Below are 43,017 nucleotides of genomic sequence, written 5' to 3'. Positions count from 1 at the left end.
GACGATCAGCATCTTGTCGGCGTCGATGTCGTAAATATCGCGCACCTTGCCCTGGTTGATCAGCGGCAGGCTCTTGATGCTGGATTGCAGTAAAGGCTGTGTCATTGCGTTCTCTGGGAGATAGTTCGGAAAAGGGTGAATTATCCCCTGTCTGGCGGGTCATGAAAAGCTGCGATGGGGTTTGATGGTGGCTGATGCATTACCTTTTGGTTCGGGTCCAAAGCGGGGAGCCAGTCCGGTACAGTAATCGGCACCACTTCCAACCGACAACCAAATTCTCCTAAACAAAATATTAACGTCAGAACAATATCCTATTGATCGGTATGGATTTGGCTGCTAGTGTTCAAATCCATGTATCGGTAGCCCCCGTGTTACATAAATGGGGGACACAAAAAAGGGGAGAGGTATGTACTTTCACGCAATTGCAGTTCTACCCGGTGGCCGTCGCAAATCAATCGTCAACAAGTCGGAAGAGCTGATGCTGACCGATTTCGTAATCCCATTCGTTAGAAACGGTGTGATAAAAGCACGGTGGGGCTCAAGTACACAATCCTACCAAGTTCTTGAGTTGCGAATCTATGGAACTGAAAAGGCTTGGGACAAGAAATCAGGCGTTCAAATTGACACATTCATCGGAACCGCGAAAAACCGATTCGTCCAGTTTGAGAAGCGAGCGAACAAGTCTCTCGGTGCAACTGTGCATCGTGTTTTCATTGTCATGCCGATTCAAGGCGAAAAATTCGGAACGCAGGATGAGCAGCGAATCTTGAAGGAGTACGAATCAAGGTTTGAAGTTATCGAAAGCCTGTTGGGAAAATACGATGCTGTCGCAATTCGAATCGACAAGGAACATACACTTGATGAGCTTGTAAAAAAAAATTAAGGAGGAGATTGAAAAATCAGCCTTTGTAATTGCCGACCTGACAGATGAACGACCATCCTGCTATTTCGAGGTTGGCTACGCCGAAGCCTTGAAGAAGCCAATCGTCTTCGTCGCAAGTAAAGAAAGTGTCGTTAATCCCAGAACGGCAACAAAAATTCACTTCGACATTCACCGTAATGTTAATTATTTCACCAACACTAAAGAGTTGCGCGAGAAGCTCAAGGCTGCGTTGGAGAAAAACGCAGCAAAGCTGTTTGTGTCGGATTCAAATGAATAAATTAGGATCTTCATAATAAACTAACGGGTGTTGGCGCGCACCGGATATGGGTAAGAAATGGGGTCGTAGACATTTAGCGATAATGTCAGCAAGCACGACACCGCTCCATGATCGGTTATACTCCCAGCCTCTTAAATCGCCCAAAATTCGAGAGCAATCATGTCCACCCTCCCCGCCTGCCCCCAATGCACCCTGGAAAATACCTATCAGGATAGCGACAATTTTGTTTGCGCCGATTGTGGCTACGAGTGGCCGGTGGTGGCGGCAGCCAGCGCTGACGACGACGCTGGCGCGGTGGTGAAGGATTCCAACGGCACGGTGTTGAATGACGGCGATGCAGTGGTGCTGATCAAGGATTTGAAGGTCAAGGGCTCGTCCATCACGCTGAAGCAAGGCACCAAGGTGAAGAGCATCCGCCTGGTTGGCGGCGACCATGAAGTGGACTGCAAGATGGACGCAGGCAATTTTATGCTGAAGGCCTGCTTCCTAAAGAAAGTCTAAAAACCGCTCTAAAAGACTGCTTCCGCCGCCAGCCCCAGCTGCCTATTTCGTCAGCGCCATAAATAGCTGCGGCAAGCGTTCCGGCAGGCGCGCGATGTTGTCGATCACCGCGTAGTGGTTGCCGAAAATATCGGCGACGTATTCATCCGCATGCGGATCGAGGTTGATGCAGTAGGTATAAATGCCTTTTTGATCCAGTTCGCGCACGGCAATGCGCGCATCGTCGATCAGCATACGGGCGTCCTTTACATCCACGTCCGACGGCTCGCCGTCGGTGAGGATCAGCAGCAGCTTCTTGTCCGCCTGCTGATGGCCGAGGTAGTGCCCGGCGTGGCGCATCGCGGCGCCCATGCGCGTCGAGAACCCGGCCTCCATCGCTGCCAGCCGCGCTTTGACCTCGTCGTTCCAATGCTCGCCGTAGCCTTTGATGTGCAGGTAGCGGACTTCGTGGCGGGTGTTGGAATGGAAGCCGGCGATAGAGAATTTATCGCCCATCTGCTCGATGGCCCAGGCCAGCAGCGATACGGCTTCCTGGCTCAGTTGCAGCTTGCTTTGCGTGCAACCGCCCGGCACATCCGCCAGCGAGGCGGACAAATCCAGTAACAGCGACACGGCGACACTGCGGCCATCGTGCTTGTGGCTCATGTTGATGCGCGGATCGGGCGTGACGCCGCTTTTGAGGTCGATCAGCGAACGCACGGCAACATCGAGATCGAGCTCCGCGCCCTCTTCCTGATAGCGGATGCGTACCTTCTGCTGCGGTTTAAGCAGGTCGATCACGCGCTTCAGCTGCTTCGCCAGTGCCTGATGCCGCTCCAATAATCGATCGATCTCCGCCGCGTCACCCTTGGGATGCAAATGCTCGTAAATGCTCACCCAGTCCGGGCGGTAGAGCTGGGTCGCGTAATCCCACTCCGGGTAAAGCCGGGGCGGCAGTCGGGTGTCGGTGGCTTCTGCCGACTGCGCGCGTCGCGGCCGGGTTTCGTCCATTTCCTCATCGCCTTCTTCGATAAACCGCCACATCAGGCGGTTATCGTCGCGATAGTCGACTTCGGTATCGGCAAACCACACCTTGGCGCTCTGGTCACTCTGCGTGCGGGTTTCGGCAATATAGGCCAGGCCCAGTTGCGCCATATCGTTGGTGCCGGCCTCCCCAGCCATGACCTCATGGAAGCGCGCCACATGCCTGAGCACAACCGGGTCGGTGTAATCATGCGTGGAGTCGAGCAGCGCCCGCGACAGCATGGTCAGTCGATGGCGGATCGCCGACCAGCCTTGCGGACAAGCGCCCTCTTTGGGTATCGGGTGCAGCGCGAGCCATAACCGGCGTAGGCCGGGATACTGGCGGATCGCCAGGGCTTCGACGCGCGAATCCTCGAATACTTCAATCGCCATGCGCTGGAACGGGCTGAAGTTGTCGGCGATCAATGACGTTGTCCAGCTCTGGTGCGCATTGAGGTGAGCCAACAGCGCCCGATAGCGGTCGATACCGCACACGCCGTTCGGCATGTCGTCATACACATCCGGCAGATGGATGCCCAGCCCGTCGAGATAAGGCACGGGTTTACGCAACTGGTCGAATGCGAGCGAATACGGCACAAAATTGGCCTGTGTTCCCCACAGCCCGCGCAGATACAAATCCAGTTGGCGCTCGTGGTCGGCCAGCAGCGTGCCGTGGCGCTCGCGCTGCAAGACCGCACGGCTATCCGCAGATTGCAGCAGGAAATAATCGCATTGCCGGTCGGGATCGTTGGGATAAGCCTTGACGCCGTAATCGACCCAGTTGCGCAAGCCCCCCAAGGATAGCTGGCTCAGCAGAAATGGCACACTCTTGAGAAATTCGGGCAGGCAGGGACTGTTATACATCGAGTCGATGCCGTGCACTTTGGGCATGGTGCGCTCCATGGTCTGCCACACCAGTTGTAAATATTCATTGAATAGCGGCAGGCTTTCCAGCGCGCGGGCCGCCGCCCCCAGGCTTTGCAGAAATGGCGGCAGCGCCTTGGCGTTGGGAGTACGCGACAGTTTTTGCGTGAATTCGACGACAACCTGAATGACCTCTTCACCCAGTTGCGCGGCTACATCCGGCATTTCTTCCAGGAATGCCAGCACCGGCTCCTGCCCGCGCCCCATCCTGCACAGGCTGCGTGCGCCGGAAATGTAGGCCACGAGGCCTTCGGGCGTCAGCTTGCCGCGCGCATAGGCAACGCAATCGTCAAACACGTCCTGCACCTGGGCGAAGCCACAGTCCAGTGCTTTGCGTTCTTCCGGCGTCGCTGTCATGTCAGCGGGACCCATAGCGCAGGCGGCCTCGCCTGCAATTTACGGATGTAGGCGAGGCCGCCTGCACTACGATGTTTACCCGAAAATTGCATCGATGGCGTGATCCAGCGTGTCGCGAATATCCGCGTCGTCGGTAATCGGCCGCACCAGCGCCATGCGGCAGGCATCCACGGGGGCGATCCCCTGCCCGATCAGCGTCGCCGCATACACCAGCAGCCGGGTGGAAATGCCCTCGTCCAGCCCGTGCCCCTTGAGATTGCGGGCGGTAACGCCGATGCGCACCAGCCGGGCGGCCAGCGCGGCATCGATGCCGGTTTCCCGGACGACAATGGCGGCCTCGACCTCGGCCGAGGCGTAGTCGAATTCCATCGCAGTAAAGCGCTGCTTGGTGGACTGTTTGAGGTCCTTCATCAGGCTCTGGTAGCCGGGATTATAGGAAATCACCAGCTGGAAATCCGGATGCGCCGCCACCAGTTCGCCTTTCTTGTCCAGCGGCAAGGCGCGGCGGTAATCGGTCAGCGGATGGATCACCACGGTGGTATCCTGGCGCGCCTCGACGATTTCGTCCAGATAGCAAATCGCACCGTAGCGCGCCGCCAGCGTCAGCGGGCCGTCCAGCCAGCGCGTGCCACTGGCGTCCAGCAGATAGCGTCCCACCAGATCGGACGCCGTCATGTCCTCGTTGCAGGCCACGGTGATCAACGGCTTGCCCAGCTTCCATGCCATATGCTCGACAAAACGCGACTTGCCGCAGCCGGTCGGGCCTTTGAGCATGACCGGCAGGCGCGCGGCATAGGCCGCTGCGTACAGCGCGATTTCGTTACGTTGCGGCTGGTAGTAAGGCTCGTCGGTGATGCGGTATTGATTGATGTCGAACTGGATAGTCATCGTATTCTCGCTATAAAAAAGCCCCTGCCGGAGATGGGAGCAGGGGCTTTCCGGTTACCACGGATGCTGCACGGCTTAGCGGTGGGCGCCTAGTTTCTCGCGCCAGCCCGGATACAGCTTGTCAGCATCCCCCGGGAACGATTCGAATGCGCGGGCGAATTCCTTGTGTTCCTTGGCGAACTCGATCGGGTCGGCACCGGCTTTCCAGCACTCGTACGACTGGCGCAACGAAATCGCCCCGGCCGCCGGGCTATCGACATGGCCGTAGGCGCCGCCGCCGGAAGTATTGATGACGTTGCCGTGGCCGAGGTTTTCAAAGAAGCCCGGCAGGCGCAGCGCGTTCATGCCGCCGGAGATGATCGGGGTGGTGGGTTTCATGCCGTACCACTTCTGGAAGTAGATGGGTCCCTGGCATTCGTCGCGCTCGATCATGTAGGCGATGTTCTTGTCGGAGTGCTCGCCCTCCATCTTGCCGTAGCCCATGGTGCCGACGTGGATGCCGGACGCGCCCTGCAAGCGGCTCACCTTGGCCAGCACGAAAGCGGTATAGCCGCGCTTGGCGGATGGCGACGTCACGGCGCCGTGACCGGCGCGGTGGTAGTGCAGGTACTGGTTGGGGTACTGACGCCGCGCCGTGGTCACCATGCCGGGGCCGCCGACGTAGCCATCCACCAGGAACGCCACCTTGTCGGCATCCGGGCCGAAGGTTTCCAGGATGTAATCGGCACGGGCGCACATTTCATAGTGGTCGTCGGCGGTGATGTTGGCCGAGAACAGCTTGGCCTGGCCGGTTTCGTCCTGTGCGCGCTTCAGCGCATCGGCCACCAGCGGGATCACCTTCTTCATCGGGCAGAAGGTCTGATTGCCCTGCGGCTCATCGTTCTTGATGAAGTCACCGCCCAACCAGAATTGATAGGCAGCATGGGCAAACGGCTCCGGGCGCAGGCCCAGCTTGGGTTTGATGATGGTGCCGGCGATATAGCCGCCGTCCTTGATCGGACGGCCGAGGATGCGCCACATGTCGCTGATGTCCTTGGACGGGCCGTCGAACAACTGAATCGCGCGTTCCGGCACATAAAAGTCGATGATCTTGGCGTGCTCGATGTCGCCCATGCCCTGGTTGTTGCCGATGGCCAGCGTCAGGAAGGAGACGATCATCATGCGGCCGTCGGTGACATTGCGGTCGAACAGCTCCAGCGGATAGGCAATGCGCATGTCGTCCGTGGCTTCGTCGATGTAATAGACCAGCGCGTCCACACCCTTGGTGAACTCGTCGGTGGTGGAAACCTCGACGTTGGTGCCGGTGGAAGACTCGGCAGCGAAGTGCGCGGCGGCTTCCAGATAGCCATGGCCGGACTTCGGTTTCATCTTGTAAGCGACCAGGATATGCTTGCCACCCTTGATCAACTCGTCTTCCTTAAGGCCGAGATCGGAATAACGTCCGGACTGGTCCATTGCTGGCTCCTCAAAATATTTAAGAATTTGTCCACGTTGAGCGTGGTTTTAAGAGAACACTATACTTGCTAAACATCATAAGCAACAGTCAAAGTTTTTGATGATTATGATAATATTTATATTATGCTTCATATCACTCTGCGCCAACTTCATGTCTTTGAAGCGGTGAGCCGCCACCTTTCCTATTCGCGCGCCGCAGAAACCCTACATCTGTCGCAGCCCGCGGTATCGATGCAAATCAAGCAGCTGGAGGAGAGCGCCGGAGTGCCGCTGTTCGAACAGCTGGGCAAGAAAATCTACCTGACCGAGGTCGGCAAGGAATTCCAACAATACTGCCGCAATATCCTGCAACAGCTTACCGATGCGGAATCCATGCTCGCCGACTTCAAGGGCATGAGCGGAAAATTGAGCATCTGCGTCGCCAGCACCGCCAGCTATTTCACGCCGTATCTGCTTGCCGAGTTCTGCCGGCGCCATCCGCAAACACGGGTCAGCCTCAGCGTGACCAACCGGGAGATCGTGCTGCAGCGCCTGACCAACAACGAAATGGACATGGCGATCATGGGGCGCCCGCCGGAAAACCTCGACCTCGACGCCACGCCGTTCATGGACAACCGCCTGGCGATCATCGCGCCCACCAATCACCCGCTGGCGAACGAGCACGATATTCCGCTATCGCGCCTGGCCAAGGAAACCTTCCTAGTACGCGAACAGGGCTCGGGCACGCGCATCACGGTGGAACGCTTCTTTGCCGAGCGCGGCATCGCACTCACCACCGGCACCGAAATGAGCACCAACGAAGCCATCAAGCAGGCGGTTCAGGCCGGCATGGGCTTGGGTATCCTGTCGTTGCACACCGTCTTGCTGGAACTGGAAACCCGGCGCCTGACGGTGCTCGACGTGCAGAACTTTCCGATCCAGCGCCACTGGTATGTGGTGCACCGCAAGGGCAAACGCCTGTCGACGGTAGCGCAGACGTTCAAGGACTTTTTGCTGGAGGGTGTAGAACTACTCGGCGACCAGGTAAACGCCGAGCATGATAAGGAATATCCCGCAAATCTTTAACAGCGAGATGCTTTCATGCAGAAAAATGCCGGAAGCCATGGTCACCGTAACATACGAAAACGAAGTCGCCGGATGCGCCTTGCTCAACTCTACCCGGGCAATGATCGCAAGCCAGGTAAGAAAGGCCAGGATTAATGCCAGCACTCCCAGCCAGACAAACGGCTCCGTCGCGATCGCGGCGAGATAAGACCAGACGGCACGCATCGAATGCATGGGGAATTGCCCGTGCGAGGAAACGCCGATCTTGAGAAGAATCTGAGTGGCGGTGTCCCAGGCCAGCACCAGGGCAAACAATCCGAGAATCGGATAGTTGACGTGTTTCCAGCGCCAGAATTCCAGTTTCAGCAGTCTTCTGTAAATACTGAGCACGACCCTCATGCTATGCTGCACCGCTGCTGGATCATGACTTCGACCGGTAGCCGCGGCTCAGTTCCCAGCCGAGAAGTGCATACAAGATGCGTATGGAGTCCGTCACCGGCCGGAATTTTGAAGAACGGTTATTGTCGATATAAATGGTCGGGATGGGCAGCGTGACGATACGCCGCCGCTGCGACAGCGCCAGCAGCAGGACCTGGATTTCCGTTTCATAGCGACTGCCTTTCACCATGCGCACGACCTCTGCGGCAAATTCCCGGTTGAAGGCGCGTAAACCCGACTGGGTGTCGGTTGGGGCATGCGGATAAAGCCAGCGCAGCACTTTGCCGACTATCGTATTGCCCAGTCGGCTGCGCGCGGGCATCCGGTCCAACTGGCGTCCGCCGATGACCATTTCGGCACCGGATGTTACGGCTTGCGCCAAACGCGGAATCTCGGCCGGCGGATGCTGCCCGTCGCCGTCGAGAGTGACCAGCGCCTGGAAATCGAACCGGTTGAGCGCCTCGCAGAACCCCGCCACCAGGCCCACGCCTTTGCCCCGGTTTTCGGGAAACGCAATCACGCTGATCCGCTCCGGTATCAGGGCGGCAAGTTTTGTCAGGATGCCGGAAGTATGATCGGTAGAGCCGTCGTCGATCACGATCAGGTGATCGACAAAATGCACGGTGTGCCGAATGACCTGCTCGCAAAAATCCTCCACGTTATAGCACGGGATGATGCCGACCACATCGGCCACCTGTCTGGCCTCGACACTTCTCGCCGTCGCCGGACGCCAGCCGGCCGGATCGAAGAACCCCCAGCGGCGTTCGAGTTTCAGATACAGATTCTCGGCTCCAGCCAGAATATCCATGGGCATCGCCACTTCAACCATACCGTTGCCGACGCTGACATCGGCCTGGCCGAGCACTTTGCCGGCTGCATCGCAAATTGCGGCGCGGCTGTCAGCAACCAGCCTCAAGCGCAGCCGTATGCGGCGCTGAGGATGGTCGGCGACCAGAGACAAGGCCAGTTGACCAAACAACTGCGGCCAGCGTTGCGTACGGACACGGATATGCAGTGTCTGCGACTTTACCGAAACTTCCTGAATAGGATGCCGCGGCTGGAATGCTGCATTCGAAGGGACATGCAAAAATTTTTCCTGCGGCTGCGCATAACGTAAAAAACGCCGACGCCCCAAAGCCATTTGTGTGTCATGACATAGAATCGCCCGCCGCTTGCGATCCAGTTGCTGCGGAGAAAGGCTGACGCTGTACTCGGCAACATCGAAAATTCCAACGCCATGTATCAGATAAGAAAACAACTGCGGACGCACTTGTGTGGCAGGCAGCTGTGCCATGGCCTGATCGATCAGCACCGCAAGCGCATTATGATCAGGATGCGCATCCTGCAACGAAGGCACCACCAGCAAGGACGGTTGCCACCCCGCGATTTCGTCGCGCAGCGCAGCGATCACCTGTGCCGGGGCGCCGATAAGCAGACCGGTAATGCCTTGATCCGGCAGACCGAGAAAAACCGCCTGCTGCCGGGCGACTCCCAGCATCTCCAGCGCGGCAAGCGCCTCTTGTCGCCGGCGCTGCCCCCAGCGTGCCCGATCGGCCGCGGAGATGCGCCAGCATCGCTCCAGCAGACGCTGTGGCCAGGGGTTGTTGTCGCCGTCGGTAATAAAAACCACCCGCACCGCCGCGCCGGCGGCGACCGCTTGTTGCAGCAGGCCGCCCGCGCCCAGCGTTTCGTCGTCGGGATGCACCGCCAGCACCAGTAGCCGGTCTTGTCGGGTTACAGTCAGAGGAGTCGTCATATCGAGTGGCCCGCTACAAAAGGAGAGTATCCACGTTCAATCGCAGGCGCCCAAAGTACGGCCAGCCGACCATTGCCAGAGGTGGACGTGCGGAAAATGTGCTGTCCAATACCGAGTCGGCGCGGCCCCTGATAAGGAGTGCCATCCAGCCATCCGGCAACTGCACCGTTCTCGGCCATCATCATGTAGCTGGTAGGAATGTGGATATCGAAAAGAATATCGCCATTCGTTTGCACGTTCTGTGCGGTAAGCATCTGACCGGCCACCCGCAATTGCCCGACCGGCAGGAAGTTCCGGTTGAGGAAATCGCGTCCGCGGCTGGGGAAAAACATGCTATCCAGAGTAGCCACGGCAGTTTGTGTCCTGACAACATCCTCGGGAATGCTATCCTTGATCATGCCAAGTTCGATCCGTTTGCGGGTCACGCCCTCAAGCACATAATAAAAAGGGCGCGAGCGGAACACCGTTTCACCCTTCAGATCCATAATGGTTTCGCCGGGACGGGTAAGCTGCAGCACGTCAGCCAGCAGGCGATTTTCAGGAAGAGCATGTTGGTGCCAGGGCTTTTCCTTGACGACCAGAGTCACGATCTCCGCCATCGCCACGATCACCAATGTAAGCGAGGAACGCATTGCCAGGCTGGGTCTGGAAAGACGCAGTTCCAGCAGAAACCCGGTAGCAATAACAATCAGCAGCGGTACCAGCGGCAGAAAATCCTGGCGGGTAACAAGGGGCCAGAAGCCGCACAGCGCCAGCACGGCCAGGCCGTAAGTCAGGAAAATTACTAGGCGGCGCAGTCGCAAGTCCGCGTCTGGCGAAAAACGCTGAATCAGATAGGCGCCGCCGACGGTCAGCGGCAGCAATATCAGCGTGGACCACCCGGCGCAATCTTGCAGCCGCTTCCAGTGGCCGAGACCGGGAACAACATTGTGCTGGATCACCGCGTAATACATTTGCGACAGAGCGCCTTGAGTGAAAAAAAACAGGGTAAGCGCCGCCGGCACAACCACCATTCCAGCCAGCAACGGCAAGGCATTGCCAACATATTGCCTGACCGGCAGCCGCGCCGGCGCACGCTGCAGCGCGAGGGCGCCCAAGGTCGCCAGTCCCAGCGCCGTCAGCAGCAAACTGGTCTTCATCGAAATGCTCAGCGCCGTGCCCAGCAGGACACCGGCGACAAGCATTCGCGAAGCCCGCAAAGGCTTCTGCACCAGCACCGCAAGTGCCAGCAGCCAAGGGACAATCCACAGATCGTCGGCGCGAAACTCCAATGAGGTCAGAAAAAATCTCGGGTACAAGCCGGTGAAAATTGCCGCCCACATGCCCACCCGTCTGGAATATAGCTCGCGGCCGACCAGGTAAACCGCCCACAGCGCCGCAAAAAACAAGGGAATGGTGGCGATGCGCATCCATACCAGGATGTCGGGGCGCTCCCCAATCAGCCTATAGACAGGCGTGAACAGGATATGAAAAACGGGGGCATGATTGTCGAATATGTCCCGGTATTGCAACAAGCCGTTCGCCCACCCCCAGATGACATGCAGGTGCTGCGGCTCGTCGCTGTCCACGCGCCAGTTGCCCGCACACAGCACCCGCGACAGCGCCAGCAACGCGAAGAACAGATAAGGGGCAATAGGCAGGAGCTTCTTTTTCAGGTCGAAGTTCATTACGATTTATCGGCATTCAAAGCTCATCTCCGGGTAGGCATTCCGGAGCATCATGGCTTGCTACCGCTTCTGGAAATGACGTAGATGGTCGCAAGATAGAGCAGCAGCCTTACAAATGAATAACATTGTAGCATGGGCATCCCCAAAGCCCAGGAATGCTTCGGGGAAACGCCGTTGCCGCTGACGGCGGAAAAGGATCAGGTGTTGGCGATCAACGCGATACCGCCGAGAATCAATAGCACTCCGCTCCATCGACGCGGAGAAATGCGTTCATGCAGAAGATAGTGCGAAGCCAGGAGAATGGTGACATTGCTGATACTGCTCAAGGGGAAGGCAAAACTCAAGGCGACCCTGGAAATGAATACCAGCCAGCCGATCATCGCAGCAATCTGGAGCAGTATGCCGAGAATGATTTCCCGATTGCTCAACATATTCCCGGCAAAAACCAGCACGCTGCCGATCGTTCCGGAACGAGCGTTTGCTTTACGGCGACTGGCGCCCTTTTTGAACAATACCGACCCCAGTGCATTGCAAATCAGGGCCAGGATAATAATAAACAGAGTTTGACTGGAGAGCATCGGATAACCTGGCAATAACCGCCGGCCGATATTTCTCACCGGCCGGCGGAATTTTTATATCAGCTTGCGCGCGACGTCATAGGCGGACAGAAAATCCAGTTCGACGCTGGTTTCGGAATCCAGCATCATCTGGAACATCTTTTTCTGCAAATTGTACTTGCGGCTGCCGATGGCCAGCGCACCCAATCCCAACGCCCATTCCGCGCCTTTGATCGGCAATGCGTCCGACATCGCGTCCAACCCCTCGATACCGGAAGGCGGCACCGCATTGACGTCGGCGGCGATCAGCAGCCCCTTGGCATTCTTCAGCATCTCGGTAGAAATCACGCGCACCCCGGCGGAAGCGCAGCATAGCAGGATTTCCGCATCGGCGATGATGGCGGCTTTTTTGGCATCGCTGGTGCCGTCCACGCAACTTAAGGTTACATCGTACGTGGCCGAATATTTTTCCGCCAGTTGCGCAGTTTTCTCCACATTGGAATGGGCCACCAGCCGCACATCCGCCCCTTCCTTGGCGCACATGATGGAAGCGCAGCCGCCGACCGGGCCGGTGGCGCCGAACACCACGACGCGCTTGCCCTTCATGTTGGTCACCAGTTTGTCGCGGCAGATCGAAAACACATAGGCGGACAAGGCAGCCCCGGTGGTGAATGCACCCGAAGGATCGGCAAACAGCGACACCTGGAAGGGCGGGAACATGGTTTTCTTCGCCTTGCCCATCATTTCCATCGCCAGATCCATGTCGCGGCCGCCGATGAAAATGCCGGTGCGCCACACACCGCGCGGGCCGCGCGAGAAAATGGCGTCCTGCACCAGCGACGTGATTTCGTCCAGCGTGACGTTGTTATAGGTAAAAATGGAATCGTAACCGGCATCGGATGCCATATTGGCATCGAACGGGCTGAAATGCTTTTCTGTCGTCAGAAAATGCAGAATAAAAGGTTTTTCTCGTACTTGTTCAGCCATGGCACTACCTCCATTTGGTTTTTGTAAGAAGGGCGCCTGCCAATTTTTTGCTGAGGCGCCCGCCTGCCGGAAGGCAATAGTAATCCGGTTTGGTCCGTATCACTAGTTAAGGTGTGGCAAACCGCATGTCAAATACAGCCGCCGCAGCTCCCGCAGCGCCAGTCGTGAGCATTTACCGCTTGGTAGAACCAACGCAGATGCGCTTCATCGAAAGGAACATCGTGTTTGGCAAACAAGTCTGCCAGCCATTGGGCATTCTCGATAATCCAGTCGCTTTCCGGCAGTCCTTCCGCAAAATCCTCATCGTCGGGATAGATATAGCTGAATATGCCATAAGTTCCCATATCGTTGTCGCAGTGGGCAGCCTCCAGTGAAAGCAGCTGATCCCGATATCGAATCTCCCAATGGCCCAGGCACAGATTGTTGCCTTTGGCCGTCCATTTGGCGGAAAAAGGATTAGTCATAAAATTAAACGTTCATGGATTAAAATAAACCGTAAGAAGATTTATACCATACCAAGCGGCTGATTTTTAAGCGGATGCCTTTTGCCTTGACGCGCATCAAATTTTCTAATTGAATTCGCCCGGGTTTGGGCGTATAAAAGTAACCAAGAGTAGACGAACCGGATTGTTAACCACAGGGGGAGGCGCTTATCGAAACAGCGATGCGTATGAATCCGAAGTGAGTATCTTGCCGGCATCGACCCGGCTTATCGGTAGCCCATATACCGAATACGGCGCCGCGCAACACGGCGTGATTAGCGATGGATGCCTTGAATAATCGACATCCAAAATGAAACAAGCCGTTACGATTGTAACGGCTTGTTTTTATTGGTGGGTCGTGCGGGGATCGAACCCACGACAAACGGATTAAAAGTCCGCTGCTCTACCAGCTGAGCTAACGACCCGAAAAGAGGCGGAATTATCGCGGAAGTACCCCGTCCCTGTCAATTTGAAGCTCAGCGCATGCCCGGAAAGCGACCCTGCATGGCACGCATCATCTTGCCCATGCCGCCCTTCGAGATCATTTTCATCATCTTCTGAATTTCCTCGAACTGGTTGAGCAGGCGGTTGACCTCTTGCACCTGCACGCCGGAGCCGGCGGCGATACGGCGCTTGCGGCTGGCCTTGATGATGTCGGGCTTGGTGCGCTCCAGCGGCGTCATCGCATTGATGATGCCTTCGATACGGCGCATCGCCTTGTCGCCGGCCTCGCCATCCATCTTGCCGGCGGCTTGCGCCATCTGCGCCGGCAGCTTGTCCATCAGCGCGCCGACGCCGCCCATGTTGCGCATCTGCTGCATCTGCGCCTTGAAATCGTTGAGGTCGAAATTCTTGCCGGACTTGACCTTTTCCGCCAGCTTCTTCGCTTCGCCAAGATCGACGTTCTTCTGCGCCTGCTCGATCAACGACAGCACGTCGCCCATGCCGAGAATGCGCGAAGCCATGCGCTCGGGGTGAAAAGGCTCCAGCCCATCCACCTTCTCGCTGACGCCGACGAACTTGAGCGGCGCGCCGGTGACCTGTCGCACCGACAGTGCGGCACCGCCGCGGGCATCGCCGTCCAGCTTGGTGAGGATCACGCCCGTGAGCGGCAGCGTTGCGGCAAAAGAGCGAGCGGTATTGACCGCATCCTGGCCCTGCATGGCATCGACCACGAACAACGATTCGATCGGGTTGAGCACGCCGTGCAATTGCTTGATCTCGGCCATCATGGCCTCATCGATCGCCAGGCGCCCGGCGGTGTCGAAAATCAGCACATCGTGGAAATGGCGGCGCGCATGGTCGAGCGCGGCCAGCGCGATGTCCTGCGGTTTCTGCGAGGCATCGGACGGGAAGAAATCGGTATCCAGCTGCGCCGCCAGCGTTTTCAACTGCTCGATCGCGGCGGGGCGGTAGATGTCGGCGCTGACCAGCAATACCTTCTTTTTCTGCTCTTTCAGCAGGCGTGCCAGCTTGGCCGAACTGGTGGTCTTGCCCGAACCCTGCAAGCCTGACATGAGGATGACCGCCGGCGGCACCGCCGCCAGGTTGAGACCGGCGCTCTGGCCGCCCATCAGGCTGGTGAGTTCCTCGTGCACCACCTGCACCAGCGCCTGCCCCGGCGTCAGGCTTTGCAGCACTTCGCGGCCCTGGGCGCGCTCCTTGACGTGGGCAATGAAATCGCGCACCACCGGTAGGGCGACATCGGCTTCCAGCAGCGCCATGCGCACTTCGCGCAGCGCCTCCTGAATGTTGTCTTCGGTCAGGCGCGCCTGACCGCGTAAGTTCTTGACGACCTGCTGCAGGCGTCCGGTAAGATTTTCAAACATATTACATCCTTATGCAAAACGCCCGAGCGATGGGCAGGCAAGGCGCAAATTCAGGCTGAACCCGGAGTTTACATAAAAGTAAATGAGGATTTCAGACAGGATTTGCAACGCCGCATAACCGAGCGAAGCGTTTTGCATGCCTTTCATGCTGGTTGGATTCGCGCACTGGCGCGCTCATGCTATAGTTGGCTATCTTGCAATTTTAACCGAAGAATGCCTGATTTCCTGCTCTATCTGCTCGCCGCACTGATTTACATTACAGTCGCGGCTCTGTACTGGCGCCGCACCGAGCTTGCAACGCCCTGGTCCCAGCTTGCGGTAGCCTCTGCGCTGGCGATTCATGGCTGGCTGCTATATCGCTCCCTGTTTGTTGCCGAAGGCATGAATCTGGGGCTGACCAACGCACTGTCGGCGATATTCTGGCTGACCGCACTGATTTACTGGATCGCCAACCTGTTTCACGATCTGCATCGGCTACAGGCCTTCGTCTTGCCGCCCACGGCCTTGATCGTGGTGCTGCAGTATGCCTTCCCGGAAAGCCATCTGCTGACTTATGCCGCCGAGCCCTTGTTCCGCGCCCACCTCGCGATCGCCTTCGCCGCTTACAGCCTGTTCACCTTCGCTGCATTGCATGCGCTGCTGATGGCGGCGGCGGAGCGTGCGTTGCACCGCAAACCCTCGCTGCTGCGCCTGCCGGATTTTCCGCCGCTGATCGGCATGGAAAATCTGCTGTTCCAGATCATCATCGCCGGCTTTTCATTGCTCACGCTGACGCTGGTCAGCGGCGTGTTATTCTCCGAGCAGCTTTTTCACAAAGCGTTCGTGTTCAATCACAAGAACATCTTCACCATTATTTCCTGGCTGATTTTCGGGAGCCTCCTGGGTGGACGCTGGAAATACGGCTGGCGTGGCCGCACCGCGGTGCGCTGGACGCTGACCGGCTTCGGCATTCTGCTGCTGGCTTATCTGGGCAGCAAGTTCGTACTGGAAGTCCTCCTAGGCCGAACGTAAGCTGATCACCGGCCAGCCGTGCTTCTCGGCATACGCCCTCAGCTGCGGGTCCGGATCGACCGCCACCGGGTTTCCGACCATCTTCATCAGCGGCAAATCGTTGTGCGAATCGCTATAGAACCAGCTGCTGTCGAAATCCTGCAAACGCTGCCCGCGTGATTCCAGCCATTGCTTGAGGCGCGTGACCTTGCCTTCCTTGAAGCTGGGCACGCCGGCAACGCGGCCGGTAAACTGGCCGTCGATCTCTTCCGGCGTGGTACCGATGAGGTGTTCGACACCGAATTCCCTGGCAATCGGGCCGGTGACAAAGCTGTTGGTCGCGGTGACGATCACCATCAGGTCGCCGTTATCCCTATGCTTTTGTACCAGCTGGCGCGCCTTTGCCGTCATCATCGGCCGCACCCTGGTTTCCATATACCGCGCATGCCATGCATCGAGCTGGCTGCGGGGATGGGCGGATAACGGCTTCAACTGGAATTCCAGAAAGGCGTGGATATCCAGCGTGCCGGCCTTGTAATCTTCATAAAACTGCACGTTGCGCGCGAGGTGCAACTCGGGATCGAGTACGCCCTGGCTGATCAAAAACTGTCCCCACTCGAAATCGCTGTCGCCAGCCAGCAAGGTATTATCCAGATCGAACAGCGCTAATTGCAAAATGGTTCTCCGAACTTCAAAAAGGACGTAGTGTCGTAGAATTCAAGCTGACGTGCAAATATCGGACGCATGAACATCCCTGATTTATTGCTGCCTCAATCGCTGTTGTGGCCCGCCAACTTGGCAGCCGTGCTGCTGCTTGCCGCCTGCATTCGCCATGTGCCGAGGCAACGCCTGAAAGCTGGCCTGCTGCATCTGTGGCTGGTCAGTTGCGTCGCGCTGATGCTGGTATGGAGCATCAAGGCCGGCATCAAGCCGGGACTTGATTTCCACCTGCTGGGAGCCACGCTGCTGACGTTGATGTTCGGCCCCTGCCTTGCCATCGTCGCCCTGGCGGTGGTGCTGGTAGGCGTCACGCTGGCGGGGACCGCCGGCTGGATGAGCCTGGGGATCAATCTGCTGATCATGGCCGCGCTGCCGGTACTGTTCAGCTATGCCGTCTATAGCCAGGCGCATTACAAACTGCCGCGGCATGTGTTCGTCTATGTTTTTCTCGATGCGTTCTTTACCGCCGGGCTCGCGATCTGCCTCAGCGGCGTAACCGCCATCCTGGTGCTGGCCGGCAGCGGCGCTTATACGCTGCAATTTCTCGGCAGCAATTACCTGACCTATTTCATTCTGATGGGGTGGCCGGAAGCGTTGCTCACCGGTATGGCCGCGATGCTGATGGTCGTCTATCGGCCGCAATGGCTGGCTACCTTCAGCGACGAGCTTTATCTGCGCAACAAATAATCCCGGATCATCATTCCTGCGCCTTGAGCACCAGCACGCCACGCCTGCGGCCGGCATCGTCAGGCGGCGTCCATACCGAGCCAAACGCCCAGCGCGCCGGCGCGGCCACAAAACGGCAAAAAACCGCCCATAACGGAACGGTAGCGACCGCCAGCGCTGCTTGAGTTGCGGTTGATTAATTTTGATTTTCTTAAATAAGTACGGGCCACAATTGCGACCCGTATTCAACAGCCGAACCGTTCAAAACTAGACCTGCGGATGGGCACGCTCCAGCTTGGAATGCAGCTTGTTCAGCGCATTGATATAAGCCTTGGCGGAAGCGATGACGATATCCGTATCCGCGCCCTGGCCGTTGACGATGCGTCCGCCCTTGGACAGCCGCACGGTGACTTCACCCTGCGCGTCGGTGCCGGTAGTGATGTTGTTCACCGAGTACAGCAGCAACTCGGTGCCGCTTTCCACCATTGTTTCAATGGCCTTGAACGAAGCATCCACCGGGCCGCCACCGTCGGCTTCGGCGCGGCGCTCCTTGCCGTTTTCGAGGATGGCGACGGTGGCATGCGGCGTTTCGCCGGTTTGCGAGCACACCTGCAAATACACCAGCTTGTAGTGTTCCGGCGCCTCGCTGATGAATTCGTCGCTGACCAGCGCCTGCAAATCTTCGTCGAAAATATCGCGCTTTTTGTCAGCCAGTTCCTTGAAGCGGGCGAATGCGGCATTGAGCGTCTCTTCGCTCTCCAGCACGATGCCGAGTTCCTGCAAGCGTGTCCGGAAAGCATTACGCCCGGAAAGCTTGCCCAGGGTCAGCTTGTTGGCGCCCCAGCCCACGTCTTCCGCGCGCATGATTTCATAGGTTTCGCGGTGCTTGAGTACGCCATCCTGGTGAATGCCGGATTCGTGCGAGAAGGCATTAGCCCCGACGATGGCCTTGTTCGGCTGCACCGGGTAACCGGTGATGCTGGACACCAGCTTGGAGGTCGGCACGATCTGCGCGGTGTCGATGCGCGAGTCGCAGTTGAACACGTCGCGCCGCGTTTTCACCGCCATCACGATTTCTTCCAGGCTGGCGTTGCCGGCGCGTTCGCCCAGGCCGTTGATGGTGCATTCCACCTGGCGCGCGCCGTTCATCACCGCGGCGAGCGAGTTGGCCACCGCCATGCCGAGGTCGTTGTGGCAGTGCGTGGACCACACGACCTTGTTCGAGTTCGGCACGCGCTCGATCAACTGTTTGATGCGCTCGCCCCACAGGGCCGGAATGCTGTAGCCCACAGTATCAGGTACGTTGAGCGTCTTGGCCCCGGCCTGGATCACCGCGTCGAAAATGCGCACTAGGAAATCTATCTCGGAACGCACCGCGTCCTCGGCGGAAAACTCCACGTTGTCGGTATATTCCAGCGCCAATTTCACCGCCTTGACGGCATTCTCCACGACCTGATCCGGCGTCATGCGTAACTTCTTTTCCATATGGATGGGCGAAGTGGCAATGAAGGTATGGATGCGGCCGAACCTGGCCGGCTTGATGGCCTCGCCCGCGGCGCGCACATCGCGCTCGTTGGCACGTGCCAGCGAACATACCGTCGAATTCTTCACGGTCTGGGCAATGGCATGGATGGCATCCGCATCGCCCGGACTGGCGGCGGCGAACCCCGCCTCGATCACGTCCACGCCCAGCTTTTCGAGCTGCCGCGCGATGCGGATTTTCTCTTCCTTGGTCATGGCCGCGCCCGGGCTCTGCTCGCCATCGCGCAACGTGGTATCGAATATGATCAATTTATCCTGCATGGTAATGCTCCTCTATGCCTCGAAAGGCCATAAATTCATAACGCGCATGGTACGCGATTGTACCGTGCGAACCTTGAAACCTGATTGTTTGGGGGTAGAGTATTTAGCGCGCGACGCGCAGCAGCAGGCCTGCCAGCAGGAGGCCGAAATGCGGGAGGAACAACGTGATGTAGCGGTTGAAAAACATAGTGGGCGTGAATATAAAGGGTTTTCCAGGGGAGCGCAAGGAGAGGAAATGCCTAGATGTGATTTTGCAAGTATCTGACCCCGTTGGGCAAGTGGGCAAATGTTTAATGACTAGCCTATGTAGCAATAGTTTCGTGCGCTTTGGCACTGAGAACCAACCTACCAAGCAAGGCTTGCTAGTGGGTTTGCTTCTTCAGCGAATGATACCGAATGGAAAATAAGAGCCAGAATAGCTATTGCTGTGCGAAAGTATTTCATCAGATTTTCCCTTTTGTTATTAGGTAGGTCAGTAGCCCTAACCAAAACATGATTCCCACTTCCAATAGGCTTACTGGTAGAGTCTTTTAGGGACATGGGGGCTTCTTACTGAATGAAAAAAGCACTCATTGGTAAAAGACCATTACCATTGAACCAGTTTAGCAATCTGCTCGCAGCCTCGGAATGACAAATCATGCTGGCTTACCTTTTCGCCGCAGCCTTATACACCGCGTTGCGCTCACGCTTGCCAATCGCAACCACGATCACCACCAGCTCGTTATCGCGCACTTCATAAACCAACCGATACCCAACGCCCCTTAGCTTGATTTTGTAACGGTCTTGCTTCCCGGCTAATAACGAAGCCGGGACACGAGGTTGCGCCAATCGCTCTTGCAGCTTGCTCTTGAACTGCGCCCTGACCGTATTATCCAGCTTGTTCCATTCCTTGAGCGCTTCTTCCTTGAACTTGAGGCTATAGCTCATCCAAGGAAACCTTGATTTCAGCCTGATCCTTGCGGGCATCGGCAATTGCGTTCAGCTCGATGTCTTCCAGCTTGTCCATGAGCGCTTCATAAGCTTTGGCTGGGACGCAATAAAAAGCCGGTTCGTTACGGTTGAGGATGGCGACCGGGAAACCCTCGCCGGCAGCAACGGTACCCATCGGGTTTTTCTTCAGTTCGGAAACGCTGGCAGTGGTTTCTGCAAAAATGACATGGGCCATAAGTGTGTACCAGTAAATTTAATGGTGCTTATATTAGCACTCTTAAATGGTCTTTTCAATACTGGTTACCGTCTGACATCGAAAGCTTCACCGCCTCCAGCCTCGCCTCAAAAACCGCCCCCTTGATCGCCTCCGGCGTGAAATGCCCCACCGCGATCTTCCCCGCATCCACCGACTGCGCGGCGCGCAGCGCCTTGCGCAAATAATCCGCCTGCGGATAGGGCCGCGTCTCGAAGCCGGTGCGCCCACGAGAATCGCATTCGCAGGCCCGCAGAAACGCTTCGAACCGCTCCGGCTGGCGCATGGCGTCGGTATCCTGCAACAGCCGCATCACGGTATCCGGCCGCATTTCCTCCACCCGGTGCACCTTGCCGTGGAATCTGGCGACGATCAGCGCCAGGTCGCGGCAGTCGTTGGGCACCTTGATACGCTTGCACAGCGCCTTGACCAGATTGACGCTGCGCTCCTCGTGGCCGATATGGCGCGGCAGAATATCCTTGGGCGTAGTGCCTTTTCCCAGGTCATGGGTCAGCGCGGCGAAGCGCACCGGCAGCGAGTATTTTTGCGCGGCGGAATAATCGACCACCAGCATGACATGCACGCCGGTATCGACCTCCGGGTGATGATGCGGCGGCTGCGGCACGCCGAACAGCCGCTCGACTTCGGGCAGGATTTTCGCCAGTGCGCCGCATTCGCGCAGCGCCAGGAACATGCGCGAAGGGGCGGCTTCCATCAGGCCTTTGGAGAGTTCCTGCCACACCCGCTCCGGCACCAGCGAGTCGATTTCGCCGTTTGCCACCATCTCGCGCATCAACACCACGGTCTCCAGTGCGATCTGGAACTTCTGGAAGCGGGCGCAGAATCGCGCCACGCGCAGGATGCGCACCGGATCCTCGACGAAAGCCGGGCTAACGTGGCGCAGCACGCCGGCCTTGATGTCGGCGGCGCCATGATAGGGATCGATCAGGTTGCCGGATATGTCGCGCGCGATGGCATTGATGGTAAGGTCGCGCCGCGCCAGGTCCTGCTCCAGCGTGACTTCCGGCGCGGCGTATACCTGAAAGCCTTTGTAGCCGCGGGAGGTCTTGCGTTCGGTGCGGGCCAGCGCGTGCTCCTCATGGGTTTGCGGATGCAGGAACACCGGAAAATCCTTGCCCACCGGCCGATACCCCTGCGCCACCATCTGCTCCGGCGTGGCGCCCACCACGACGTAATCCCTATCCTTCACCGGCAGGCCGAGCAGTTCATCGCGCACCGCGCCGCCGACGCAGTAGATCTGCATCAGCGGCGCGCTCCCGAACGGAAATGCAAATAGCCGGCGCGCGGGGTGATGCCGGAAAGATAGTCCGGCGCGATAGCTTCCAGCGGCGTCGGAGTGATGCCGAAGATTGCGGGAAAGGCGCAATGGCATACGCTGTCGACCTGCATCGAGCGCAGGTTATCGCGCGTCAACAGCTTGATCGGCGACAGTTCCATGATCCATGCCTGCAAATGGGACAGTCGCGGGTTTAAGCCCACAATACGGGGCTCGGCGCCGACGCAGCGTGCGGCATAGGCCACCAGTTCGCGCAGCGTATACACCTGGGGGCCGCATAGGTCATAGCTTTGCCCGGCGGTTTGCGGCTCACCGACGCTGTGCGCAATGGCCACGGCAAGGTCTTCCACCCACACCGGTTGAAAACGCGCATCAGGCGAGGCCAGCAGCATGACCGGCATCAGGCGCGCCAGCCTGGCGAACAGGGAAAGAAAACTGTCGCCCTGGCCGAACACCACCGACGGGCGAAAGATCGTCCAGTTCAGCCCCGACTGTCTGACCGCAGCTTCGCCTTCGCCCTTGGAGCGCAGGTAGGCGCTGGGGCCGGCGACATCCGCATTCAGCGCGCTGACGTGCAACAGCCTGTTTACGCCGACCTCCCGGCAGACCTGCGCCAGCCGCCGCGGAAACTCGACATGAATTGCCGCAAAGGTGGCGCCGTGGCCTTCATGCAGTATCCCCAGCAGATTGATGGCAGCGTCCATGCCCATGAGGTTTCTCAGCAAATCCGCGTCATCCATGACGTCGCATTCCACCACCTGCACGTTAGGCAGCAGAATGAGGTGCTTGGCCGACTCGCGGCGGCGCGTCAGCACCCTGACCTGGATGCCGGCAGCATCCAGCAAATGTACGACATGGCTGCCGATGAAGCCGGCGCCGCCCAGAACACAGACATTATTGATATGCATGGCGATTTCCCCAAGCGCAGCGTTCCGATAAACCATCTCGGCGTTCCGATAAGCCACTATAGTTTATCGGGATAGCCTTGCGCTTGCCAGGAAGCTGTAGAACCTTTTCCAGGTGGAAAATTCGACTATGGCTCGGCGTCTTCCGCGGCCAGCTTTTCGCCGCCGCCGGTGCCCGCTACTTGCCCGATACGCTGCTTCAACGTTAGCAACCGCAGGCCCAGCCGGTGCGCGTAAAAATGCGCGTTGCTCATCACCTTTTGCACATAGTCCCGGGTTTCGGTAAACGGGATGGTTTCAGCGTAGATCGCGCCTTCCATCGGCTTTTCGCCCGCCCAGCGCTTGGGGCGGCTGGGACCGGCATTATAGGCGGCGGTCGCCATCAGCACCTGGCCGTTCATCACGTCCAGCATGTGGCGCAGGTAATAGGTGCCCAACTGGACATTGGTTTCTGCCCGATGGATCAATCCCGGGTGATAGTCGCTCAAGCCGATGCGCTTGGCTATCCATCGGGCGGTCGCCGGCATCACCTGCATCAGTCCGGATGCGCCCACCCCGGAGCGGGCGAAACTGACGAAACGGCTTTCCTGGCGGATCAGCCCGTAAACCCAGGCTTCGTCGAGCTGGTTATCACGCACGTAGCTATCCATCATGTCACGGTAGGGCGTGGGGTAGCGCAGCGCGAGGTCGTGGGTGAGCGCGGTTTTGTCGGCGGTGTTGATGGCGACGTCGTACCATTCCTGGCGGAAAGCCAGTTCAGCGGCTGCGAGCAGTTGCTTGTCGTCGAAATCGCGGGTCGCCAGCAGCCACTCGGCCTTGGCTTCCCAGCGCAGGTCCAGCTGCAGCAGCTCGAGCGCGCGCTGGATGCCCGGCAAGCGCTGTATCGCCGCCACTTCGGCATCGCTTGCCCGATACGTCGGCGGCGGCGCGCCCACTACATCGCCCAGCTCTTCTTCTGCCAATATGCCGTAAAAACTGTGCTCTTTCGACAGTGGGATAAACAGCGCATTGGCGGCCGCGATATTATTGTTTTCCTTGAGCGCACGCGCTTTCCAATAGCGCCAGGCCGCATCGTTCTGCTCATCCTGCGGCATGTCCGCGATCACGGCCAGCAGCGTATCCCAGTCTTTCACGCGCAACGCGGCCCGCGCTTTCCAGGCCAATTGCTCCGCATCCAGCACGGCGTTTTCTGCCCTGCCGTATAGCTCCAGCGCTTGCGGGTCATGCCGCCGCGCGGCCTGATAGGCGAGCCGCCCCCAGGCATAGGCCTGATTCTCCTGGCTGAAACCATCGCGCATCTTGTTCCAGAACTCCAGCGCCAACGCCGGTTGGTTGCGTGCCACGCGCTCCAGCGCGTACAACGAGAGCTCGCGCCCCAGCCGCGTTTTGCTCGACAGCATGCCTTTCTCCAGCATGCGCTGCGGGTTGTCGTAAACACGATCGTACAATTTCAGCTGCGCGGCATCGGGCGGAACTGCGAGATAGCGGGATATCGCCCTGGCGACCGAGATACGATTGGCTTGCAGGGCCATGCGCATGCGCACCCACACATCGGCGTCGGCAATAACGCCGTTGTCCTGCATCGCGCTGAACAATTTATCGCAATTGGCGGGCTGGTCCGCTGCCACCCGCCACAACGCCTTGGCGTTTTCCAGCGCATCGGCTTCACCTTGCGCAAAACGTCCCAGCGCCGCATAGCAGGAGACCGCGGCATCGTCTTTTTCAAGCTTTGGGAATTCGGCAAAAAATAACGACCAGGCTTGCTGCCTACCCAGCACTTTGAGCCATTCGGTACGCACCCGTGCGGCGAACGGGTAGTCAGCGTAGCGCGCCAGGAATTCCTGGACTTCGGCAGGATCGGCTTTTTCCAACCGCAACAGCATGCGCCAGTAGTCGAGATAGGGCGCCAGAATGTAGCCCTGCACTTGCAGGCGCTCGGCGTAGATCGTCAGGCTTCTCTCGTCGCGGCTCTTGTAGGCGGCACGGGCGGCATTGAAGGTATCCTGCTCGACGCTGGCGCTGGCAGGTACGCTGACAACAAGGCCCAGTATCCCTATAAGCGGGACGGTGACACAGCGTCTGACAAGGATTTCAAGCATCGTTACAGCATACTCCGGGGTGCAGCGCTTTCCAATCGGCAACCACGATCACAGCAAAATGAATCGGCCCACCATGAAAACCGCCGCCACAACAAGGCCGAGCACCACCCCGAACTTGAACAATTGCCAGGCAAATACCAGCCAGCGGCGATCGCCGGTAATGAAATAGACGCCCACGCCGACCAGGATAGAAATGACGCCGAGGCCGAGCAGCAGACGCATCAGGAGCATGCATGCTCCCGCAGGGAAAAGTTAAGCCGTTTGCGCGAGAAGTTGCACGAATCCACGCGGCGCCTCCTCGGAACGCTCGAAACTGGCGTACTCCCAGGCAGAACTGTCCACCAGCAACGTGCGCAGCAGGCGGTTATTGAGCGCGTGACCGGATTTGTAGGCGGTAAACGCACCGATCAGCGGGTGGCCGAGCATGTACAGGTCACCGATCGCATCCAGCGCCTTGTGGCGTACGAACTCGTCCTCGTAGCGCAGGCCGTCGGAATTGAGGATGCGGTATTCGTCCAGCACCACCGCGTTGTCCAAGCTGCCACCGCGCGCCAGGCCCATTGCGCGCAGGGCTTCCACTTCGCGCATGAACCCAAAAGTCCTGGCCCGGCTGATTTCCTTGATATAGGAATTATCGGCAAAGTCGATGTTGACCGACTGCTGCCCATGCTCGAACACCGGGTGCGCGAAGTCGATGGTGAACTGCATCCTGAAACCGTTATACGGCTCGAAGCGCACCCACTTGTCGCCGTCATGCACTTCCACCGGCTTCCTGATGCGGATGAATTTCTTCAGTGCATTCTGCTCGACGATGCCAGCGGATTGCAGCAGGAAGACGAAAGGGCCGGCGCTGCCGTCCATGATGGGCAGCTCGGATGCCGAGATATCGACATAGGCATTGTCTATGCCTAAGCCGGCGAAGGCGGACATCAGGTGCTCCACCGTACCCACCCGCACGCCACCCATATCCAGCGTGGAGGACAGCCGGGTATCGTTGACATGGTGCGGCGCAGCCTTGATTTCCACCGGGCTGGGCAGATCCACCCGGCGGAACACGATGCCGGTATCAGGCGCGGCCGGACGCAAGGTCAGGTAGACCTTGTCCCCGGTATGCAAGCCGACGCCGGTAGCGCGGATAATGTTTTTAAGACTACGCTGCCTGAGCACGTAACTGGCCTTCTAGATAATCCTCTGAATCATAGCATAATTCCCCGTCTCTCCGGCAAGCCGCATGCCAACAGGCGTGCGGTTTTACGTCAATCGTCAAGCAGGAAGCTTTTTGAAAAATGTAGCGAGCGCAGTCAAAAATGACAAACGCCGTCATTTTTCATTCGGCTTCCTAGTCGGCCTGCTTGCGCAGGAAAGCTGGGATATCCGTCTCGTCTATACCGGAACCACGCATCATGTCGGCCTGCGCGCGGCGATTGCTGACCATCACCGCCGGCGTCACTTCGCCCGCCGCGCTGTCGCCGCCGAACACGATAGGCTCATCGTGCGTACCGGTACGGCCCACGGCATTTGCCCAGCCGTTGTTGACCGCCAGCGTCGGACGTGCCTTCTGCGAAGCCGAACTGTTGAGGCCGGTGGCTACCAGCGTGATGCGCAAATCGTCGCCCAGCGCATTGTCGAACACGTTGCCGAAATACACCGAAGCATCGTCCGCGGTGAACTCCTTGATGGTATTCATCACTTCATAGAATTCGTCCATCATGAAGCTGTCTTCGCTGGCCGAGATATTGACCAGAACGCCGCGCGCGCCCTTGAGGTTGACGTTCTCCAGGAACGGGCTGTTGACTGCCTGCTCCGCGGCGATGCGGGCGCGGTTTTCGCCGCTGGCAACCGCCGAGCCCATCATCGCCATGCCATTCTCGCCCATCACGGTGCGCACGTCGGCAAAGTCGACGTTGACCTGGCCGTAACCATTGATGATCTCGGCGATGCCGGACACCGCGCTGTGCAGCACGCCGTTGGCGGCGCGATAGGCTTCCTTCAGCGTCACGCGGCCGCCCAGCACCTGCATCAGGCGCTCGTTCGGGACAATCAGCAGCGAATCGACATGCTTGGTCAGCATCGCGATGCCGTCGTCGGCCAGCAATTTGCGGTTGTTCTCGAAGGAGAACGGCTTGGTGACCACCGCCACGGTCAGAATGCCGAGTTCCTTGGCCACTTCCGCCACCACCGGCGCGGCGCCGGTGCCGGTGCCGCCGCCCATGCCGGCAGCGATGAACAGCATGTCTGCGCCCTCGATGATTTCGGCGATGCGGTCGCGGTCCTCCAGCGCCGCCTCGCGCCCCACGTCCGGCTTGCCGCCCGCGCCCAGGCCGCGCGTGAGCCCCGCGCCGAGCTGCAGCTGCAGCTCGGAACGGCTGCGTTTGAGCGCGCCCATATCGGTATTGGCGCTGATGAACTCCACGCCGGACACGCCCATATCGATCATGTGCTCGACCGCGTTGCCGCCGCAGCCGCCCACGCCCATGACCTTGATCACCGCCTTGTCGGCCGGCCTATCCACGATTTCAAAATCGAATGACATCTTAATTCCTCCTCTTAATCTGCCCAAATAAAACAAAAACCCGTTTTGCCGCTAAAAACCGACTTCTTTAAAATTGCCCTGACAACGCGCCGCATCGCGGCTCGTTGCGGCGTAGACTCCCCTGTGAAACAGGTTATGTCGTAGCCAAACCACCGCCAAAAAACTAAAAGTTTCCCTGAAACCACCGCTTCATCTTTTCCCACACCCGCTCGAATGAATTCGTTTCCATCTGCACCTGCAAATGGCGCTCAAGCTGCTGCTTGCCCATCAACACCAACCCGACGCCGGTCGAGAAGCGCGGATTACTGACCACTTCCGTCAATCCGCCCACCTTGCCCGGCAAGCCAAGCCTGACCGGCATGTGCAGGATTTCCTCGCCCAGTTCCACCATGCCGCGCATGCTGCTGCTGCCGCCGGTGATGACGACGCCGGATGCGATCATTTCTTCAAATCCGCTGCGGCGCAGCTCGGCCTGTACCATGGTGTAGATTTCCTCGACGCGCGCCTCGATTACCTCCACCAAGGTCTGATGCGACAGCTGGCGCGGCTCGCGCCCATCGACGCCCGGCACTTCGACGATTTCGCGCGGATCGGCCAATTGTTGCAATGCGCAGCCGTGGGCGATCTTGATTTCCTCCGCGTACTGCGTCGGCGTGCGGAACGCCACCGCGATGTCGTTGGTGATCTGGTCGCCGGCGATCGAAATCACGCCGGTATGGCGGATCGCGCCCTGCTTGAACACAGCTATATCAGTAGTGCCGCCGCCGATGTCCACCAGGCATACGCCCAACTCTTTCTCGTCCTCGGTCAGCACCGCCATGCTGGACGCCAGCGGCTGCAGCACCAGGTCGTTGACCTCCAGGCCGCAGCGCTTGACGCATTTGACGATGTTCTGCGCCGCCGCCACCGCGCCGGTGACAATGTGCACCTTCACCTCCAGTTTCATGCCACTCATGCCCAGCGGCTCGCGCACGTCCTCCTGGCCGTCGATGATGAATTCCTGGGTGAGGATGTGCAGGATCTGCTGATCGTTGGGCAGGCTCACCGCCTGCGCCATCTCGATCACGCGGTCGACGTCCATCTGAATCACTTCGCCGTCCTTGATCTTCACCACGCCGTGCGAGTTGATGCTTTTGATATGGCTGCCGGCAATGCCGGTATACACCGAAGCGATCTTGCAGTCGGCCATCAGTTCGGCCTCCTCCAGCGCGCGCTGGATCGAGGCCACGGTGGAGTCGATGTTGACCACCACGCCGCGTTTGAGGCCGCGCGACGGATGCTGGCCCAGGCCGATGATCTTGATGTCGCCCTCCGGCTGCATCTCGCCGACGATGGCGACGATTTTCGATGTGCCGATATCCAGACCGACGATGAGACTTTTCTGTTCTCTGCCCTTCATTACCCTCTCCAATCAGGACACCTTCCTGGCGTCCGTCACCTGCATTTGCGGCCTGCGCACCGCGAAACCGTTGGGATAGCGCAGATCGGCATAGCGCACCTGCACGTTGAGCATTCCCAGCGTATGGTCATACGCCTCCACGAACTTTTGCAGTCGGCTTTCCACCTGCTCCCGGCCCAGCTCGACCACCATGCCGCTATTGGTGCCGATCTGCCATGCGCGCCGCGGCGAAAGCGCCAGCTGGGTTACTTTCAATCCGGTGGGCTGCAGCAGCCGGCCGTACAGCTGGTAGTGCTCCGCCACTTCCCTGACGCCGTCGCCGGGGCCATAGAACACCGGCAAATCCTTGTCCGATGCCGCATGGAACAGCTCGCCGTAGGTATTCACCAGCGCGATGTTGCCCCAGCGCGCCAGTTCCCTGTGCTCCTCGATCTGCACCTCCAGCCTGTCCGGCCAGCGCCGGCGGACGCTGACGTTGCGCACCCAGGGCAGCTTCTGGAAAGCGTCGCGCGTCTTCACCAGATCCAGCGTGAAGAAGTTGCCCTGCAAATGCCGATCGACGATCAGCTTCAGCTGCTCGCGCGTGACATGGGAGAGCTCGCCGCCCACCTTCACCTCGCGCAGCGGAAAGATCGGCAGATGGATCACCACGAACAACACGCCGTACAGCAGCAGCACCGCTGCCAGCGAGTACAGCAGGTTGGCGATCCACAACATCGCGGCGGGTTTATCCCACATGCGCGAGCTCCAGTATGCGCAGCACCAGCTGGTCAAAGTCGATGCCGGCGGCGCGCGCGCCCATCGGCACCAGGCTGTGGTCGGTCATGCCGGGCGACATGTTGGCCTCGAGGAAATAATGCTTCCCGGCTTCGTCCATCAGAAAATCCACCCGCCCCCAGCCCCGGCCGCCCAATACGCGGAAGGCCTGCAATGCCTGGTCACGGATGCGCGCCTCCACCTCGGGGGCCAAGCCGCACGGGCACAGGTACTGGGTATCGTCGCGCAGGTATTTGGCATCAAAGTCGTAGAACTCGTTGGCCGGCACGATGCGGATCACCGGCAGCGCCTGATCGCCCAGGATGCCTACGGTATATTCGCCGCCGCCGATAAAGCTTTCGGCGATCACCAGCGCATCGTACTTGGTGGCTTCGTAAAAAGCCGCGCGCAGCCCGCCCGCCGCCTTCACCTTGCTGATGCCGATGCTGGAGCCCTCGTTGGCCGGCTTGACGAACAACGGCAGGCCGAGACGGGCTTCGATCGCGGCAAAGTCGCTGGCACCATCCACCAGCTCGAACGCCGGGGTTGCAATGCCGGCCGCCTGCCACACCAGCTTGGTGCGCCATTTATCCATGCCCATCGCAGAGGCCATGACACCGCTGCCGGTGTAGGGAATGCCCATCAGCTCCAGCGCGCCCTGAATAGTGCCGTCTTCGCCATAGCGCCCATGCAGCGCGATGAACGCACGATCGAAACCTTCCAGTTCATGCAGCGGCCGTGCGGCCGGGTCAAAGGCATAGGCATCCACGCCGCCGCGCTTCAGCGCCGCCAGCACCGCATTGCCGCTGTTGAGCGACACCTCGCGCTCCGCCGAACGGCCGCCCAACAGCACCGCGACTTTTCCGAAATTGCTGCTCACAGCGTCTCTCCAATAATCCGCACTTCGCGCTGCAACTCCACGCCCCGCTCGCGCAGCACCGTGTCCCGTACATGGGAAATCAGCCGTTCGATATCCGCCGCAGTGGCTTCGCCGGTATTGACGATGAAATTGGCGTGTTTTTCCGACACCTGGGCACCGCCGATGCGAACGCCTTTCAGCTTGCAGTTTTCGATCAGTCGCGCGGCAAAGCCGCCTTCCGGGTTGCGGAATACCGAGCCGGCATTGGGCATGTTGAGCGGCTGGGTTTCCAGGCGTTTCGCCAGCAGTTTCTTGATCTTCTGCTCCGCCTCGCCGGCTTCGCCCACAGGCAGGTCGAACCACGCGGCGACGAACCATTCTTCGCCCGGCAGGCCGACATGGCGGTAGCCGATTTCCAGGTCGACCTGGCTGCGTTCATGCACGGTGCCGTGGCGGTCCATCGTCAGCGCCTTGTGCACCACGTCCCAGGTCTCAGAGCCGTGGCAGCCGGCATTCATCGCCAGTGCGCCGCCGACGGTGCCGGGAATGCCGGCCAGGAACTCCGCGCCGTGCAGATGCTGGCGCGCAGCGAAGCGGGCCAGCTTGGCGCAGGTGACGCCGGCCTCGGCATAAACCCGGCCCTGGTCCATTTTCAATGCGTCCAGCGCACCGCCATGCAGCAGCACCACCGTACCGCGCACGCCGCCATCGCGCACCAGCAGGTTGGAACCTAAGCCCACGAAATGCACCGGCTCGCCGTGCGGCAACTGTTTCAAAAACGCCGACAGGTCTTCCCAGCCTCCCGGCATATACAGGCAGTCAGCCTTGCCGCCGACGCGCCAACTGGTATGGCGGCTCATCGGCTCGTCCAGCAGCAGCGTGCCACGGGTTGCCTGGCGCTGCGCCATCATGCCGCCCCTCCCGCCAGTTCCCTAGTTTTGGCCGCAACCTGGCCGATCGAACCAGCGCCCATCACGATCACCACGTCATCGCCTTGCGCCATATCCAGAATCGCCTGCGGCAGGTCGAGCGGGCTTTCGACGAACACCGGCTCCACCTTGCCGGCGACGCGGATCGCGCGCACCAGGCTGCGTCCGTCGGCGGCGACGATGGGCGCTTCGCCGGCCGGATAGATTTCGGTCAGCAGCACCGCATCGGCGCCCGATAGCACCTTGACGAAATCCTCGAAGCAATCCCGCGTTCTGGTATAGCGGTGCGGCTGGAACGCCAGCACCAGCCTTCTATCGAGGAAAGCGCCGCGCGCGGCATTGATCACCGCCTGCATTTCCGCCGGGTGGTGGCCGTAATCGTCGATCAGCGTGAATTGGCCGCCGCTAACCGCGGCCACCTCGCCGTAACTCTGGAAGCGGCGGCCTACGCCCTCGAATTTGGCCAGCGCGCGCACGATGGCGTCGTCCGCGACGTTGAGTTCGCTCGCCACCGCGATCGCCGCCAGCGCATTGAGCACGTTGTGCGTGCCGGTGAGGTTGAGCACGACGTCGAATTCCGTGGTGACGCCGTTGATGCGCTGCACCGTGAACAGCATGCGCGCGCCGTCGGCGCGCACGTTGACGGCGCGGATGCGGGCATCCTCGGAAAACCCGTAAGGCATCACCGGCTTGCCGATGCGCGGAATGATCTCGCGCACGTTGGCATCATCTACGCACAGCACCGCCATGCCGTAGAACGGCAGCCGCTGCAGAAACTCGACGAAAGCGCTCTTCAGCCGGCCGAAGTCGTGGCCGTAGGTGTCCATGTGATCGGCGTCGATGTTGGTGACGATGGAGATCACCGGCGACAGATGCAGGAAGGAGGCGTCGGACTCGTCCGCCTCGGCCACGATGAATTCGCCGCTACCCAGCCAGGCATGGCTGCCCGCGGCCAGCAGCTTGCCGCCGATGACGAAGGTCGGATCCATGCCGGCCTCCGCCAGAATGCTGGCGACCAGACTGGTGGTGGTGGTTTTGCCGTGCGTTCCTGCCACCGCGATGCCCTGGCGGAAGCGCATCAGTTCCGCCAGCATCATCGCGCGCGGGATCACCGGGATATTCTTCGCGCGTGCCGCAGCGACTTCCGGGTTGGCCTCGTTGACCGCCGTCGACACCACTACCACGTCGGCATCGACCAGGTTGTCCGCAGCGTGCCCCTGGTGCACCTTGATGCCCAGGCTCTGCAGTCGCTGCGTGGTGGCATTATCCGCCAGATCGGAGCCGCTGACCGAGAAGCCCAAGTTCAGCAGCACCTCGGCGATGCCGCTCATGCCGGCGCCGCCGATGCCGACGAAATGGATGTTTTTGACTTTATGCCGCATGGGCCAATTCCTCGCAGATACCCGCCACTTGTTCGGTCGCGCGGGGCTTGCCGAGCGCGCGCGCCTTGACGGCCATCTCCAGCAGCTTGTCCCTGGTGATATTGCCCAAGAGGTGCGCCAGCTGCTGCGGACTCAGGCCGCGCTGCTGGATCAGGATGGCCGCGCCGTTGTCGGCGAGATAGCGCGCATTGCCGGTCTGATGGTCGTCCACCGCGTGCGGAAACGGCACCAGCACGCTGGGCACGCCTGCCGCCGCCAGTTCGGCGACGGTCAACGCCCCCGCGCGACATATCGCCAGGTCGCACCAGGCGTACATGTCTGCCATGTCCTGGATGAAGGTGCGCGTTTCGGCCTCGACGCCGGCCTGTTGATAGTTATGCATCAGGGTGTCGAGATGTTTGACGCCGGCCTGGTGGATCACTCGCGGCCGCAGTTTTTGCGGCAGCAACGCCAGCGCCTGCGGCACGATGTCGTTCAATGCCTGGGCGCCCAGGCTGCCGCCAACCACCAACAGGCGCAGCGGCCCGCTACGCCCGGCGAAGCGCTGTTGCGGCGCCTCGATCGCGGCGATATCCGCCCGCACCGGATTGCCGACCAGTTCGGCGCGCGCGCCGAACGCAGCGGGAAAGGCCGCCAGCACCCTGTCGGCGAATTTGGACAAAGCGCGGTTGGTCAGCCCGACGACGGAATTCTGCTCATGGATCACCAGCGGACGGCGCGTGAGCCTGGCCATCAACCCGCCCGGAAACGCAGCGAAGCCACCCATGCCCAGCACCACGTCGGGTTGGTGTGCCCTGAGCGCCGCCAGGCTCTGCCTGCATGCCAGTGCCAGCTTCAGCGGCAGCGCCAGCCAGCGTAGCCAGCCGTTGCCGCGCACGCCGCGCATCCGGATCGTCGCCACGGCATAGCCTTTGTCCGCGATCAACCGGTTTTCCATGCCGCCCTCGGTCGCCAGCCAGACGATATTCCAGCCCTTCTGCCGCAGCGCATCCGCCACCGCCATCGCCGGATAGACGTGGCCGCCGGTGCCGCCCGCCATGACCATCAAAGTGCTCATGCGGGCATTCCCTCAATAAGAGGATTCTGGCTATGGCCGTCCCTTCGGGACTTAACTTGCTGGCGCAAGTTAGCCTGCACCGAAACCGCCGACATATCGTTCCTGGCAAAGTGCGGTTGCAACATGACTGCTCTCATGCCGGCATCCCCTTGGCGAGTCGGCGGTTTTCCCAATCAATCCGCATCAGTACCGCCAGCGCAACGCAGTTGGCGACGATGCCGCTGCCGCCGAACGACAGCAGCGGCAGGGTGAGACCTTTGGTCGGCAGGATGCCCATGTTGACGCCCATGTTGATGGTCGCCTGCACCCCCAGCCACACGCCTATGCCCTGCGCCAGCAGCGCGGAGAAGTGCCGTTCGTTGAGGATGGCCTCCTTGGCGATGCCGAACGCGCGCATCACGATCCAGGCGAACAGCATCACCACCGCCAGCACGCCGACGAAACCCAGCTCTTCGGCGATCACCGCCAGCAGGAAGTCGGTATGCGCTTCCGGCAGGTAGAGCAATTTTTCGACGCTGGCGCCCAGGCCCACGCCGAACCATTCGCCGCGGCCGAAGGCGATCAGCGCGTGCGACAGCTGGTAGCCCTTGCCGAACGGGTCGGCCCACGGGTCCATGAAGCCGGTGATGCGTTGCAGCCGATACGGCGAACTCCAGATCAGGAAGATGAAACCGACCACCAGCATGCCCAACAGGCCGATGAATATGCGCACGTTGATACCGCCCAGCCACAGGATGGAGACAGCCACCGAGGCGATTACCGCGAACGCGCCGAAGTCGGGTTCTCTCAGCAGCAGGCCGCCCACCAGCAGCATCACCCCCAGCATCGGCAGAAAGCCCTTGGTGAAGCTGGACATCAGCGCCGCCTTGCGTATGGTGTAATCCGCGACATACATCGCGGCGAACAGCTTCATGAACTCGGAGGGCTGCAGCGTCGCCACTACCAGCGGTATCCAGCGCCGGCTGCCGTTGACCTCGCGCCCCACGCCCGGGATCAGCACCAGAATCAACAACGCCAGCCCCAGCAGGAACAGGTAGGGCGCAAGCTGTTGCCAGAGCTTGGTCGGCAGCTGGAAGGCGACGATCGCCGCCAGGCCGCCGATGACGAGATAGATCGCATGGCGCACCAGATAATAAGTGGTCTGGTGGCCGGTCATCTTGTCGGCCTCGGCCAGCGCGATGGAGGCGGAATACACCATCACCAGCCCGAAGCCCAACAGCAGCAGCACCGCCCACAGCAGCCCCTGGTCGTAGGTCGCCGCGGTAATGCGCTCTTTGCGGGTGACCATGTACATCAGGCAGCCTCCTTTGCCAGCTGCTGCACCGCAGTGATAAAAACCTCGGCCCGATGCGCATAATTGCGGAACATGTCGAAGCTGGCGCAGGCAGGCGACAGCAGCACGGCATCGCCGGCTTGGGCCGCCTGCCGGGCGATCCGCACCGCCTGTTCCATGTTGCTCGCGGCCAGCACCGGCACGCCGGCACTTGCCAGCGCCCGGCCGATCTGCGGACCGTCGCGGCCGATCAGCACCACGGCACGCGCGTTGTGCGCCACCGGCTCGAAGAGCGGCGAAAAATCCTGACCCTTGCCGTCGCCGCCGGCGATCAGCACCACCTTTTGCGGCAGCCCGGCCAGCGCGGCGCAGGTGGCGCCGACATTGGTGCCCTTGGAATCGTCGTAGAACGCGACGCCGCCGATTTCCGCCACCCATTCCACGCGGTGCGGCAAGCCCCTGAATGCGCGCAGCGCCGCCAGCAATGGCGGGTATTCCAGGCCGACGGCGCGGCACAGCGTCAGTGCCGCCAGCGCATTGGCGGCGTTGTGCCGGCCGGCGATAGGCATGTCGCCGGCTTTCATCAAGTCGATGTCGCCTTGCGCCAGCCATAATTCGCCACCGCGCTGCCGCAAACCGAAATCGTGTTGCGCCGGCGGCGCATCGGTGCCGAAGCTGACCTGCTGCCGGCCGGGCAGGGCCATATTGCGGCTCCACTCGTCCTCGCGGTTCAGCACCTGCACCCCCTGGCCGTGGAAAATGCGCGCCTTGGCGGCGGCGTATTCGGCCATGCCGGCATAGCGGTCCATGTGGTCTTCGGTAACATTGAGCACAGTCGCGGCATCGGCCGCGAGGCTCGCCATGGTTTCCAGCTGGAAGCTGGACAATTCCAGCACGTAGACGTCGGCGACAGGCATATCCAGCACGTCCAGCACCGGCAGGCCGATATTGCCGGCGACCACGGTTTTCAGCCCGGCTTCTTCGCACATCGCGCCGGTCAGCGCCGTCACCGTGCTCTTGCCGTTGGCGCCGGTGATCGCGATCACTTTGGAATGCGCCGGCTTGTATTGCGCGAACAGTTCCACGTCGCCCACTACCGGCACGCCACGCGCAATCGCGGCTTGGATTTCCGGTTCGGCCAGCGACACGCCGGGGCTGGCGACGATGATTTCCGCCATTTCAAACGCCTCGCGGCGGAACGGGCCGAGATGCACTTTCACGCCAGGCAATTCTTCACGTACGGCTGCCAACCCCGGCGGCGTCTCGCGCGTATCGGCAGCGGACAGCAGCGCGCCCCGGCGTTGCAGCCAGCGCAGCGCCGACAGGCCGGTATCACCCAGCCCCAGCACCAGCACCCGTTTATCGTTCAGTTGCAGTCTCATCTCAGCTTCAATGTCGAAAGCCCGAACAGCACCAGCATCATCGTGATGATCCAGAACCGCACCACCACCTGCGTTTCCTTCCAGCCTTTCTGCTCGTAGTGGTGATGCAGCGGCGCCATCAGGAAAATGCGGCGGCCCACGCCATATTTGTATTTGGTGAATTTGAAATAGGTCACCTGCGCCGCGACCGACAGCGTCTCCACGACGAATACGCCGCCCATGATGAACAGCACGATTTCCTGGCGCACGATCACCGCCACCGCGCCCAGTGCCGCGCCCAATGCCAGGGCCCCGACGTCGCCCATGAACACCTCGGCGGGATAGGCGTTGAACCACAGGAAGCCCAGCCCGGCACCGGCCATTGCGGTGCAGAACACCGCCAGCTCGCCCGCGCCCGGCACGTTGGGGATGCCTAGATACCTGGAGAAATACAGGTGGCCTGCGGCATAGGCGAAGATCGCCAGCGCGCTCGACACCATCACCGTCGGCATGATCGCCAGACCGTCCAGACCGTCGGTTAGATTGACGGCGTTGCTGCTGCCGACGATCACCAGATAGGTCAGCACGACGAAACTGACGCCGCCCAACGGGAATACCAGGTGCTTGAAGAACGGCACGATCAGCTCGGTGTGCGCCGGCAGGCTTGCCATGTAAAACAGATAGAGCGCAGCCCCGCCGCCGACCACCGACTGCCAGAAATATTTCTCCCCGGCCGACAAACCCTTGGGATTGCGGTGCACCACCTTGCGCCAGTCGTCCACCCAGCCGATGACGCCGAAACCCATCGTCGTGGCCAGCACCACCCATACATAGCGGTTGGAAAGATCCGCCCATAGCAACGTGGAAATCGCGATCGCCACCAGGATCAGCGCGCCGCCCATCGTCGGCGTGCCGGCCTTGATCAGATGCGTCTGCGGGCCGTCGTCGCGCACCGCCTGTCCGACTTTGTATTCGGTCAACTTGCGGATCAGCGTGGGGCCGACCATGAACGAGATCAAGAGCGCGGTCAGCGTCGCCAGTACCGCGCGCAAGGTGATGTAATTGAACGCATTGAAGGCATGTATATCGTGCGACAGCCAGCGCGCCAGCATCAGCAGCATGATGCGTTCTCCTGTTGTGCGAGCAAGTCGACGACTCGCTCCATGCGCATGAAACGCGACCCCTTGACCAGCACCGTGACGCCACTGGCGAGTTCGCCCTGCAAGCCGGACCACAAAAATTCCACCGCTTCGAAATGCCGGGCGCCCGCCCCGAAAGCCTTAACCGACTCGCGGCTCAAGTCGCCCAGGGCGTAGAGCCTGTCGATACCGGCCGCCTTGGCCGCCGCGCCGATTTCGGCATGCAATTTGGGCGCTTCCGCCCCCAGCTCGCCCATGTCGCCCATCACGAACAGCTTTTTTCCGGCGGCCTGCGCCAGCACCTGGATCGCAGCGCGCATCGATGCCGGGTTAGCGTTATAGGTGTCGTCAATCACGCTGACGCCGCGGCATCCGGCCTTGCGTTGCAACCGCCCCTTGACGCCGCCGAAGCCCGCCAGGCCGGCAGCGATGTCCGCCAGCGCCACGCCCATTGCCAGCGCCGCAGTGGCCGCCGCCAGCGCATTGCGTACGTTGTGCAGGCCGGGAACTGCCAGGTGCAGCCGTATCGGACCCTGCGGCGTTTTCAGCGTAAGGTCGCTGCCATCGGTTGACAGCCGATAGTCGGCACTCACGTCGGCCGCCTGTTCGAGCCCGAATGTCATGATGCTGTGCGGCGCGGCCAACTGTTTCCATAAAGACGCGAAAGCATCGTCGGCGTTGATCGCCGCTGTGCCATTCGCGGCCAACCCTTCAAATATCTCGCCCTTGGCGCGCGCCACGGCATCCATGCTGCCCAAGCCTTCCAGATGCGCCGGCTGGGCATTGTTGATCAGAGCCACCGTGGGCTTGGCAATACGCGTCAGATAGGCGATTTCCCCCGGATGGTTCATGCCCATTTCGATCACCGCATAGCGGTGCCGGGAAGCCAGCTTGAACAAGGTCAGCGGTAGCCCGATGTCGTTGTTCAGATTACCCTCGGTGGCGAGTACGGCGTCATTGCCCGCGGCGACCCGGACGATCGCGGCCAGCATTTCCTTCACCGTGGTCTTGCCGTTGCTGCCGGTCACCGCCGCCAGCGGCAGCGCGAACTTGCCGCGCCAGTGCGCCGCCAGATCGCCCAGCCCCAGCCGCGTGTCCGCCACCACCAGCATCGGTTTGGCTGCAAGCTGACCGCTGACCGCTGACCGCTCCCCAATCATCGCCGCAACCGCGCCTTGCTCGAAGCATTGCGCGACATAATCGTGGCCGTCGAAATGCTCGCCCTGAAGCGCGACGAACAGGTCACCGGGCGCGGCCTTGCGGCTGTCCGTGGTCACCGCGTTGAACGCGACATTCGCGCCCACGACCAGGCCTTTGGTCGCCAGCGCGGCTTCGGCCAGCGTCATCATGCGGTTTTTCCCATGCTATCGAGCACGCGCCGTGCCACCTCGATATCGCTGAACGGCAGCTTGCGGTCGCCGATCAGCTGGTAGGTTTCATGCCCCTTGCCCGCCAGCACCACGATGTCGCCGGCCGTGGCTGCCCGAATCGCGCTGTCGACCGCGGCCGCGCGGTCTTCCTCGATACGGTAGTCGCCGTCCATGCCGGCGATGATTTCGTCGATGATGGCGCGCGGGTTCTCGTGGCGCGGGTTGTCCGAGGTGACGATGCAGTAATCGGCCTGGCGCGAGGCGATGCCGCCCATCAGCTGGCGCTTGCCCTTGTCGCGGTTGCCGCCGCAGCCGAACACGCAGAAAAGCCTGCCCCGGCACTGTTCGCGCAGGCTGCCCAGCACCTTGGCCAACGCATCCGGCGTATGGGCGTAATCCACCACCACCAGCGGCAGCGCGCCGCCGCCCAACTGCTGCATGCGCCCCGGCACCGGCGTGATGTGCCGCAACGCTGCCGCAGCCTGCGGCAGCGGGATATCCGAGGCCAGCAAGACCGCCAGTACCGCCAACACGTTGGCGGCATTGAACCGGCCCAACACCGGCGCCGCAATCCGCATCCCGCCCTGTGGCGTGACGACATCCATGACGATGCCGTCCTCGTTGAGGCTTAATGCGCGGCATGCCACATCGCCCTTTTCCAGGCCGTAGGTGAGCACATGCTTGCCCTGGCCGCGCAGCATCTCAGCCAGCTGCACCCCGAACGCATCGTCGGCATTCAGCACCGCATGCTTGAGCTCGGGCCAGCCGAACAGCTGTGCCTTGGCAGCGGCATACGCCTCCATGCTGCCGTGGTAATCCAGATGGTCGCGCGACAGATTGGTCAGTACCGCCACGTCGAACCTGATGCCGTTAACGCGCCCCTGCGCCAGGCCATGCGACGACACTTCCATCGCCACCGCCTGCGCGCCCTGCACGACGAAGTCGGCCAACTGCGATTGCAGAGCTATGGGGTCGGGCGTGGTATTGATCGCTTCCGACAGCGCATGGGGAAAACCGTTGCCCAGCGTGCCTACCACCGCCGTTTTGCGGCCGAGCGGCGTCAGGCACTGCGCCAGCCAGTGACTGCAGGACGTCTTGCCGTTGGTGCCGGTGACGCCGATCATCCATAGCTTCTGCGACGGGTGGTCGAAGAATTCCCCTGCTATCACGCCGACCTGTTCGCGCAGCTCATCTACCGCAATATTCGTGACGCGCCATTCTTCCGACCAGCGCCCTGCTTTCTGCTCCCATAGCACTGCCGCGGCGCCGTGCGCGATAGCCTGGGCAATATGGGCGCGCCCGTCGGCGGTTTCGCCCGGATAGGCGACGAACACATCGCCGACTTCGACCCGGCGGCTGTCGCTGACGAGGCGTCTTGGTTTTACACCGGCCTCCATCAACTGCTGCAATACGCTCATACCACCGCCCCCTTTCCCACCGGGGTTGTTGCATCGCGATTTCTCATTCGGCGGCTAGCGGCATTCGCGGCCGGTGCCAGTCGCGACCCGGCATCGCGAAAGCGCTGGTGCGGGAGCGACTGGCTGTCGGCGCTACCCGCAAACGGCCAGCTTTGCTGGTAACGTGTCCGCGCCGACATCCCGGCTGCGCCGTGAACCTGCTTCCTCTTCATACCACCTCCTTCACTTCCTGAGCGTTCTCAGGTGGTATGACAACATTATTGGTCGGTGCATCCTGCGGCACCGCCAGCATGCGCAGCGCATCGCTCATCACCGCGCTGAATACCGGCGCAGCCACCGCGCCGCCGTAATATTGGCCGTTGCCCGGCTCGTCTATCATTACGGCAATAATCAGCCGCGGGTTGGACGCCGGAGCCATGCCGATGAATGAGGCCACATAACGGTCGCTGGCATACTCTCCGTTGATCAGCTTGTGCGCGGTGCCGGTCTTGCCGGCAACGCGGTAGCCCATCACCTGTGCCCTGGGTGCGGTGCCGCCCGGCTGCACCACCAGTTCCAGCATGCCGCGCACCTCGCGCGCGGTTTGCGCCGAAATGACGTGCTGGCCGATTGGCGCCTCCTTGACCTTGAGCAACGATATCGGCTTGATTTCGCCGTCGTTGGCGAACACGCTGTAGGCGCGTGCCAGCTGCAACAGGCTTAAGCTGATGCCGTGGCCGTAAGCCATTGTGGCCTGTTCGATCGGCTGCCAGTGCTGCCACGGGCGCAGCCGGCCTGCGGCCTCCCCCGGAAAACCGGCATGCACCGGCGAACCGAACCCCATCTGGTTGAATACACTCCACAACGCCTGAGGCTTGAGCGACAGCGCCATCTTGGCGGCGCCGACGTTAGAGGATTTCTGGATCACGTGTGCGACATCGATGACACCGGCAGCATGCGCGTCATGGATGGTGGCGCGGCCGATGGTCAGCGTGCCGTTGCCGGTGTCGATCATGGTGTCGGGTTTGTACGTGCCCGCCTCCAGCACCGCCGCAGCGGTAAAAGGCTTGAGCGTCGAACCCGGCTCGAAAATATCGACAATGGCGCGGTTACGCGAACGCCCGGCGATATTGACCGGATGGTTGGGGTTGTAGGATGGCTGATTGGCCAATGCCAATACCTCGCCGGTACGGCTGTCCAGCACCACGATAGCTCCGGCCTTGGCTTTATGCTGCTCCACCGCGCGCGCCAGTTCGCGGTAGGCCAGGTACTGGATTTTGCGGTCGATGGCCAGCACCAGGTCGTGCCCATCCTGCGGCACCTTGACCGCTTCCTGGTCTTCGATGATGTGGCCCTGCCTGTCCTTGATCACGCGGCGGCTGCCCGATTTGCCGGAAAGCCAATCCTCATAGGCCAGTTCGACCCCTTCCTGGCCCTTGTCGTCCATGCCGGTAAAACCGATCAGGTGTGCGGCCACGTCGCCTGCGGGATAAAAGCGACGGTACTCGCGCTGCAGGAACACCCCTGGCACATTCAGCTGCATGACGCGCGCCGCCTCTTCCGGCGGCATGCGACGTTTGAGATAGATGAATTCGCGCTCGCTGTTTTCCAGCTTCGTGCCGACTTCGGAAGGCTTGATCCGCAGCAGCTGCGCCATCTGCTTCAGCTGGTCGGGATTGATAGTCACATCCGGCGGGCTGGCCCATACCGATTCCACCGGCGTGCTGATCGCCAGTGCCTCGCCATTGCGGTCCACCATCATGCCCCGGTGTGCGGACAGCACCAGCGTGCGGCTGTAACGCGCATCCCCCTTCTGCTGCAGGAAATCGGTACGCATGCCCTGCAGGTAGATCGCCCGCCCCAGCAGCACCGCAAAACACGTCAACACGGCTATCAGCAGGGCGCGCCGGCGCCAAGTCGGCAGCAGGATAATGGGCTGCGCCATCGCCATCAGCGCGCTCCCCCAACCTCACTGCGTGCCGTTACGGGCGGGACTACCTGTATGCGCGCAATGTCGGGGACCTGCATGTGCAGATGACCGGTGGCGATCTGCTCTATCCGCGCATGCATCGCCCATGTGCTCTGCTCGAGCTGCAGTTGGCCCCATTCGACGTCGTACTGGCGCGAGAATTCCTGCTGCTGCTGCAACTCTATATATAGTTTGCGCGCCTGATGCTGCGAAGTCACGGTGCCGAGCGAACAGGCAATGACGATAGCGAACAGGATAATGTTCAGCTTGGTCATGCCGCCGCCTCCGAAATCATTTCGGCAACGTAAAAACTATCGCGTCGGCGGCCGACGGTAATCGCGGACGGTACCAGCTGCGACCCGGTATCGCGAGAGCGCTGGTGCGGCTGGACATCGGCGCTACCCGCAAACGGCCAGCTTCGCTGGTAACGTGTCCGCGCCAATATCCCGGCTACGCCGTGAACCTGCTCCCGGCTCATACCGCCGCCGTCCTTTCAGCCACACGCAACACCGCGCTGCGCGCGCGCGGATTGGCCGATACTTCCTGCGCCGACGCATGCATCGCCCTGCCCACCGCCACCAACCGCGAAGGCGGCAAATCGACCGCGCGCACCGGAAAGTTGGCCGGCAATTCATCCCTGTCCTGCTGCGAACGTATGAAGCGCTTGACGATGCGGTCTTCCAGCGAGTGGAAGCTGATCACCGCCAGCCGCCCCCCCGGCGCCAGCAGATCGGCGCATTGCGGCAATGCTAGCGACAATTCCTCAAGCTCCTGATTGAGGAAAATCCGTAGAGCCTGAAATGTGCGCGTCGCCGGGTCCTGACCAGGCTCGGCTTTGGGGATCGCGCTTGCCACGAGCGCGGCAAGCTGTCTTGTGGTGCCA

At 60.5% G+C, this 43,017-nt stretch carries 43 protein-coding genes, 1 tRNA gene and 1 pseudogene; 7 read left to right on the top strand and 38 right to left on the bottom strand.

The annotated features are described in order from the left end of the window. Positions 1-105 (bottom strand): annotated as a pseudogene (locus VGK14_RS03895) (phosphoribosylaminoimidazolesuccinocarboxamide synthase); the annotation flags it as partial. Between the two features lie 301 nt (positions 106-406). On the opposite strand from VGK14_RS03895, the gene VGK14_RS03890 reads away from it, so the two are divergent. From VGK14_RS03890 to VGK14_RS03880, 3 genes are all read left to right on the top strand, one after another. Next, positions 407-883: a hypothetical protein gene (locus tag VGK14_RS03890; protein ID WP_331507620.1), complete on the top strand. Its 477-nt coding sequence runs from the start codon at positions 407-409 to the stop codon at positions 881-883. A gap of 88 nt (positions 884-971) precedes the next feature. Next, on the top strand, positions 972-1,160 hold the full coding sequence (locus VGK14_RS03885; RefSeq protein ID WP_331507619.1) for a hypothetical protein: 189 nt from the start codon (positions 972-974) through the stop codon (positions 1,158-1,160). 159 nt (positions 1,161-1,319) lie between these two features. After that, positions 1,320-1,661 (top strand): zinc ribbon domain-containing protein YjdM, encoded by a 342-nt coding sequence (locus VGK14_RS03880; protein ID WP_331507618.1) that lies wholly within the window; start codon positions 1,320-1,322, stop codon positions 1,659-1,661. 42 nt (positions 1,662-1,703) lie between these two features. Here VGK14_RS03880 and VGK14_RS03875 read toward each other — a convergent pair whose 3' ends face one another. The 3 genes from VGK14_RS03875 to VGK14_RS03865 all read right to left on the bottom strand — a co-directional run bounded on the left by VGK14_RS03875 (position 1,704) and on the right by VGK14_RS03865 (position 6,287). Then, positions 1,704-3,959, bottom strand: a complete 2,256-nt coding sequence (locus tag VGK14_RS03875; protein ID WP_331507617.1) for a nitric oxide reductase activation protein NorD — start codon at positions 3,957-3,959, stop codon at positions 1,704-1,706. Positions 3,960-4,019: 60 nt separating this feature from the next. Beyond that, positions 4,020-4,832, bottom strand: coding sequence for a CbbQ/NirQ/NorQ/GpvN family protein (locus VGK14_RS03870; protein ID WP_414691699.1), 813 nt, complete (start codon positions 4,830-4,832; stop codon positions 4,020-4,022). A 75-nt stretch (positions 4,833-4,907) separates the two neighbouring features. After that, positions 4,908-6,287, bottom strand: coding sequence for a ribulose-bisphosphate carboxylase (locus VGK14_RS03865; protein WP_331507616.1), 1,380 nt, complete (start codon positions 6,285-6,287; stop codon positions 4,908-4,910). Between the two features lie 123 nt (positions 6,288-6,410). On the opposite strand from VGK14_RS03865, the gene VGK14_RS03860 reads away from it, so the two are divergent. Next, a complete protein-coding gene (locus VGK14_RS03860) occupies positions 6,411-7,352 on the top strand; it encodes a LysR family transcriptional regulator (protein ID WP_331507615.1) in 942 nt (313 codons plus the stop codon). Here VGK14_RS03860 and VGK14_RS03855 read toward each other — a convergent pair. From VGK14_RS03855 to VGK14_RS03815, 9 genes are all read right to left on the bottom strand, one after another. After that, positions 7,296-7,730: an EamA family transporter gene (locus tag VGK14_RS03855; protein WP_331507614.1), complete on the bottom strand. Its 435-nt coding sequence runs from the start codon at positions 7,728-7,730 to the stop codon at positions 7,296-7,298. The two genes, VGK14_RS03860 and VGK14_RS03855, sit on opposite strands and share 57 nt — an antisense overlap. Positions 7,731-7,752: 22 nt before the next feature. Next, the gene (locus VGK14_RS03850) at positions 7,753-9,525 is read right to left on the bottom strand and encodes a PIG-L family deacetylase (RefSeq protein ID WP_331507613.1); all 1,773 of its coding nucleotides are present in this window, start codon (positions 9,523-9,525) and stop codon (positions 7,753-7,755) included. Then, a complete protein-coding gene (locus VGK14_RS03845; RefSeq protein ID WP_331507612.1) occupies positions 9,522-11,192 on the bottom strand; it encodes a hypothetical protein in 1,671 nt (556 codons plus the stop codon). The genes VGK14_RS03850 and VGK14_RS03845 overlap by 4 nt, the downstream gene beginning before the upstream one ends. Before the next feature lie 197 nt (positions 11,193-11,389). Further along, complete coding sequence (locus VGK14_RS03840; RefSeq protein ID WP_331507611.1) at positions 11,390-11,770, bottom strand: EamA family transporter; 381 nt, start codon at positions 11,768-11,770, stop codon at positions 11,390-11,392. A 54-nt stretch (positions 11,771-11,824) separates the two neighbouring features. After that, positions 11,825-12,736: an NAD(P)-dependent methylenetetrahydromethanopterin dehydrogenase gene (locus tag VGK14_RS03835; protein ID WP_331507610.1), complete on the bottom strand. Its 912-nt coding sequence runs from the start codon at positions 12,734-12,736 to the stop codon at positions 11,825-11,827. A gap of 128 nt (positions 12,737-12,864) precedes the next feature. Further along, positions 12,865-13,200 (bottom strand): hypothetical protein, encoded by a 336-nt coding sequence (locus VGK14_RS03830; RefSeq protein ID WP_331507609.1) that lies wholly within the window; start codon positions 13,198-13,200, stop codon positions 12,865-12,867. 367 nt (positions 13,201-13,567) lie between these two features. Further along, positions 13,568-13,643, bottom strand: a tRNA-Lys gene (locus VGK14_RS03825). 51 nt (positions 13,644-13,694) lie between these two features. Then, on the bottom strand, positions 13,695-15,047 hold the full coding sequence (gene ffh / locus VGK14_RS03820; protein ID WP_331507608.1) for a signal recognition particle protein: 1,353 nt from the start codon (positions 15,045-15,047) through the stop codon (positions 13,695-13,697). Positions 15,048-15,056: 9 nt separating this feature from the next. After that, complete coding sequence (locus VGK14_RS03815) at positions 15,057-15,194, bottom strand: hypothetical protein (protein ID WP_331507607.1); 138 nt, start codon at positions 15,192-15,194, stop codon at positions 15,057-15,059. Positions 15,195-15,260: 66 nt separating this feature from the next. Between VGK14_RS03815 and VGK14_RS03810 the strand changes: the two genes are divergently transcribed. Beyond that, positions 15,261-16,058, top strand: a complete 798-nt coding sequence (locus VGK14_RS03810; RefSeq protein WP_331507606.1) for a cytochrome C assembly family protein — start codon at positions 15,261-15,263, stop codon at positions 16,056-16,058. On the opposite strand, the gene VGK14_RS03805 is transcribed toward VGK14_RS03810, so the two are convergent. After that, on the bottom strand, positions 16,044-16,712 hold the full coding sequence (locus tag VGK14_RS03805; RefSeq protein WP_331507605.1) for an HAD family hydrolase: 669 nt from the start codon (positions 16,710-16,712) through the stop codon (positions 16,044-16,046). The genes VGK14_RS03810 and VGK14_RS03805 overlap by 15 nt on opposite strands. 69 nt (positions 16,713-16,781) lie before the next feature. On the opposite strand from VGK14_RS03805, the gene VGK14_RS03800 reads away from it, so the two are divergent. Continuing rightward, complete coding sequence (locus VGK14_RS03800; RefSeq protein ID WP_331507604.1) at positions 16,782-17,444, top strand: energy-coupling factor ABC transporter permease; 663 nt, start codon at positions 16,782-16,784, stop codon at positions 17,442-17,444. Between the two features lie 246 nt (positions 17,445-17,690). Here VGK14_RS03800 and VGK14_RS03795 read toward each other — a convergent pair whose 3' ends face one another. Next, positions 17,691-19,226, bottom strand: coding sequence for a 2-isopropylmalate synthase (locus VGK14_RS03795; protein ID WP_331507603.1), 1,536 nt, complete (start codon positions 19,224-19,226; stop codon positions 17,691-17,693). On the opposite strand from VGK14_RS03795, the gene VGK14_RS03790 reads away from it, so the two are divergent. Beyond that, positions 19,207-19,491, top strand: coding sequence for a hypothetical protein (locus VGK14_RS03790; RefSeq protein ID WP_331507602.1), 285 nt, complete (start codon positions 19,207-19,209; stop codon positions 19,489-19,491). The genes VGK14_RS03795 and VGK14_RS03790 overlap by 20 nt on opposite strands. Positions 19,492-19,871: 380 nt before the next feature. On the opposite strand, the gene VGK14_RS03785 is transcribed toward VGK14_RS03790, so the two are convergent. The 23 genes from VGK14_RS03785 to mraW all read right to left on the bottom strand — a co-directional run. Next, a complete protein-coding gene (locus VGK14_RS03785; protein WP_331507601.1) occupies positions 19,872-20,153 on the bottom strand; it encodes a type II toxin-antitoxin system RelE/ParE family toxin in 282 nt (93 codons plus the stop codon). Then, positions 20,143-20,391 (bottom strand): type II toxin-antitoxin system Phd/YefM family antitoxin, encoded by a 249-nt coding sequence (locus tag VGK14_RS03780; protein ID WP_331507600.1) that lies wholly within the window; start codon positions 20,389-20,391, stop codon positions 20,143-20,145. Before VGK14_RS03780 ends, VGK14_RS03785 begins: the two co-directional genes overlap by 11 nt. A gap of 55 nt (positions 20,392-20,446) precedes the next feature. Next, positions 20,447-21,673: a multifunctional CCA addition/repair protein gene (locus VGK14_RS03775; protein WP_331507599.1), complete on the bottom strand. Its 1,227-nt coding sequence runs from the start codon at positions 21,671-21,673 to the stop codon at positions 20,447-20,449. Next, positions 21,673-22,614 (bottom strand): complex I NDUFA9 subunit family protein, encoded by a 942-nt coding sequence (locus tag VGK14_RS03770; RefSeq protein WP_331507598.1) that lies wholly within the window; start codon positions 22,612-22,614, stop codon positions 21,673-21,675. The genes VGK14_RS03775 and VGK14_RS03770 overlap by 1 nt, the downstream gene beginning before the upstream one ends. 125 nt (positions 22,615-22,739) lie before the next feature. Beyond that, entirely contained in the window at positions 22,740-24,710 is a 1,971-nt protein-coding gene (locus tag VGK14_RS03765; protein WP_331507597.1) for a lytic transglycosylase domain-containing protein, read from the bottom strand. 48 nt (positions 24,711-24,758) lie between these two features. Beyond that, positions 24,759-24,941, bottom strand: a complete 183-nt coding sequence (locus VGK14_RS03760) for a hypothetical protein (RefSeq protein WP_331507596.1) — start codon at positions 24,939-24,941, stop codon at positions 24,759-24,761. Between the two features lie 21 nt (positions 24,942-24,962). Next, complete coding sequence (gene lpxC, locus VGK14_RS03755) at positions 24,963-25,877, bottom strand: UDP-3-O-acyl-N-acetylglucosamine deacetylase (RefSeq protein WP_331507595.1); 915 nt, start codon at positions 25,875-25,877, stop codon at positions 24,963-24,965. A gap of 172 nt (positions 25,878-26,049) precedes the next feature. After that, a complete protein-coding gene (gene ftsZ / locus VGK14_RS03750; protein ID WP_331507594.1) occupies positions 26,050-27,243 on the bottom strand; it encodes a cell division protein FtsZ in 1,194 nt (397 codons plus the stop codon). 163 nt (positions 27,244-27,406) lie between these two features. Further along, positions 27,407-28,642 (bottom strand): cell division protein FtsA, encoded by a 1,236-nt coding sequence (ftsA, locus tag VGK14_RS03745; RefSeq protein WP_331507593.1) that lies wholly within the window; start codon positions 28,640-28,642, stop codon positions 27,407-27,409. Between the two features lie 12 nt (positions 28,643-28,654). Beyond that, positions 28,655-29,380 carry a cell division protein FtsQ/DivIB gene (locus tag VGK14_RS03740; protein ID WP_331507592.1) on the bottom strand — a complete coding sequence of 242 codons (726 nt, stop codon included), beginning with the start codon at positions 29,378-29,380 and terminating at the stop codon, positions 28,655-28,657. Next, the gene (locus VGK14_RS03735) at positions 29,370-30,278 is read right to left on the bottom strand and encodes a D-alanine--D-alanine ligase (protein WP_331507591.1); all 909 of its coding nucleotides are present in this window, start codon (positions 30,276-30,278) and stop codon (positions 29,370-29,372) included. Before VGK14_RS03735 ends, VGK14_RS03740 begins: the two co-directional genes overlap by 11 nt. Next, positions 30,275-31,168, bottom strand: a complete 894-nt coding sequence (murB, locus tag VGK14_RS03730; RefSeq protein WP_331507590.1) for a UDP-N-acetylmuramate dehydrogenase — start codon at positions 31,166-31,168, stop codon at positions 30,275-30,277. Before murB ends, VGK14_RS03735 begins: the two co-directional genes overlap by 4 nt. Continuing rightward, positions 31,165-32,568, bottom strand: coding sequence for a UDP-N-acetylmuramate--L-alanine ligase (gene murC / locus VGK14_RS03725; RefSeq protein ID WP_331507589.1), 1,404 nt, complete (start codon positions 32,566-32,568; stop codon positions 31,165-31,167). Before murC ends, murB begins: the two co-directional genes overlap by 4 nt. Continuing rightward, a complete protein-coding gene (gene murG / locus VGK14_RS03720; protein WP_331507588.1) occupies positions 32,558-33,625 on the bottom strand; it encodes an undecaprenyldiphospho-muramoylpentapeptide beta-N-acetylglucosaminyltransferase in 1,068 nt (355 codons plus the stop codon). The genes murC and murG overlap by 11 nt, the downstream gene beginning before the upstream one ends. Before the next feature lie 133 nt (positions 33,626-33,758). Beyond that, positions 33,759-34,919 (bottom strand): putative lipid II flippase FtsW, encoded by a 1,161-nt coding sequence (gene ftsW / locus VGK14_RS03715; protein ID WP_331507587.1) that lies wholly within the window; start codon positions 34,917-34,919, stop codon positions 33,759-33,761. Beyond that, positions 34,919-36,280 (bottom strand): UDP-N-acetylmuramoyl-L-alanine--D-glutamate ligase, encoded by a 1,362-nt coding sequence (gene murD, locus VGK14_RS03710; RefSeq protein ID WP_331507586.1) that lies wholly within the window; start codon positions 36,278-36,280, stop codon positions 34,919-34,921. Before murD ends, ftsW begins: the two co-directional genes overlap by 1 nt. Continuing rightward, positions 36,277-37,380: a phospho-N-acetylmuramoyl-pentapeptide-transferase gene (mraY, locus tag VGK14_RS03705; protein WP_331507585.1), complete on the bottom strand. Its 1,104-nt coding sequence runs from the start codon at positions 37,378-37,380 to the stop codon at positions 36,277-36,279. The genes murD and mraY overlap by 4 nt, the downstream gene beginning before the upstream one ends. Beyond that, positions 37,371-38,747, bottom strand: a complete 1,377-nt coding sequence (locus tag VGK14_RS03700; RefSeq protein ID WP_331507584.1) for a UDP-N-acetylmuramoyl-tripeptide--D-alanyl-D-alanine ligase — start codon at positions 38,745-38,747, stop codon at positions 37,371-37,373. The genes mraY and VGK14_RS03700 overlap by 10 nt, the downstream gene beginning before the upstream one ends. Beyond that, positions 38,744-40,186, bottom strand: a complete 1,443-nt coding sequence (locus VGK14_RS03695) for a UDP-N-acetylmuramoyl-L-alanyl-D-glutamate--2,6-diaminopimelate ligase (protein WP_331507583.1) — start codon at positions 40,184-40,186, stop codon at positions 38,744-38,746. Before VGK14_RS03695 ends, VGK14_RS03700 begins: the two co-directional genes overlap by 4 nt. A gap of 208 nt (positions 40,187-40,394) precedes the next feature. Then, positions 40,395-42,116, bottom strand: a complete 1,722-nt coding sequence (locus VGK14_RS03690; protein WP_331507582.1) for a penicillin-binding protein 2 — start codon at positions 42,114-42,116, stop codon at positions 40,395-40,397. After that, complete coding sequence (ftsL, locus tag VGK14_RS03685) at positions 42,116-42,409, bottom strand: cell division protein FtsL (protein ID WP_331507581.1); 294 nt, start codon at positions 42,407-42,409, stop codon at positions 42,116-42,118. The genes VGK14_RS03690 and ftsL overlap by 1 nt, the downstream gene beginning before the upstream one ends. Further along, on the bottom strand, positions 42,406-42,612 hold the full coding sequence (locus VGK14_RS03680; protein ID WP_331507580.1) for a hypothetical protein: 207 nt from the start codon (positions 42,610-42,612) through the stop codon (positions 42,406-42,408). The genes ftsL and VGK14_RS03680 overlap by 4 nt, the downstream gene beginning before the upstream one ends. Then, a partial coding sequence (mraW, locus tag VGK14_RS03675) for a 16S rRNA (cytosine(1402)-N(4))-methyltransferase (protein ID WP_331507579.1) occupies positions 42,609-43,017 on the bottom strand: 409 nt, incomplete at its 5' end. The genes VGK14_RS03680 and mraW, both read right to left, overlap by 4 nt.

Origin of the sequence: Novimethylophilus sp., from assembly GCF_036504375.1 — a bacterium.
GTDB lineage: Bacteria > Pseudomonadota > Gammaproteobacteria > Burkholderiales > Methylophilaceae > Novimethylophilus.
This window is presented reverse-complemented; position numbering and strand designations above follow the sequence as displayed.

Coding starts and splice junctions, on each gene's coding strand:
- VGK14_RS03695 (WP_331507583.1), bottom strand. CDS start 40,186: ATGAGCGTATTGCAGCAGTTGATGGAGGCCGGTGTAAAACCAAGACGC.
- VGK14_RS03880 (WP_331507618.1), top strand. CDS start 1,320: ATGTCCACCCTCCCCGCCTGCCCCCAATGCACCCTGGAAAATACCTAT.
- ftsA (WP_331507593.1), bottom strand. CDS start 28,642: ATGAAGGGCAGAGAACAGAAAAGTCTCATCGTCGGTCTGGATATCGGC.
- VGK14_RS03690 (WP_331507582.1), bottom strand. CDS start 42,116: ATGGCGATGGCGCAGCCCATTATCCTGCTGCCGACTTGGCGCCGGCGC.
- VGK14_RS03860 (WP_331507615.1), top strand. CDS start 6,411: ATGCTTCATATCACTCTGCGCCAACTTCATGTCTTTGAAGCGGTGAGC.
- VGK14_RS03845 (WP_331507612.1), bottom strand. CDS start 11,192: ATGAACTTCGACCTGAAAAAGAAGCTCCTGCCTATTGCCCCTTATCTG.
- murD (WP_331507586.1), bottom strand. CDS start 36,280: ATGAGACTGCAACTGAACGATAAACGGGTGCTGGTGCTGGGGCTGGGT.
- VGK14_RS03770 (WP_331507598.1), bottom strand. CDS start 22,614: ATGCATATCAATAATGTCTGTGTTCTGGGCGGCGCCGGCTTCATCGGC.
- VGK14_RS03795 (WP_331507603.1), bottom strand. CDS start 19,226: ATGCAGGATAAATTGATCATATTCGATACCACGTTGCGCGATGGCGAG.
- VGK14_RS03780 (WP_331507600.1), bottom strand. CDS start 20,391: ATGGCCCATGTCATTTTTGCAGAAACCACTGCCAGCGTTTCCGAACTG.
- VGK14_RS03855 (WP_331507614.1), bottom strand. CDS start 7,730: ATGAGGGTCGTGCTCAGTATTTACAGAAGACTGCTGAAACTGGAATTC.
- VGK14_RS03815 (WP_331507607.1), bottom strand. CDS start 15,194: ATGAAAGGCATGCAAAACGCTTCGCTCGGTTATGCGGCGTTGCAAATC.
- VGK14_RS03740 (WP_331507592.1), bottom strand. CDS start 29,380: ATGTGGGATAAACCCGCCGCGATGTTGTGGATCGCCAACCTGCTGTAC.
- VGK14_RS03785 (WP_331507601.1), bottom strand. CDS start 20,153: ATGAGCTATAGCCTCAAGTTCAAGGAAGAAGCGCTCAAGGAATGGAAC.
- VGK14_RS03835 (WP_331507610.1), bottom strand. CDS start 12,736: ATGGCTGAACAAGTACGAGAAAAACCTTTTATTCTGCATTTTCTGACG.
- mraY (WP_331507585.1), bottom strand. CDS start 37,380: ATGCTGCTGATGCTGGCGCGCTGGCTGTCGCACGATATACATGCCTTC.
- murG (WP_331507588.1), bottom strand. CDS start 33,625: ATGAGCACTTTGATGGTCATGGCGGGCGGCACCGGCGGCCACGTCTAT.
- ffh (WP_331507608.1), bottom strand. CDS start 15,047: ATGTTTGAAAATCTTACCGGACGCCTGCAGCAGGTCGTCAAGAACTTA.
- VGK14_RS03840 (WP_331507611.1), bottom strand. CDS start 11,770: ATGCTCTCCAGTCAAACTCTGTTTATTATTATCCTGGCCCTGATTTGC.
- murB (WP_331507590.1), bottom strand. CDS start 31,168: ATGATGGCGCAGCGCCAGGCAACCCGTGGCACGCTGCTGCTGGACGAG.
- VGK14_RS03870 (WP_414691699.1), bottom strand. CDS start 4,832: ATGACTATCCAGTTCGACATCAATCAATACCGCATCACCGACGAGCCT.
- VGK14_RS03875 (WP_331507617.1), bottom strand. CDS start 3,959: ATGGGTCCCGCTGACATGACAGCGACGCCGGAAGAACGCAAAGCACTG.
- VGK14_RS03790 (WP_331507602.1), top strand. CDS start 19,207: ATGATCAATTTATCCTGCATGGTAATGCTCCTCTATGCCTCGAAAGGC.
- murC (WP_331507589.1), bottom strand. CDS start 32,568: ATGCGGCATAAAGTCAAAAACATCCATTTCGTCGGCATCGGCGGCGCC.
- VGK14_RS03765 (WP_331507597.1), bottom strand. CDS start 24,710: ATGCTTGAAATCCTTGTCAGACGCTGTGTCACCGTCCCGCTTATAGGG.
- VGK14_RS03890 (WP_331507620.1), top strand. CDS start 407: ATGTACTTTCACGCAATTGCAGTTCTACCCGGTGGCCGTCGCAAATCA.
- VGK14_RS03680 (WP_331507580.1), bottom strand. CDS start 42,612: ATGAGCCGGGAGCAGGTTCACGGCGTAGCCGGGATATTGGCGCGGACA.
- VGK14_RS03800 (WP_331507604.1), top strand. CDS start 16,782: ATGAACATCCCTGATTTATTGCTGCCTCAATCGCTGTTGTGGCCCGCC.
- ftsW (WP_331507587.1), bottom strand. CDS start 34,919: ATGTACATGGTCACCCGCAAAGAGCGCATTACCGCGGCGACCTACGAC.
- VGK14_RS03760 (WP_331507596.1), bottom strand. CDS start 24,941: ATGCTCCTGATGCGTCTGCTGCTCGGCCTCGGCGTCATTTCTATCCTG.
- ftsZ (WP_331507594.1), bottom strand. CDS start 27,243: ATGTCATTCGATTTTGAAATCGTGGATAGGCCGGCCGACAAGGCGGTG.
- VGK14_RS03850 (WP_331507613.1), bottom strand. CDS start 9,525: ATGACGACTCCTCTGACTGTAACCCGACAAGACCGGCTACTGGTGCTG.
- VGK14_RS03700 (WP_331507584.1), bottom strand. CDS start 38,747: ATGATGACGCTGGCCGAAGCCGCGCTGGCGACCAAAGGCCTGGTCGTG.
- VGK14_RS03865 (WP_331507616.1), bottom strand. CDS start 6,287: ATGGACCAGTCCGGACGTTATTCCGATCTCGGCCTTAAGGAAGACGAG.
- VGK14_RS03830 (WP_331507609.1), bottom strand. CDS start 13,200: ATGACTAATCCTTTTTCCGCCAAATGGACGGCCAAAGGCAACAATCTG.
- ftsL (WP_331507581.1), bottom strand. CDS start 42,409: ATGACCAAGCTGAACATTATCCTGTTCGCTATCGTCATTGCCTGTTCG.
- VGK14_RS03810 (WP_331507606.1), top strand. CDS start 15,261: ATGCCTGATTTCCTGCTCTATCTGCTCGCCGCACTGATTTACATTACA.
- VGK14_RS03775 (WP_331507599.1), bottom strand. CDS start 21,673: ATGCAGATCTACTGCGTCGGCGGCGCGGTGCGCGATGAACTGCTCGGC.